Origin of the sequence: Bradyrhizobium sp. SZCCT0231 (assembly GCF_018130245.1) — a bacterium.
Lineage (GTDB): Bacteria > Pseudomonadota > Alphaproteobacteria > Rhizobiales > Xanthobacteraceae > Bradyrhizobium > Bradyrhizobium japonicum_F.
On record NZ_JAFCKP010000010.1, the window covers coordinates 1 to 57671 of the forward strand.

Sequence of the window (57671 nt, forward strand, 5' to 3'; positions counted from 1 at the left end):
CCAAGCCATAAAACGCGGTGCCAACCTCATGATCCGCCACCCTCACGACCGAAGTGATGTGTGAATCCAGTAGCCCTGGAGGGGGAGGGTCGATCGCGCGTAGCGCGAGCGGGGTGGGGTGATCTCTCCAATCGGGCAGTGCCCGTGTGGAGAGATCACCCCACCCCGCCACGCATTCCGCTTCGCTGCATGCGTAGCGACCCTCCCCCTCCAGGGGAGGGTGGCACCGGCCGTGCCGCGGTCTGCACCTCACGCCCCGTAGGTCGAGCCCTTCGGCAGCGGGAACACCGGGTCCTGCGTGCGGATATTCGTCGGCCACACCACCGAGATGTGCTCGCCGGCGTTCTGCATCACCACCGGCGTCGAGCGTTCGTTCTGGCCGGAGAGCGGCGTGCCCGGCGGGAAGAATTTCACGCCATAGCCCTGGATGGTGCCGCCGGCGGGGATGTCGACGTCGAGCGCCGCCTTGCGAATGGCCTCGGGCTCGAAGCTGCCGTATTTCTCCTTGGCGACCGGCAGCACGTTGTTGAGCAGCACCAGGTCTGGTTGAAGCCCATCGAGCAGTGCGGCGGCACGTCGGTGGCGCCGGTCTTGGCCTGGTAACGCGAGACCATGGTCTTGATCAGATCGCCCATTCCGGGCGCGAGCTTGGCGGGATCGAGCAGCTGCGCCGGCACCGGGTCGATGTTGCAGAAATTGTCGATATCGGCGCCGAAAGTCGCGCGCAGCTTGTCGAGCTGGCTGTAGCCGGCCCCGGCCCCGAACAGCATCTTGAAGCGCAGGCCGCTCTCGCGCGCCTGGCGCAGGAACAAGGTGATGTCAGGGTTGTAACCGACATGCGAGATCACGTCGGCCTTGGCGCGCTTGATCTTCGTGACGAGCACCGAGAGATCGGGCGCGGAAGCCGAGTAACCCTCGCGCAACACCACCTGGATGCCGGCCTGCTTGGCGTAGGCGTCGTCGGCCGAGGCAACGCCGACGCCATAGGGGCCGTCCTCGTGGATCAACGCGACTTTGACCTCCTTCGGGTCCATGCCGAGCTTGGCTTTCGCATGCTCGGTGATGAAGCTTGCAAAGGCCTGCCCGTATTGGTCCGAATGGATCTGCGCGCGAAACACGTATTGCAGGTTCTTGTCCTTGAACACGGCGGTCGAGACCGCCGTCGTGATCCAGAGGATCTTCTTCTGCTGCTCGACCTTGGCTGCGAGTGGCACCGCATGCGAGCTCGCATAGACACCGTTGAGGATGTCGATCTTCTCCTGGCTGATCAGGCGTTCGGCCTCGTTGATCGCAACGTCGGGCTTGCTCTGGGAATCCGCGGCGACTGGAACGATCTTGGTCTTGCCGCCGATACCGCCTTTCTCGTTGACGAGATCGATCGCGATCTGCGCGCCGATCGACGAGGCGACCGAGCCGCCGGCGGCGAACGGGCCGGTGAGGTCGTAGATCAGGCCGATGCGCAATGTCTCGGCTTGTGCCTGAGCCCTGGTCCAATCGAGGCTGAGTGCGGCGGCGGCAGCCGCCGATGTCTTCAGCAGCTGCCTGCGTGAAGTCGGCATCCTATCCTCCCTCAAAACCGTCTTATGATTGGTTGTATTTTTTTGCGAAGTATGGGGAGCGGGACGGCGGAAAGTCAACATGGCGAAAGTCGGGATCTTCCGCGCCGGCGATTGACGCCGGCGCTCTTGCTCAGGGATTGCGTGGCTCAGCCCGGCCCTGCGCCTTGCGTTGCCGTGTACACCGCGTAGAGCGACTGGCTCGCCGCCATGAACAGGCGGTTGCGCTTGGGGCCGCCGAAGCAGACGTTGCCGCACACTTCCGGCAGGCGGATGCGGCCGAGCAGCTTGCCCTCCGGCGACCACACCGTCACGCCGCTGTAGCCGACCGCGCGGCCGGCATTGCTGGAGGCCCAGAGATTGCCGTTGACGTCGCAGCGCAGGCCATCCGGTCCGCACTTCACGCCGTCGATCACGCAGTCGCTGAACTTCTTGAGGTTGGTGAGCTTGTTGTCGCTGCCGACATCGAACACGAAGATCTCACCCTTGCCGCCGGGGCCGGTGTCGCCCGGCCCTTTGCCGGTGGAGGCGATGTAGAGCTTCTTGTAGTCGGGCGAGAAGCACAGCCCGTTCGGGTCGGGCACCTGGTCCTCGGTGACGACGAGGTCGAGGCGGCCCGAGGGATCGATGCGATAGCAGTTGGTCGGCAGCTCGCGCTTGCCCGGCACGAAGCCGGCCGGCTGCCCGATCCGCGGATTGAGCTTCCCGCCGGCATTGCTCGGGCCGCCCGCACCGTCGGGCTCGCCCTCGTAGAGCTGGCCGCCATAGGGCGGATCGGTGAACCAGTAGCTGCCGTCAGGATGCGCGGCGACGTCGTTCGGCGAGTTCAGCCGCTTGCCCTGATAGGAGTCCGCCAGCACGGTGGCGGTGCCGTCATGCTCGTAGCGCGTCACCCGCCGCGTCAGGTGTTCGCAGGAGAGCTGGCGGCCCTGGAAGTCGAATGAGTTGCCGTTGCTGTTGTTGGAGGGGCTGCGGAATACGCTGACGCGGCCGTCGTCCTCGCTCCAGCGCATCTGCCGGTTGTTTGGAATGTCGCTCCAGAGCAGATAGCGGCCCTGCGCACTCCATGCCGGGCCTTCGGCCCACAGCAATCCGGTGTATAGCCGCGTGATCGCGGTGTTGGGCTGCGCGAGATCGTTGAAGGACGGATCGACGGCGATGATGTCGGGGTCCCAGAAGTAGGTGGTCGGCGCACCACGCGGGCTGAAATCGCGCGGCGGGGTGGTGATCGTCGTTGGCGGTGCGGCGGGTCCGGTCTGGGCCAGCGCGGAGCCGGCTCCGGCTATGGTGGCGGCACTGATTGCAAGTCCCTGGACAAGTGTTCGTCGTGAAAGCGCAGCATCCCGGTCACGCTGCTCTTTGTCACGAGCCTCTTGGCGTGTCATCGCGTCCTCCCGATCATGGTCGCTGGCCGGTTGATCCGGCCGAGCAGGCGCGAAGGTTAGTCCGGTCCGCTGTCGGTTGCGAGGGGCGGAATCGAAACCGCTGCGCGATCGCGGGTCGCAATTTCGTCACCTTCGAATGCGTTTGGAATGGAAGGGCGCTAACGGGGATAGGACCGGAGCTCATTGTGCAAATTGTCGTCCTGATCATCCTGCTCGCGATCGCATTTGCGGCCGGCTATTTCACGCGGGACTACGTCTCCCGGAAAAGGCGGGCGGAGGCACGCCGCTGGCGCGAATATGCCCAGCCGGATTGGCTCTCTGCCAACGCGCCGGCCAACACCAACGAGATCGCGAAGGCCGGCACTGCTGCGCCCGCGGCCACCGGCGAGCTCGGCCAGATGCTGAACCGTTGGGAGAGCAGGGCGCGCGCCCGCCGCGCGGGGTAGGGCGATGACGGCTTGGAGAGAGCGGGCGCCAACTCCGCTCTGGTGCTCCGGACGCAGCGCAGCGCGCCTGCGATGCGAAGCATCGTCGGGGTGGTGCGCTGCAGAGCCGGGGGCCATGTCGCCGCATGCCGTGCCGCGCCTGGGTCCCGGCTCAGCGCCGCAACGCGAGACGCGTTGCAGCGCGTCCGGGACACGCGCGAAAGGGATGTAGGGCCCCAACCAGGTCAGCCTTCCTGACCATCTTTTAGCGTTGCAGTTGCAGCCGTTTCTCGTCTAGAAACTGAGCGCACTGAGCCCCTTGGCAACCAACCGTCAACGGTTTTGGCCGAGGATTTGTGGCTCAAAAGGGTCTGGCAATGCTGATTCGCGGCCAAATCGAGGGGATTTCGAGGGAGGTGGCTCTGGCCGCCGCCACGATCCCGGCCGCGTCGCTGCCCACCCTCCTTATTGGCGGTCTTCTTCTTACTCGCCCCTGAGGGCCGGCTGGGCGCCATGCGCCTGGGCGCTCAGGGGTTGGTCGAGATCAACGGACACCTCAAGCGCCAAGGGACTAAAACGCTCTGAACGGCGCAAACGCTCAAAAGGAAATTTAGGAATGGCCACCCCGAACAAGTCCGAGAAGGACCGCGTCATCATTTTCGACACCACGCTGCGCGATGGCGAGCAGTGCCCCGGCGCCACCATGACCTTCGAGGAAAAGCTCGAGGTCGCCGAGCTGCTGGACGACATGGGCGTCGACGTCATCGAGGCGGGCTTCCCGATCACCTCCGAGGGCGACTTCCAGGCGGTCAGCGAGATCGCCCGCCGCTCCAAGAATGCAGTGATCGCCGGCCTGTCGCGCGCCCATCCCGCCGACATCGACCGCTGCGCCGAGGCGGTGAAGTTTGCAAAACGCGGCCGCGTCCACACCGTGATCGCGACCTCGCCGCTGCATATGCGGGTGAAGCTGAACAAGACCCCGGAGCAGGTGATCGAGACGTCGGTCGCCATGGTCGCGCGCGCCCGCAACCAGATCGACGACGTCGAATGGTCGGCCGAGGACGGCACCCGCAGCGAGATGGACTTCTTGTGCCGCATCGTCGAGGCCGTCATCAAGTCCGGCGCCACCACGGTGAACATCCCCGATACCGTCGGCTACACGGTGCCGGAGGAATACACCCACTTCATGAAGACGCTGATCGAGCGCGTACCGAATTCGGACAAGGCCGTGTTCTCCGTGCATTGCCATAACGACCTCGGCATGGCGGTCGCGAACTCGCTGGCCGGCATCGTCGGCGGCGCGCGTCAGGTCGAGTGCACCATCAACGGCATCGGCGAGCGCGCCGGCAACGCCGCGCTCGAAGAGATCGTGATGGCGATCAACGTCCGCAACGACAAATTCCCCTATTGGAACAAGATCGACACCACCCAGCTGACCCGCGCCTCGAAGCTGGTGTCGGCCGCGACCTCGTTTCCCGTCCAGTACAACAAGGCGATCGTCGGCCGGAACGCCTTCGCGCATGAGAGCGGCATCCACCAGGACGGCGTGCTGAAGGACGCTTCCACCTACGAGATCATGCGTCCCGAGATGGTCGGCCTGAAGCAGTCCTCGCTGGTGCTCGGCAAGCATTCCGGCCGCCATGCCTTCGTGCACAAGCTGGAGGAGATGGGCTACAAGCTCGGCCCGAACCAGCTGGAAGATGCGTTCACGCGGATGAAGGCGCTCGCCGACCGCAAGAAGGACATCTACGACGAGGACATCGAGGCGCTGGTCGACGAGGAGATGGCGGCCTCGCACGACCGCATCAAGCTGACCTCGCTGACCGTGATCGCCGGCACCCATGGCCCGCAGCGCGCCACCATGAAGCTCGACGTCGACGGCCAGATCAAGATCGAGGAAGCCGAGGGCAATGGTCCGGTGGACGCCGTGTTCAACTGCATCAAGCGCCTGGTGCCGCACGAGGCCAAGCTGGAGCTGTATCAGGTCCACGCCGTCACCGAAGGCACCGACGCGCAGGCGGAAGTGTCGGTGCGGCTGTCGCAGGACGGCCGTTCGATGACGGCGCGCGCGGCGGACCCGGATACGCTGGTGGCCTCGGCCAAGGCCTATCTCGGCGCGCTCAACAAGATCGTCATGAAGCGCCAGCGCGACACGGTGACGACCGCGGCGGCGAGCTGACGAACGCAGTTCGTCATTCCGGGTTCGGCTCTTCGAGCCGCCCCGGAATGGCAGACTGAGAGATGGCAGCCCTGCTAACGGCCAATAGCAGCGCAGCCCGACGGCCTGTATTGATTTGGCTGGCATGAGGATTGGCCGCTCGGCCTGCTGGGTGGCCCAAATAATACCAGGGAGAGAATATGCGCACCTTAACGATCGCCGCGTCCATCGCGGCACTGGCACTCGGGCTTGCCGGGCCGGCATCGGCCCAATCACCGATCATCATCAAATTCAGTCACGTCGTCGCCACCGACACGCCGAAGGGCAAGGGGGCGGAGAAATTCAAGGAGCTCGCCGAGAAATACACCGGCGGCAAGGTCAAGGTCGAGGTCTACCCGAACTCGACGCTCTACAAGGACAAGGAAGAGCTCGAGGCGCTCCAGCTCGGCAGCGTGCAGATGCTGGCACCGTCCAACTCCAAGTTCGGGCCGCTCGGCATCCGCGAGTTCGAGGTGTTCGATCTGCCCTACATCCTGCCCGACCTGAAGACGCTGCGGAAGGTGACGGAAGGGCCGCTCGGTGCGCGGCTGCTCAAGCTTTTGGACTCCAAGGGTATCACCGGCCTTGCCTATTGGGACAACGGCTTCAAGCAGATGAGCGCAAACAAGAAGCTGATCACGCCCGCCGACTACCAAGGCGTCAAGTTCCGCATCCAGTCCTCGCGCGTGCTGCAGGCCCAGTTCAAGACGCTCGGCTCGCTGCCGCAGGTGATGGCTTTCGGCGAGGTCTACCAGGCACTGCAGACCGGCGTGGTCGACGGCCAGGAGAACACCTGGTCGAACATCTATACCCAGAAGATGCACGAGGTGCAGAAGTACTTCACCGAGACCAATCACGGCTACATCGGCTACGTCGTGATCGTGAACAAGAAGTTCTGGGACGACCTGCCGGCCGACATCCGTGGCCAGTTGTCGAAGGCGATGAAGGAATCGACCGACTTCAGCAACGCGCAGTCGCAAAAGGAAAACGACGACGCGCTGGCCGAGATCAAGAAGAGCGGCAAGAGCGAGATCATCAAGCTCACGGCCGAGCAGGACGAGGCGATGCGCAAGGCGATGGAGCCGGTCTACAAGGATGCCGCAGGCCGCGTCGGCCAGGCGCTGATCGACGAGTTCCTGAAGGAAGCCAAGAGCACGACGAACTGACTTGAACAGACGATCAACGAGGGGCTTCCGCGCATCGCACGGAAGCCCTTTTTGTTGCAAATCATTTCAGTTTGCATCTGAACGGGCATTCACGGCAGTTACATCTCCGTAACAACGTGCTCCCTGTCCAAGTTGTAAGTTGCGCGTCAGCCCCCTCGCGCTCATCCTCACGGCATCCTTCCAGAGGAGGTCCGGATGAAGAAGTTCACCATCGCCGCCATCGCCGTGCTCAGCATCGCCGGCTCGGGCGCGGTCTATGCCCAATATCATCGCCCGTGGATGGAGCACGTCCGCCACATCCGCATGAACCCCGAGGACCGCGCCGCCTTCGTCGACGCGCGGATTGCCGCCGTCCATGCCGGCTTGAGGCTCAACGCCGATCAGGAGAAGCTGTGGCCGCCGGTCGAGGCTGCCGTGCGGGAATTCGCCAAGCTGCGCATCGACCGTGCCAATGCGCGGATGAATGCCGGGCCAGGAGACGCTTCGAGGGATGCCGACAAGCCGGAGGATCCGGTCGCCCGTCTGCGCCAGCGCGCCGAGGACATGGGTGCGACTTCCGCGGCCCTGAAGAAGATCGCCGATGCCGCCGACCCGCTCTACAAGACCCTGGACGAGGGCCAGAAACGGCGCCTCGCTGTGCTGACCCGGCACCGCGGCCCGTTCGGCGGCGGCGAGGACGGTCCGCGCCACCACCACTTCATGGAGCGCATGGACCGCATGATGGAGCGCGGCATGGACCACTTCCACCATGACCGCTTCGACCGTGACGGCGGCGAGGGCCGGGACCGCGAGGGCCGGCTCTGAGCGGGGCCGCTTTCTGCGACCGTTAGCCTTGGCGAAGCCGCTGGAATCCGGCGGCTTTTCGCATTTCCGGTCCCGTGGACGAAGCCTTGGAAAACTTGCGTCCGATCGCTTGCCAGACCCGGATCGCTTTGCTAAACGACCGGCCTCGCAAGGCTTTGACCGCCTTTCGGGCGCATAGCTCAGTTGGTAGAGCAGCTGACTCTTAATCAGCGGGTCCCAGGTTCGAGCCCTGGTGCGCCCACCATTGGAAAACTCTTATTTTCCAAGACCTTCGCGGAGGAGCGCCGAGAACAAAATTGGTCTCGTGCGACGTTTTTTGCTCCTCCGCTACCACGGGCCACGATTCTCCGCGCCAAACTACGATTTTCTGCGAATTTGTCCTCCTGACGGTAGCGGTCGGAGCTCGCTGGCACGATTGAATGGCCTGTAAAGCGGCGGTGAGGATCTGGTTGCCTCTGAGAGCATCATCGGCACCTCACGTGGCACCATGGCGCTCGAGATCGCCGATCACGGCTACGTCATGGAGACCGGTCGTATCGTACTGGGGGCAGGGCCGAGCAGCTGCCCTCCAATTCCGGCATTGGCGGGTTCTACCTGGGTCTCAACCGAGGTGGGCTCGCGCGAATCCTATCGCGACGTGAAGCGCCACAAGCGGCGCAAGCATTGCTGTCCTGACTGGTGCAGCGGATTTGATATTCGCGCCCCATCCGGCTGCGAGTTCGCGACGCGCAGCATTCGCAGACGTGCCTGCCAAAGCGGGATGCGAATGTCAGAACCGGACCATTGGCAGGGCGCTAAACGCTGAAATGCAGCACCGAGGTCCATATGATCCATATAAGATGGAAGCCCGATCGTGCAGCGAGGACGTGTTTCCACGGAGCAAGCCCCCTTGAGTACGCAAACCGAGATATTCCGGCGCCTGGTGCGCGATCATATGCGACCGCCGCCCGTACGTGTTGCACCGGGCGCGACGGTAGGCGAGGTCGTGAGCTTGATGACAACGACACCCGCATCCTGTGCCATCGTCATCGACGGTGCGGGCCGGCCCAAGGGCATCGTGACGGAGCAGGACGTCGTACGTCGGATCGCATGGCGAACGGAGTCCGATCAACTCGTCGAATCGGTGATGACTTCGCCAGTCGTCGCGGCGGGGCGCGACGACTACCTTTTCCAGGCGGTCGGCCTGATGCGCCGTAACAAGCTTCGGCATGTCCCCGTCGTGGACGGGAGCGGAGCGATGATCGGCATGCTCGCCTTGGACGAAGCGCTCGCCTCATTGTCGAGCGAGAGTATGTCGCTCATCGAGCAGCTCACGCACGAGGAGAGTGTCGAGGGCCTGCACCTCATAAGGAAGGCGCAGGCCCAGCTTGCCAGCGCACTGTTGGACAACAACATTTCGGCGCCGGAGGTGCAGTCGCTGCTCACGGAAATCAACAACGATATCCACCGGCGTGTCTTGAGGCTGGTCGAACGGGCGATGCGCGACGACGGCTGGGGGGAGCCTCCTGCGCGGTTCGCTCTCATTATCATGGGGTCGGGCGGGCGCGGCGAAAACTTTCTGGCGCCCGACCAGGACAATGGTTTCATCCTCGCTGACGACGTCGGCGGCCAGGGCAAGCGTGCGGACGCATATTTTCTGGAGCTTGCCGAACGCATGACGCGGATGCTTGACGCGGTCGGCTTTCGCCTCTGCGTCGGCGATGTCATGGCCACCAATCCCGTCTGGCGCAAGCGCCTGTCGGATTGGCGCCGGCAGATCGACAACTGGATCAGGCGGCGCGAGTCCGAGATGCTGTTGAACTGCGATATCTTCTTCGATTTCCGTCATGCGTTCGGCGATCCTGCGCTCTCAAGCGAGCTCCGCACCCACGTCACCGCAGTAACGTCGGAGTGCCCTCAGTTCCTCCAACACCTGTTCGCCATCGAAGCCGAGCACAAGGTGGCACTCGGCTGGTTCGGACGCTTGCGCAAGGAGTACCATGGGGAGGATCAGCAGGGTGTGGTGGACCTGAAGCTTCGTGGAACGCTTCCGCTCGTGGAAGGTACGCGGCTGCTTGCGCTTAAAGCCGGCATTCCGGCCACGTCGACTCTCACCCGGCTTGACTGCCTCAGGGAGAAGGGAGCCATCAGCGCTGGAGACCATGAGGATCTTGCCGACGCGTTCAGGCATATGACCCGTCTCTTGCTGCGCCAGCAGCTGAAGGACTTCAAGGCCGGGCGCAGGATCACCAACTATGTCCCTGTGGCTGATCTCTCCCAACGCGAAAACAAACATCTCGTGGCGTCTTTCCGCGCCATCGAAAACCTGCGTGAAACACTCAATATGGAATTCGCGGGACGCTCGCTTTAGCTGGCGGGCAACTCGCCACGTTGCGGTCAAGTGACTTCGCGAGCGGCCGTGGCCAGGTGGGAGAGCTCAGCCGAAGGGATGCGGACGAAAAAAGTCGCGCCCTTGCCGAGTTCGCTCTCGACCCAGATGGTGCCCCCGAAGCGCTCAAGTATGTGCACGCTGATAGGCAGGCCGAGGCCGGTACCCTGCGGCTTGCCGATCAATGTGTCGCCCGCCTGGCGGAATCGCTCGAAAATCTTCTTGTGATCCTCCCTGGCGATGCCGACACCATTGTCATGCACGCTGACCAGGACGGACCCCGCTTCTGCTCGTGCCATAATAGTAATCAAACCATGGTCCTTGTCGCAGAACTTGACCGCATTCGAAATCAGATTGACGAGCACTTGCGTGATCCGATCGGCGTCAACGAGAATCCTCGGCAGATCCTCGGCAACGCGGCACTCAAGCTTGATGCGGGGGTTCTTGGCGAAGAGGCCGGCCGTTGCGGCGAGCGCGTTGTCGATCACCTTCCTTGGCTCGATCCTGGCCAGTTGCCAATCCGTCTGGCCTGCCTGCATCTTGGCGAGATCGAGGATGTCGTTGACAAGCCTAGTCAGCCGCTCGGTTTCCTGAACGATAGTACCGAGGAACATCTTGCGCTGCTCGACGGGAATGTCCGGATTGTCGTGCACGATCTCGCTGAAGGAGCGGATCGAGGTGAGCGGTGTCCTGAACTCATGGCTGATTGTCGAGACAAAGTCGTCCTTCATCTTGTCGAGCTCCTTGAGCCGCTCGTTAGCGGCCCTGAGCTCGGCCGTCGCGGCCTCGAGCTGCCGCGACTTCTCCTCCAGCTGACGGCTGTAGACAACGAGTTGAGAAGCCTCGTCGAGGATCTGCATGACCTCGTCGATGTCATGCATCTCCTCCCTCAACACTGAAGCGATCATGATCCGCGCGGAGGCCGCGCCAATGGCGCCGGCGAGTTGCCGCTCCGCGTAATGCACGATGTCCGCGTCCGCCGCATGCGCATCGTCGAGCCGGCGCCCTCGGTCGCGCTCGAAGCGCTGGAGGGCTTGGTCCGTCAGGGTCTCACCGATAAAGCGATTCGAGAGGCGACGGAGGTCGCCAATAGTGGCCGTGCCGCGCCAAATGCGCGCGCCCTCGGATGGCTGCTTGAAGATGTCCACGAACTGCACGGCCTGGCTGCGCTCGATCATGGTCTGCGTCGTCATAAGCGATACGGCAGCATAAAGTCCGACATTGATCACCATGGTCCAGAACAGGGCGTGCGCGATGTGATCGAGGCCGGAAAGCCCGAGCAACGCATAGGGACTGAACAGTGCAAGCCCCCACGGGCCGTCCTGAACGAAGCTCTCCGATATCCACCCCGATCGTGCGAACGAAGGCAGCAGCAGGGTGTAGATCCACACCAGGAACCCGGCGCTCATTCCAGCCATAGCGCCGAGGCGGGTCGCTCCCTTCCACAGGATTCCGCCGAGAATAGCGGGCGCGAACTGTGCGGCGGCGACGAACGACATGAGCCCGATGGATACGAGCGCGTAGGACTCGCCGATCAACCGGACATACGCGTAGCCGAGCAGGATCACGAAGATGATGGCGCTGCGGCGGATGGCGAGCATGAGGCCAGACAGATCCTTGCGCTCCGAGAGATGCAGTCGGCCGAAGCGCAACAGCAGGGGCATGACGAGATCGTTCGACACCATGGTGGCCAGGGCAATGGTTTCGACAATGATCATGCCCGTTGCCGCGGAGAGGCCACCGATGAATGCGAACAACGCGATGGTCCAAAAGTGCTCGGCCATCGGCACGGTCAACACGAAGGTGTCGGCATCGACCGTATTTCCGGGAAAGTGGAGGAGCCCGCCAAAAGCGATCGGCAAGACGAAAATGTTGATGAGCAACATGTAGACCGGGAACAGCCAGATGGCCTTCTTGATGTGGCGCTCATCGACATTCTCGACCACCAGCACCTGAAACTGGCGCGGCAGCAAGACAATGGCTGCCATCGAGACCAGCGTCAGCGAAATCCAGCTCGTGTACCCGCCGGCTGCCTCGAGCGTAAAGAGACGCGCGAGGGCTGGATCGGTGGCCGCGCGCGAGAACACTTCGCCGAAGCCGCCATAGATGCCGAAGGTGACGAATAGCCCAACCGCCAGGAAAGCGAACAGCTTGACCACCGACTCGAAGGCAATCGCCGCCACCATGCCTTCATGACGCTCGCTGGCGTCGATGTGCCGCGTGCCAAACAGGATGGCAAATGCGGCCATGATCACCGCGACGTAAAGCGCTGTGTCCTGCAGGACCGGAGTCGAGCCAAGCTTGGCCGGCATCACGATGTCCGGGTAGTGCTGGAGCACGGCGAAGCTCGTCGAGATCGCCTTTAGCTGCAGCGAGATGTAGGGCATGATGCCGACGACGGCGATGATGGTCACCAGCCCGCCCAGGAAGGAACTCTTGCCATAGCGCGAGGCAACGAAGTCGGCAATCGAGGTAATGCGATTGACCTTGCTGATGCGGATGATCTTGCGGATCAGAAACCAGCCAAGGATGAAGGTCAGCGTCGGGCCAAGATAGATGGGCAGGAAACTGACGCCCGAGGACGCGGCCCGTCCGACGCTACCGTAGAAGGTCCAGGCTGTGGCATACACGGCGATGGATAGCGCAAAGATGTAGGGGCTCGCGATAATGCTCCTACGCTGATCCGCGCGGCGGTCACCATAGTAGGCGATGGCGAACAGGATCGAGAGGTAGAGGAAGGAGACCGTGATTATGACGTAGCCGCCCAGCATGGCTCAGGCTCGCGGTGCGCGGCTGGTACCCTGGTCGGGATCCGCGCCAGGCTCGCTTTCGACAATCTCCTCGTCGGGGTCCGGCCGCTCGACGATCAACGCCGTGAGGGCGATCAGCGACGCCCAGGAGAAAAATAAATAGAGGTAAAGCGACGGTACCCCGCCCACTAAAGTGGCCTTGTCGAAGGCGCCGATCAGCGGCGGTGTGAGCAGAAGCAAACCGAACAGGAACAAGCCGATCAAGCGCTCGCCGGTCAATCCTCGCCTTGGCATAGTATCACCTCGATGTGCGCTTCGCTGCGTCCCTGCCGCGACAGCGTGGGATCATATAAGTTGCGCCTGCTGACGGCGATGCTCCATCATCCGGCTGGAAATCCTGGCAGCCTGACCGAGCGTCTCGATCCCGCGGGCTCTCAACAGATCCAGGAGCTTTACGAAGATCGCGGCGGTAGTCATGGCGTCGCCGATTGCGGTGTGCCTGCGAATGACCTCGACACCCAGTCGTTCAGCGGTGGCAGTCAGCGAAAAATCGGACACATCCGGCTGCAGATACACGGACAGAAGCAGAGCATCGAGCACTGGGTTATCAAATTTGACGCCTGCCTGCTCGGCCCCGTTCTCGAGGAATTTCATGTCGAAGGCGGCGTTGTAGGCGACGAGCACGGAGTCGCCGATGAAGGACTTGAATTGCGGCAAGACGACTTGTGCTGGGGGCTTGTCGCGCACCATGTCGGTGGTGATGCCGTGAATTCGCGTCGTGCTGGCGGGGATATCACGATTCGGATTGACCAGTCGCTCGAACGTCTCGCCCGTCAGAATGCGGCCATTGACCACACGAACCGCTCCGATCGAGATGAGCTCATCTCCCTCGTCGGGCCTTACGCCGGTGGTCTCGGTGTCGAATACGACCAGGTCGAGCTTGCGCAATGGCGTGTCCCTGATTGCCTCAGTCGGAAGAGAAAACAGGTCGAAGTCGTATAGCTCCGGCATCGGCACAACGCGGTCCGGGCGTTTCCGGGCGGGCGGCTCTTCGGTCTTCCTCAGCGGCAATCTGAGGCACGCGCCCCCCTCCGGCAGCACCTGGCTCCATAGCTCGCTGCCATGCTGCTCCACGATCTCGCGGACTGTGCGGTTGCCGATCGTACCCCTCAGCGGCTCGGCCAGCCACGCTTCGATGATCGCCGAGGCGAGCGGCGCGCCGTCCCAAACCACCTCGACGTAGACGTATTTGTCTTGCACGACGGCACCGATATCGAAGGCGGCTTTCGCTGTGTGCCTGGCAACGGCGCGGATGAGATGCTCGAGCGCCAGCACCAGCGAGTGGCTGTCGGCATGAATCCAGACTGGCACGCCCACGGGCGTGACCTGGATGCCGTCGGCGTCTGCCAAATGCCTGCGGACGGCGTGGAACAGATCCAGCGAGTAAATGTCGGCCAACGGCCACTGATCCGTCGCAAGGCGTTCGTAACGCTGCGCAACGTCGGTAAAGCTGCGATTGAGCGCTTCGACCTCCTTGCCAACGACGTCTTGAAAGACGCGGCGCGCGCTCGCTTCGAGTTCCCCCGCCAGCATCTCGGTCGCGGCGCGCAAGCTTGCAAGCGGCCGTCGCCATTCCATGGCGACCTCACGCAAGAGCGCATCGCGCTGGGCCACGTTTTCGAGTTCGGCGCCGACATCGGCAAAGGTCAACACGTAGCCTGAGGCGCGGCCCGAAGCTTCGCGCACCAGGCTGAGCCTCGCCTGCAGCAAAGTCGCAAGATCGACCGACGCACAGACGAAGCGGCGCGTCGTGGAATCGAGCGTCGATTCTTCGGTGGACCGGGCTTCATCGCCGGCCGCGTCCTCTGACCGTTGCAGGAGCAGCTCAAGCGTCAATAGCACGGGCTCTCGCGTCAGGACGCCAAACAATGAGCGGGCAAGCCCAAGCGTATCGCTCGCGTTGAGTATCCGGGCGGCGGCTTGGTTGTAGAGGAGTATCCGGTGCTCGAGATTGCAAACGATCACCCCTTCGGAGAGATCGAGCAGGATGGCCTCAAGCCGGCTCTTCTGTTCCTCTGCACGCCGCGTGGCAGCATCCACGGCCTCCTGGGTCTTGCCACGCGCGGCTTGGAGCGCGCCGAGTACTTTGTCGACCGCCGTTGGGAGCCCATTGAGCAAGTGGCCGCGATCGACCGCGAGCGGTCGATCGACGCGTATCTGTGACTGCATCAGCAGTTCCCGCTTCAGAGCGGCCAGGGGCTTGAGGAGCTTGACATGCAGCAGAGCCCAAGCCAGCCCAACCAAAGCGGCGACGACGGCAAATGCGATGGACATGTAAGCACCGACCGCTCCGCCACCTTGCACCGCCTGCCACAGCGCAACGCCGGACACAGCGAAGGCGGCAAGCGCCAATGCTGCGAGGAGGATTGGTATCGCAACGGCAGCCTGCATCGCACGCCCTTGTTGCCCGGTTACTTGGCCGGCCCGATCCAAGCGGTGACCCGCTCAACGACCTCGCGCGTCGAGAACGGTTTGGTGATGTAGTCGTCGGCGCCCAGCGCCAAGCCCTTTTCGCGTTCGATGTCGCGGCCCTTGGCCGTCAGCAGGATGACACGCACCGGTCGCCACTCTGGATTGGCCCGGATGGCCTCGCACACATCGAAACCGTTGCGCTTCGGCATCATGACATCGAGGAGCACGAGATCCGGCCGCGCCTTGCCTATCTCCGCGAGCGCCTCCTCGCCGTCGCGGGCGAGGCGAACTTCGTAGCCGGCCTTCTTCATCAGGAATTCGAGGGACAGCAGGATGTTGGCCTCGTCATCGACCACGAGCACGCTTTGCGGCATTGCATCCTCCAGGGGTCGCCTTGCTCGATCGCGCGACAGCACGGCAAGCGAGAAGTGCGCTCCACCCAACTCTGCGCCACCTAGCGCAGCAGGTACATGGCCACGATCGCCACGGCGGCCCCGATCGCGGCCCATACGAACTTGGCAACGACGCTTTCGATGGGATTCCACTCGAAATAGCGCTCTTTGTTCTCCTGCCAGATGTCCTTTTTCATCGGTTCCTCCGTTCTTGCTCTCGCCCCCCAAATCTCAGCCCCGCCGCCCCGATGACACAGCGACCCGGCGATTCGCGAAGCAAGTCCGACCGCTGGTGTCCAAGGCCGCACGAGGCTACTTTACATGTTCCGCCCGTGATTGTCCTTGTCCACCCCTTGTCCGCACGTGAGGGGCTGGCCCGAATGCTGCGGTGCCGTGCGGGCACCCGCATGTGTTCGACCTTCGCCGGATCGGGCAAATTGCACGTTGCAGGAACGCTCGTCTCGCTGGTTGCTGCACCGCGAGAATGTCGGCCAGCGTCGCCGCCCGAAGCGATCCGCGCCGGCGACGCGCAACTCGCCGCAAGCGTCTTCAGAGCCACGTCCTGGTACAAGACGAGCGCTTCTCGGACATGGTGCTCGGGCTTGCGGGCAACGGCCGATCTCCTCGCCTGGAAACAAGGGCCGGACGGCAAGATGGAACCGGCGCGGTAGTGCCCGTGGTTGATCCGCGCAAGGCCGGATTGCTCGCCGACACTTCAACATGCGTGGATCGTGTACGAACGACGGCTTTGGGCCGGACTATCAAGACGTTGCGTTGCGAGTTATGCTGCTCTTCGGTACGAGAATAGCGCTACTAGAATAGTCCATTTCGCGATGTAGCAGAGCGATAGTCAATAGGCCGGTTCGCGATGGGATCGGCACACGGAGATGGTAGAGGCCGATGCCTGAGCGGATGCACAGTCCCGACAGCGATATCGATGCCACAAGAGCGAGCGCTCGTCTGCCCGGCCTCGACATCGACATCGTTCGCCGGCAATCGCCGACCGGTGATTGGGAGCAGATGTCAATCAACCTGCGGGCTACGCCGTCCTTCGAAGCGCTCGGGTCCCCGTTCGAGGCAGCTGACCCTTTCACATTTTGGGTGCAGGCCACACGATTGATGTGGATGCCGTGGCTGGTCACGGCGCAGACGATGCTGCTGCCGGCAGGCTGGCCGTATGCGCTGCCGAGCGCCATCCACCCAGAGCAAGAGGCGCCGACGGCTAGCGGTTCGCGAGCCAAAGGATCAGAGAAAGGATCGCGCTGATCAGTAGCGATGTTGCGAGCGGGATATAAACGCGGAAGTTGTCGCGCTCGATGACAATGTCGCCGGGCAAGCGGCCCAAGCCGATCTTGATGATCATTGGCCATAGCAGTCCAAGCGCAACGAGCGACAAGCCGAAGATGATGAGCAGACGCGAGATCGACATTGCGCCGAGCCTACGATCACAGTGGGCGAGCCGATTGAGGGAGAGCAAGCGGGATTTGGCGTGCTGCTGTGACCGCGGTCCGTCGCATGGCTCGGATGGGCCAGTATAGCGATTTCGAGCGAAGTGGACACATGCACTTGACAAGCTGATACCATGATTGCGCTGTTTACGGATTTTGGGTTGCACGGCCCGTATACCGGTCAGATGAAGGCGGTGCTGCACCAGATGGCGCCGGGCATACCCATTGTCGACCTCTTCGCCGATGCGCCGATCGGCAATCCCAAGGCATCGGCGTATCTGGTGGCGGCCTACGCTGCATGGTTTCCGGTGCGAACCGTCTTTCTCTGCGTTGTCGATCCCGGCGTCGGCGGGACGCGGCCATCCATTTTTCTCGAGGCCGATGGCCGCTGGTATGTCGGTCCCGGCAACGGCTTGTTTGAGCTGATCCAGCGCAGAGCCCGAGAGACACGCATCTGGGACATCGATTGGAGGCCGAAGCATCTCTCGGCCAGTTTTCACGGGCGCGACCTGTTCGCCCCGGTGGCGGCCATGCTGGCGCGCGGTGATCCGCCCCCCGGCCAGCCACGGCACGATGGTGCAGATCGCCGGGCAGACTGGCCGGATGACCTTTGCGAGATTGTCTACGTCGATCACTACGGCAATGCGATGACCGGGGTGAGGGCGGCGATGCTGCCGCCCGGCGCAAGGCTGACCGCGGCAGGTCGGGTTCTGGACCGCGCGAGGACCTTCAGTGATCTGCCGCCAGGCACGGCGTTCTGGTATGAGAACTCCAACGGGCTTGCCGAACTTGCCGTCAATCAGGGGCGGGTAGACCGCGATCTCGGTCTTGCCATCGGCAGTCCGGTCGAAATCGTCGCATGAACAAAGGTCTGCCGCTTTGACCCGAAGGCAACATTCGACCAAGCATCGTCCCCCGGATCGACTGAAGCCGCGGGAGCGCCGCAACAAGCCGCAGGCTGGTGCTAACAGGCGGCTTGCGGAGCAGACCCGCAAGATCTTGCGCAAGCACTACATGAGCAGATACCGGGTGCGGTGAAATCGCGAAGACTGAACCTTGAGGCAGTCTCCGATGGTCGCCGGGAGTATTTCCGCATGTGGCTTGACTGTGCGTGTGTCGCGAAGGTGGAAGTGCTCCGCGACCTGCCAACGAGCGCAGACCGTGATGAACGGAAGATCTTGAAGATCGCAGATGGCTGCACGATAATCCGCCTGCTGGACGCCATATCGCTCCGAAGTTCGTGCGAGGATGCCGGAGGCATCTTGTAGCCGCTTTGATTGCCGCAACCGATCTGCTCGGCCACGCCTCACGTCCCGGCTCATGCGCCTGCGACCTGTCCAGATGCAAGGTCTCATTGTGATATTGCAGCTTGAGAGCCGCCGCAGCGTCCGCGGCCCCCGCGCCGCCCAAGGACCTCTCGCCGCACGAAGTTTTTGCTCGCTTCAGCGCCGACGAGTGGGACTCGTTGCGGGACCGCTATCACGACGGCTCGTAGACAGGCGCTGCCAAGGCCGGATCAGCCTTGCCTGGGCGCGTCGCCGCGCACTGCGCGGCTCAGAGACGTAACACCTATTTTACTGCGATCGCAGCCTGGGATCGAGCTCGTCGCGCAGCGCATCGCCGAACAGGCTGAAGCCGAACACCGCAAGACTGATGGCGATACCCGGGAAGACAGCGATCCAGGGGGCGCTCTCGGCGTATTCCTCGGCGCCGCCCTGAAGCATCAGCCCCCATGCCGGCGTCGGCTCCTGCACGCCGAGACCGAGATAGGAAAGCGATGCTTCAAGCAGGATGGCCTGGCCGACGAAGGCGGTGATCATGATGAGAAACGGCGCCATGACGTTCGGCACCATGTGCCGGAGAATGATGCGGCTGTGGCTGAAGCCGTTGGCACGGGCGGCGTCGATATAGGGGAGCTCGCGGATCGCCAGCGCACTCGAACGCACGACGCGGGCGCAGCGCGGGATGAACGGGATGGTGATGGCGATGATCACGTTCTGCGCCCCCGTCCCGAAGATTGCGATCACGGCCAGCGCCATGATAATCAGCGGAAACGCCATGAAGACGTCGAGGATGCGCTGGAAGATCAAATCGATCTTGCCGCCGAAATAGGCGCTCGCGACGCCGAGGACGAGACCGAAGGTGGCGCCGACGAACGACGACGCAAACCCGACCAGCAAGGCCGTGCGCGACCCATAGACGACGCGCGAGAACACGTCGCGTCCGTATTGATCCGTGCCGAGCCAGTTCTCGAGGCTCGGCGGCTCGTGCATGCGATCGAAGGCGTTGACGACCGGGTTGTACGGGGCGATGAAATCCGCAAACACCGCAACCACGACCATGACGATGATGACGACGGCGCCCGCGGCGCCCAACGGGTTGCGGCGTGCGAACCGGCCAATGGCCGCTAGCCTGCTCCGCGGCTTGCGCTCATCCGTCAGTTCGACCTTGGTGTCGAGGTCGGTCGCGACAGTCATGCAGAACCTCTGATTCCAGCGATCATTTGTACCGGATCCGCGGATCGAGCCACGCGTAGATGATGTCCACTACGAAATTGGTGAGGACGAATATCGTCGCCACCAACATGACCAGCGCCTGGGTCATCGTGTAGTCGTGGTTGGTCACGGACGAGACAAACAGCTTGCCGAGCCCGTTGAGGTTGAACACCTGCTCGGTGACGACCAAGCCGCCCATCAGGAACGCGAACTCGATGCCGATGATCGTGACCACCGGCAACAATGCGTTCTTGAGTGCATGCCGCCGGATGATGAGCTGCTGGCTGAGCCCCTTGGCGCGCGCCGTGCGGACGTAGTCCTCGCGCAGTACTTCGAGCAGCGCCGAGCGCGTCATACGTGTCGCAACGGCGGAATAGCGATAGCCGGTCGCAAGCGCCGGGAAGATGGTCATGCTCAAGTTGTAAAGCGGGTCGATCCAGATCGGCACATACTTGATCGGCGGCATCCACGGGCTTCCGAAGACCGCCTTGGTGGTGATCAGCAGGCCGAGGATGATCAGTACGCCGAGCCAGAACGAAGGCATCGCGATCCCGGCGATGCTGAAAGCGCGCACGCCGTAGTCGATCCAGGTGTTCTGTTTGACTGCCGAGATCGTGCCGAGCGGAATGGCCAGCATGATGGCGGTGAGCGTGGCCATGATCGCGATCTGCAATGAGAGCTGGAAGCGGAGTGCTATCTCTTCCGTGATCGGGCGCCCGGTCCACATCGACTTGCCGAAGTCGAATCGGACGAAGTCCCAAATGAAGGTCAGGAACTGCACGGGGTAGGACCGATCAAGGCCGAGCTCGCTGCGGCAGGCTGCGATCGCCTTGGGGGCGACGTATCCGGCACCGCCCGTCATGCGCAGCACACAGACGTCGCCCGGCACCAAACGCAGCAGGAGAAAGACGAGCAGCGCGGCGCCGAGCAGCGTCGGGATCATCAACAGCAGTCGCTTGAGAATGTATTGGTACATGCTCCCTGCACCGCCACTCTTGCCCCCGCTCGCGGCCGTTTCCCGTTCACTGCCTTGCCATGGCACAGACGTGGAAACAGCCGCGAGTCGCCAGCCCCTCGGTCGGTTACTTGTCGAGCCACACGTTGGCGAGGTCCTGATTGAGGTAGTGGCTCGGACTGATCTTCCAGCCCTTTACGTAGGACCGGTGTGGCACGATACGATTCCACCACAGCGTGACGAATGAATGCGCCTGCTCATCGAGCACACGCTTCTCGAACTGCCGCATCAGCTCGCGCTGCTCGGCCTCGTCGGGCGTGCGGTTCATCGTGTCGAAGATCTTGTCGAGGTCGCGATCGACGTATGCGCCGTAGCTCTCGTTGCCGATGTCCTCCGACAGGAACTTGCCGATGTCGAGCAGTGGGTTGACGACCGACTGGCAGTTGAAGTCCACCGTCACGTCGAACTCAGCCGACCTGAGCCGCGCATAGAACGGGCCGGTCGGCTCCATCTTCTGCTCGACCGTCACCCCGATCTGCCGCCACTGGTCGATGAGCCACGTGCCCACGATCGTATAGGGCTGGTCGACGGCGCGATTCCACAACACAAATTTCAGTTCGGGGACGCCGGCTTCCTGCAACAGCCGCTTGGCCTCGGCACGCGACTTGTTGATGTCCGGCCAGTAGCCGGGAAGCTGCTCAAGCTCCGCCTTCGTCGCCGCCAGCGGGTGACCCGGGAACGCGACACCGCCGACCGCCTTGACGATGGCGATGCGCGAAAGGCTCTTCGATCCGCCCCAGCGATCGACCGCCAGCGTGAGCGCGCGGCGAACGCGGACATCGTCGAACGGCTTTTTCTTATGGTTGGGGGTGAACAGGAGCACGCAATTCCAGTCGCTCTCCTGCACCGTGATATCCTTGCCGAGCGCGTTGACGAGGTCCTCGGTGCTCTTCGGCGGGAAGCCGCGGAATTGGATTGCGGCCCGGTCGCCGCGGATCGCTTGCACCTGCACCGCCTGCTTGTTGGAGAAGATCGCTTCGAAGCCGTCGAGATAGGGCTGGCCGGCGACATGGAAGTCCTTGTTGCGCTCGCCGCGCACATAGGCGCCTGCCTCTCTTGTCACGAACTTGAATGGCCCCGACCCCATGACGTTGGTCTCGTACCAGCGGAAGTCCTTTTCGAGCTTTGCCTTCGAGTAGATGAAGTTATACGGCGTCGCGAGCGCCGGGATGAAGGCGCCCGATGGATATTTGAGCTTGAACACGACGGTGTGGTCGTCCGCCGCGCTGACGCTCTCGACCATGACGAAATAGGCGAGGCGCGCGCTGGTCGTGCCCTCCGGCGGGAAGATGATCTTTCTGAACGACGCGACGATGTCGTGCGCCGTCAATGGCGTTCCATCGTGGAATTTCACGCCCTGCTTGATCTTGAACGTGTAGGTCTTGCCCTCGTCGGTCGGGGTCGGCATTTCCGTGCACAGGTCGCAGACGAAGTCCGTCGGTGAGGACGGATTATCCGGGTTGGCCTTGATGAGCAGACTGTAGAACGGCGCAAAGGGATGGATCAGCGCGAACGTCGTCTCGCGGTGGCCGTCCCAGCTCGGCGGCTCGTCCGGCACGACAAAGTTCAGAATCCCTCCCTGCTTCGGTGCAGCCTGGGCTGGAACCCCGGAGAAGCCGAGGGCAACTGCCGCGCCGACCGCCACGATTGACACGGCTCTGAGATATTTTGAAGGGTTCATAGTCTTTCCTCCCTCTGGAACACATTCCTCCTGTTCTTCAAGCGCCGGGTCTTCTGCCCAGGCCGATCGCCCCTTCTTGCGAGGGCTTTCAGATCACGGAACAAGCCACCCAGTGGCCTGGCCGCAGTTCTCTGAACTCCGGGACGTTCTTCGCACAGCTATCGATCGCAAGCGGGCAGCGCGGATGAAACACGCATCCCTTCGGCGGATTCATCGGGCTCGGCACCTCGCCCTTTACGATTCGGCGGCCGCGCATCCGCTCCAGGTCCGGGTCCGGCACCGGCACGGCCGCGAGAAGCGCCTGAGTATAGGGATGCAGAGGATTGCCGTACAACTCGTCGCAATCCGCCAGTTCGACGATCTTGCCGAGATACATGACGGCGATGCGATGACAGAGGTGGCGAACGATGCTGAGATCGTGCGCGATGAACAGATAGGTCAGTCCGAACTGGTCCCGCAGATCCTCCAGCAGATTGACGATCTGTGCCTGAATCGACACGTCCAAAGCCGAGATCGCCTCGTCGCAGATGATGAATTCCGGGCGCACCGAAAGGGCGCGTGCGATGCCGACGCGCTGACGCTGGCCGCCGCTCATCTCGTGGGGGTAGCGGTCGGCAAACCTGGGATCCAGGCCGCACAGGCGGAGCAATTCCGTGACGCGCGCATCACGCGCTGCCTTGGTCGGTTCGGTCCGGTGCACCTTCATCGGCTCGGAAATGATCTGCCCGATCTTCATGCGCGGATTGAGGGAGCTGTAAGGATCCTGAAAGATGACCTGAATCTTCTGCCGCAGGGCCCGCATCGATTTCTGATCGAGGTCGACCAGGTTCTTGCCGTCGAACAGGATCTCGCCTCCGGTCGGATGCTCGAGCCGCAGGATACACCGGCCCGTGGTGGTCTTGCCGCAACCCGACTCGCCGACCAATCCGAGCGTCTCACCTTTGCGGATGGTGAAGCTGATGCCGTCGACAGCCTTCACGTGCGCGATCTCTCTGGAGAAGAGAGCGCCCTCGGTCACCGGAAAGTGCATCGTCAGGTTGCGGACCGTGACCAGTTCCGGCGCCAGGTCGATGCGCCATTTGGATTGCCGCCCGTGCTCGAGCGCAACGTCTTCCGCGACGGTCGATGCCTGTACCGCCGCCTGGACGCTCTGCCATACCGCGCCGGTTGACTCCATGGGGGTCATGACGGCCTCGTCAGCGATCCGGCAACTTTGGCTGCCTCCCAACATGCTGCGAGATGATGGCCGCCGTCGATCCGCTCCAACGGAGGCGACTCGCTTGCGCAGCGCGCCACGGCAAAGCTGCAGCGCGGGTAGAACGAGCAGCCTGCGCCGAGGCGCGAAAGGTCGGGCGGCTGTCCTTCCACCGGATCAAGCCGGCCCCGGCGCGGCCGATCCATGCGCGGCACCGAACGCAGCAGCGCCAGCGTGTATGGATGGTGGGGATGATGAAAGATGTCGTGTGCAGTTCCGCTCTCGATGATCCTGCCCGCGTACATGACATTGACCCGGTCAGCGTAGCGCGCGACGATACCGAGATTGTGGGTGATGATGATCAGCGCCACGTCCAGACGCTGCGTCAGATCCTTCATCAGCTCGAGAATCTGTGCCTGAACCGTCACGTCGAGCGCAGTTGTCGGTTCGTCGGCGATGATGAGCTTGGGCTCGCAGCACAAGGCCATGGCGATCATCACGCGTTGGCGCATGCCGCCGCTGAAGTGGTGCGGGTATTGCCTCAGTCGACGCTCCGGATCCGATATTCCCACCATGCCCAACAACTCGATCGCGCGCGCGATCGCCTGATCGTGGGTCATGTCGAGGTGCTGCTCCATGGTCTCGGTGAGCTGCCGGCCGATCGTCAGGACCGGATTGAGTGAGGTCATCGGCTCCTGAAACACCATGGCAATGTCCTTGCCTCGGATCTTGCGGATTTCCTCGTCGCTCAGCTTGAGCAGGTCCCTGTTCTGGAAGCGAATACTGCCACCGATGATTCGGCCGGGAGGATCGGCCACAAGTCGCAGGATCGAGAGCGCGCTGACGGACTTGCCGCATCCGGATTCGCCCACGACTGCGATCGTCTCGCCTTGATCGACGTGGACGCTGATACCGTCGACGGCCTTGACCACACCTGCCGCCGAGAAGAAGTAGGTTTGCAAACTATCTATCTCGAGAAGCCTGGACACCTCGCGCCTCTCGTCATCCGTCGATGCACAGATGGCCTTTCGGCCGTTTGGCCTGACCGCTTCTATTTAGATTTGCGTCTTGATTCTTCGAATCTCCCGGCTGCAAGTCAAATCTAATCGTGTGGCCCTACGACAATTTAGACTAAGGTCTTGGCTGCATTTGCTCGGCTGGTGGATCACTGGTGTCGCGAGTTCGCGACCGGGCATTGTTTGCACTTGCGAACGATCGGCCCAATCGGGAGCACGTTCGCGACGGTACGGAGCAGGCATCCCGCCGGACAGAGAGCTACCCAACCCCTTTCACGGCATCCAGTCAGCGTTAGGTCAGGCTCCCTTACCTGGACGTAGTTGCCTTGGCTGGTCCAGGTCCAGCGATGCTGCTCCACATGATCTGTCGCCGAGAATGCGATGTGTGGACGTCGATCTCGATGTGGTCCACCACGGATTGAATGTTGGCCTCCAGAACGGGATCTCCCACCGGGTATGATTTCCCGCATGGTCCGGCCAAAATCGGCAACCTCGACAGGGCTCTTCGAGGGCGGGGCCACATCGTAGACCATAGACGTGTCTTGCGGCGCCGGAGCAGGTGCGTCTGCTGTCGGCTGTTGCTTGTCAGCAACCGGCGAAAGGAGCATCCTCGAAACGTAATTATTTGAGCAAGTCCGGAATTATCGGTTGGCACTGCCTGAAGGCCCGTCCCGTTCGAAGGACGCGCCGGAATGAAAATGACCCCGCAACCAAGGGGGGCTTGAGCGGCAAGTCCGCTCATGTACCGATAGGGAGGACATCCATGGAAAGCCAGAAGCCTCATCGTCGGCTATCGCGCCGCGATGCGATCAAGACGGCGACTGCCGCGGGCATCGCCGCAAGTATCGGCCCGTTCTTCCATGTCACGCCTGCTCGGGCCGCCAAGACACTGAAAATCCTGCAATGGAGCCACTTCGTCCCAGGCTACGACCGATGGTTCAACAACACCTACACCAAGGAATGGGGCAAGAAGAACGACACCGAGGTGATCGTCGACAACATCAATCTTGCTCTCCTCGAGTCGCGCGCCGCAGCAGAGGTGTCGGCCCAGAAAGGCCACGACCTCTTCATGTTCCTGATGCCGCCTTCGGTGTTCGAGGATCAGGTTGTACCCATGAACGAGGTCTATGCCGAATGCGAAAAGGTGAACGGCAAGGCGATCGATCTCGGTATCAAGAGCTCCTACAACCCGAAGACCAAGAGATACTTTGCCTTCTCCGACAGCTACGTGCCGGACCCGGTGAACTACCGCACCGATCTCTGGGGTGACATTGGCATGAAGCCGGACACCTGGGACGACATCCGTGTCGGCGGGAAGAAGATCAAGGACAAGACCCGTATTCCGGTCGGCATCGGTCTCTCGGCCGAGATCGACACCGGCGTGGCCATGCGCGCGATCATGTATTCGTTCGGCGCGCATGAGCAGGACGAGGCCGGCAACCTCACCGTCAATTCCAAGAACACGCTGGAGGCGCTGCGCTTCGTTAAGGGACTCTTTGAGGACTGCATGACGCCGGAAGTTCTGGCTTGGGATGCCTCCTCCAACAACCGGCAGATGCTCGCCGGCCGCTCCTCGCTGGTGCTGAACGCCATCTCGGTGACGCGCACCGGAGAGAATCAGAAGATGGCGATTCACGAGAAGATCGCTGTTGCCAAGGCCGCCAAGGGTCCTGTGCGCCGCATGGGCCTCGAGCATGTGATGGACTGCTACGTGATCTGGAAGTTCGCGGAGAATATCCCGGGCGCGCAGAAATTCCTGGTCGACTACATTGCCAACTTCAAGGAAGCCTTCCTGGCCAGCGAGTTCTACAACTTCCCGTGCTTCCCTCAGACCGTGCCAGACCTCAAGCAGCTCATCTCCAACGACAAGAAGGCGGTGCCGCCGGACAAGTACGCGGTGCTGGAAGACGTGCTCGATTGGGCGACAAACATTGGCTATCCCGGCTACTCCACTGCGCCCATTTCCGACACGTACCAGACCTGGCTGCTCAACACCGCCTTCGCCGAGGCGGCGACCGGCGCGGAGACGCCCGAAGACGCCTTGAAGAAGCTCGATACCAAGATGAAGGCGATCTGGGCGAAGTGGAAAGAGCGCGGGATGATCTGATCGCGCGCGCATTGTGAACGGCGGGGCCCGGCGGCGCCTCGGCCCCGTTTGACGCCGACGCGAGAGAGCCGAGAGGCATTCATGGCGACGGTCGAAGCACGGCACATATCGAAGCATTTTGACGAGGTGCGCGCGGTCGACGGCATCGACCTCCTCGCGCGCGAAGGCGAATTCCTCGTCCTGCTCGGCCCCTCCGGCTGCGGCAAGACCACGTTGATGCGGCTCATCGCCGGACTCGAACAGCCGACTGCGGGCGACATCGTCATCGACGGCCGCGTCGTCACCGACCTGCCGCCGCGCGCGCGCAATGTCGCGATGGTGTTCCAGAGCTACGCGCTGTATCCGCATCTCACGGTCGCGAAGAACATCTCGTTTCCGCTGCGCGCGGTCGGCATGCAAAGGGACGCGATCCGCAAGAAGGTGGAATGGGCCGCGCGCATGTTCGGGATCGAGCGTTTCCTCGATCGCAAGCCGCGCCAGCTCTCCGGCGGCGAACGTCAGCGCGTGGCGCTCGCACGCGCGGTAGTGCGTGAACCAGTGGTGTTCCTGCTCGACGAGCCTCTGTCCAATCTCGACGCCAAGTTGCGGAATTCCGCCCGCGACGAGCTCAAGCAGTTCCAGCGAGACCTCGCCACCACCACCATTTACGTCACCCATGATCAGGCCGAAGCCATGGGGCTTGGCGATCGCATTGCAGTGCTGAACCAGGGCAAGGTGATCCAGATCGGAACGCCGCAGGAGATTTACGGCAAGCCGATGGACACCTTCGTCGCCACTTTCATCGGCTCGCCGCCGATGAATCTGGTGGAGGAGGGCGCCTCCTATTTCGGCTTTCGGCCGGAGGCGTTTCTGCCGCGCGAGGTGGGTAATTCGGACGACAGTGTCGGCTTTCCCTTCCGTGTCACCCGCGTCGAATATCTGGGCGCCGATCGGCTGGTCTACGGCGTGCTCGAAGGCCGTACGGCCGAGGCGCATGTGATCTCGAAGATGCCGAACAACATCCGCGCCGAAATCGTCGCAGGCGAGCGCTACGATTTCGTGGTGCGCAGGCGCGAGATCCATCGCTTCGACCGGAATAGCGGCCGGCACATCGACGGGAGCGGGCGATGACGACGGCAACCGCTAACGCCGTCACCGCGAAAGCGGGCTGGCGCACGCGGCTTGCCGACAACGAGCGCCTGTTGTGGCCGCTGATGCTCGCGCCAGCGATCCTCTACATCGTATTGCTGGTCGGCTTTCCGTTTCTTCTCTCGCTGTTCTACAGCGTCTCCGATGTCACTGTCGGCAGCCGAAGCATGAACTTCGTGGGCCTGGAGAACTTCCACCGCGTGGTGGCATCCAACACGTTCTGGATCGCGCTCAAGAACACCCTCATCTTCACGATCGTCTCACAATTCTTCGTGCTTGTTTTCGCCAATATCCTTGCAATGGCGCTATCGGCCGATTTCCGCGGCAAGTGGCTGGTGCGCCTGCTTATCCTGTTGCCTTGGGTCGCTCCGATTTCGCTTGGTGCAATCGGCTGGCTATGGATCTACGATTCGATCTATTCGGTGATCAACTGGACTGGGCAGGCCTTGCGCATTCTCGGACCGAACGATTGGCCGATCTGGCTTGGCCAGCCCAATCTCGCCATGGCCTCGATCATCGTTGTGCAGATCTGGCGCATCGTGCCGCTCGCCACCGTGATCCTGCTTGCAGGGCTCACCTCGATTCCCCAGGACATCCATGACGCCGCCGCTGTCGACGGCGCCGGCTTCTGGCGCCGCACCTTGCAGATCACATTCCCGCTGCTGCTGCCGATCACGCTCGTCGCCGTGCTGTTCGGGATCGTCTTCACCTTCACCGACATGATCGTGGTGTTCTTGCTCACCCGCGGCGGGCCCTATGACCAGACTCAGGTGCTTGCGACCTGGGCCTTCTTCACAGGCATTCAGGGTGGCGATCTTGCGGGAGGTGCGGCGGTGTCGCTGTTCCTGTTCCCGGTGTTGGTGGCGGTGGCGATCGTGTTCCTGTTGCTTGCGCGGCGCTCGGAGGTGACGTGATGACGCGCCGCTCGTTCAAGCTGGTGCGCATCGCCAGGGCCGGCGGCCATGCCAGCATCCTTGTCTTCTTCATCACGTTCCTCGCATTTCCGTTCTATTGGATGCTGATGACGACGTTCAAGACCACGATCGATCTGCACGACGTCAGCAAGAACCCGTTCCTGTTCAACGAGCCGCCGACGCTCGAGCATCTCGTCGTGCTGTTTCAGGACACCCAGTATCTGCAATGGCTGATCAATACGGGCGTGGTGGGGATCGCGGTCGTCCTCATTACGCTTGTACTGGCGGTGCCGGCGGGCTACGCGCTCGCGCGAATGGCCGGCCCTTGGGCGCAGACGCTCGGCATTGCAATCTTTCTAACCTATCTCGTGCCGCCGACCATCCTGTTCATTCCGTTCGCGCGCATCATCGCGACGCTTGGCCTGCAGGATTCGCTGTGGTCCTTGGTGCTCGTCTATCCGAGCTTCACGGTGCCGTTCTGCACCTGGCTGCTTATGGGATTCTTCAAGGCGATCCCGCGTGATCTTGAGGATGCGGCGATGATCGACGGGCTTTCGCGGTTCGGCGCGTTCGTCAAGGTGGTGATGCCGATCTCGCTCGCCGGGGTGCTGACGGCGGTTATCTTCGCTTTCACGCTGGTGACGCAAGAATTCGTCTACGGCGTCACATTCATCACCTCGGCATCGAGCTACACCGTCAGCGTCGGCGTGCCGACCTTCCTGGTGCGCGGCGACGTCTATTTCTGGGGCTCGATGATGGGTGCCTGCCTGATCGCAAGCGTTCCCATCGCGGTCATCTACGATCTCTTCGTCGACCGCTTCGTGGCCGGCTTTACGGTGGGGGCGGTGAAATAGGGCGGCGGCGCATGTCGGGCGCGAGCATGTCGGATCAGGAACAGGTGAAGGATGCCGGCGCGCAGCTCATCGGAAAGGTCTGCCGTGAGTTCGTGGTGCTATGCCGACGCCTCGAGCTGTTCAGCGAAGCGAGCGTTGCGATCGACGGCAGCAAGTTCAAGGCCGTCAACGTGAGATCGGAACTTCACCCAGGCCAAGATGCGGCGGAGGCTGGCGCAGATTGAAAGCGGACATCTGCATGTGTCGTGAGGCGGTCTGCTTTCGAGCGTGGAGCGGATGTGCCTTCCTGAGCCGGGAATGTCGACCGGTGGCGCCTGCTTACGCACGTTTGCTTGATCCGTGGCAGAATTGACGCTGATACCCATGATTTGTGACCATGGAGGGGCAGCGAGGCGCGTCAGGCATGGTGGTCGTATTCGCTCAGTGCGATCCTGACCTCGCGGGCAAAATCGATCAGCGAGGCGGTAAACGCACCAAGCGAGATCAGAAAGAAGACCGCAACGCCATACTCATGCGGAAGCTGAAGGAACGCAGTCACAAAGGCCACGATGATGAGCAGCGTCACGGCGATACTCGCTACCACGGCCCAAAAGACCGCGCGGTTCATCATGGCGGCGCGCCGCATCAGACGTGGCAGGTCGGCCTTGAGTCGCACCCGCGCCGAATCGTGCTCCGGGATTCCGTTCAGGAACGCAGTCCGGTCGACGATCCGATTCAGGCGGTTGATGAGCAATGCAATGAACGCAGCAAGTGCGCCGAGAAGAAACGCCGGGGCCGCCGCCTGTGAAATGACATGCGCCAGCTGACTTATGGACGGCGTATCGGGAATCATCGAGGTTCCGGCCGAGTGAAACGTGCACAGGAGTTTGGCCGTCGTCATACTCTTATTGAAACGACGCGCGCATCACTTGCGAAAAGAGAACCCGCAAAATACCGGCGACCGGGTTAAATGACTATGCAAGTTCGGCAGCGAAGCATCGATGGTCAAATATTGAACTGTCATAACCGGCGAGTGGTCATTCCAAGCGCCTGAATCTGCATAGGGGCGGTCTAGCGGATGCCAGGAGCGTATTGCTCCTGACTCACGGCGTGGTCTTGATCATGACCTCGTCGGCTGCGAGAGCCGACAGTCTGGGCGATCTCCGGAATACGACGATCGGTGTCATCGGCGGAGCGATCAACCAGCCGGCAGTCGAGGCGTTAAAGCAGGTGTATCAATTCGACCGCGCCGGGGTCAGATTTCAGGATGTTGCCGCCAATGACGCCGCAGCGGCGCTCGCGTCGGGAAAAGTTCATGCGTTGCTTGCGATTATTCCCCTGACAGAAAAATACCTCGCCAAGGTCAGGCAATTCTTTCGGCAGGAGCGCAAAAAAGGGCCGGCACCAAAGCTGATCGAAATCGAGTCGGCCGGCGCGGTCGCCAACGTCGCGCAGTACTACGAGAGCTATGACATCCCGAAAGGCACCTTGCAGGGGGCGCCGCCGATCCCTTCGGACGACCTGACGTCGCTGCGTTTGTCGTACTTTCTCGTCGCCAACAAGTCGGTCAATGCCGACGCGATCACCGACCTGACGCAGTCGCTGGTCGATGCGAAGCGGGATCTGCTGTCGCAGTTTCCGGTACTCGCCCAGGCCGCTGCGCCAAGCACGGATGCGAATGCGCTGATCCCGATCCATCCGGGCGCTGCGACTTACTACAACGGCAATCAGCAGAGTTTCTTCGATAAATACGATGACAAGCTCTATTACGCTTCGCTGCTGCTGGGCTCGCTGATCTCCGTTCTCGTGGCAGCCTGGCGTTTCGCCCGATCCGGCACCGGATCCGAGAGCAAGCTGGAGCCGCTTTACGAACTCGGCAACGAGATCAGGAATGCGACGAGCGAAGCGGAACTGGAGGCCATCGAGAAACGGATCGACAGCATCCTGAAGAGCGAGCTCGCCAGGAACGCGAGCGAGAGCGCCGAAATGGCTGCGCTTGGCCTCGCGTCCCACAGGCTGCAGTATCTGATGAGCCACCGCCGAACGTTGGTCCGATCGACAGCGGTCTCCCGACAGTACCCTGTCGTTTTACTTCACGATTCGATGCTTGGTCGGCGTTACGGTGCTGGTCGGCGCCATCGGCGATACCGCGAACGTTATCCAGGCATTCCAGCCGGACGGCCGGTTCTGCGCCTCGAACTCGCCATAGGCTTTCAGGTTGAGGTATCCCTGCATGTCGCCGACGGGAAACAGGAAGCCGGCCTGAGGGCCGATGCCGAGCACGCGCGACCGAAAACCTCCCAGGATCGGATTTTGGCCGAAATCATCACTGATCTGCTGGTAGCCATACCCGACAAGACCGACGAAGAACTGCTTGGAGAGGAATTGCGACATTCCCCAGTCGACATGGAAGTCGATCCCGTTCTGGTAATTGGTGTCGTAATTCTTGAAATTATACGTCAATCCTGCAACGGCCGAAAATTCCAGGCCCGCCGCCGGGTTGAAATAGGTGTAGCCGCCCCCTCCATCGATGGCGGCATGGCCGATGCCGAGATTGGCAAGGCGGGTCGAGCTGTAGGCGCCAACGGGAATGTCGCCGGTCAGATAGGTCATGAAATTGTGCACGCCGGCATTCCACTTCAGCGTGGCCTGCGGATATAGGTCACCCACCGATGTGATGGAATCCTGGATGAAGCCGGTCCGGTTCACCACCAGCGGGCCGAGTGTTGCCGTCAGCGTGCCGTCGAGGCTGGCGCTCGAACGCCCGAACAGGCCGGTCACGCCGATGGCCAGTTGTCCGCCAAGCACCGGCGTTGCAAAAGTATAGGTAGGATTGAGCAGAATGAGATCGGCCTGCGCGTTCAAATTCAGGTTCAGATTGACGTTGACGTTGGCCGGGATCCTGCCGATCTGAATCTCTCTCGCCGCCGCTGTCGCGCCGGATGCCCCGACAGTGGTGTGATAATAGACGACAGCCATCGACCAGCCGGGCACCTGTGGCGTCGCGGCGAGACTGCTGAACCGTCCGGGCAGCCAGTAGGAAACGCCGCTTTCGTCGGCGTGCGCCACGCCGGGCATCGATGCGAGCGCCGCGATCGCAAAGACCTTGGCTCCGTGCTGAAGACGGAGGATGCTTCTTGTTTGCCAACTATTGCGCGTCATTTGCGTGTCCCTGTCGACGGCGGCGTGCATAAGCGCAGCCATTGGACGTCTCATCTCGGGCCAACGCTATGCAAATTCGGCCGGGTTCTGAATTTCGTCCTCATCTGTCGCAGCAAGGTCACGCTAGAGTTGTAGCGGTTTGCAATTTCGCTGAAGGCAGCTCCCGGCCGCCGGCATGGGCCTGACCTGTGGCACCCCGCTGCAGAGTTTTCGAAGGACTTTCGCCAAACACCCTGCGGTATTCGACCGAGAATCGGCCCAATTCCACAAAGCCGAAAAGGGTGGCGATCTCGGTTACCGTTGCAAGATTGCCGTCGGCGGACAGAAGCGCGAGCCTTGCCTGCGACAGCCGCTGCATGCGGAGATGGCGGCAGGGGGGAGCGCCGTGCACGGTATGAAATGCCTTGCGCAGCGTGCGCTCGCTGACGGCGAGGGCGTTGCAGAGAGCCGAAATGTGCAGCGGCGAGTCGGGTTCTGCGAGAGCGATCGCCTCGGCCCGGCCGACGAGATCGCGCGAGCTTCTGCTGGTTGATTGGCAGGAAACGTCTGAAAGGCTTTCTGACCAATAACGGATAGTCATCTAATGCCCCCGATTCTGCGATCGCGGTGAAAGCGCTGGACTTGAGGGCAACACAGCATCATGCCGCGGTGGCGCGCTACTGTACCTGGGGGCAAACGGTCCCTAGCCAAGCGGCCCTAGGCACTCACCTGGCGATGGTTATGAAGCGCTCGTGACGTCAGGGGAGGGCTCAGGCGTCAGCATGCCGGCGCGCTCCGCCACAGAGACTGCCTCCGCAAACGAGCCAACCTGAAGCTTTTGCATGATCATCTGACGATGGTATTTGATGGTTCGCTCGGAGGTACCCAGCGAATGGGCAATCTGTTTGTTCATCTTGCCGCGGACCATCAGCGCAAACACCTCGCTCTCGCGGGGAGTTAGTTTCGCAATCAGCGCCTTTAACGCATCGAGCCGGCCCTGATTCCGCTGAACCTCTCTGAAGCGCGACAGCGCGCGCTCGACCGCTTCCAGCAGCGTCTGCTTGGGGATCGGCTTGGAGAGAAAGTCCTCTGCGCCGGCCTTGATGGCGCGAACGCTCGTGGGAATGTCGCCGTGACCGGTCATGAAGATGATCGGCCAGTGATGCGACAGTTTCGCCAGCTCCTGCTGAAGCTCCAGGCCACCGAATGCGGGCATCTGCACGTCGAGGAGAAGGCAGCCCGGCTCGGCGTCGGTGATGGCTTGCAAAAAGCTCGCTGCCGAATCGTACTCGGCAACGGCATAGCCTGAAGCTTTCAACACCCGGGAAATCGCGCTGCGAAACGATGCGTCATCGTCCACGATATGAACTATGGGCGCGCCCGCCATTCCCAATCTCTCACCCTCGTGGTGGCCCACCGGCCAAGTCCCGAACAGTCTCCGGAAACGATTTGCCGCGGGCGCGCCAAATCCCGACCAAGCACGCAGTAAGCAAGGAGAAACCGGCAACGCGAGAATAGGCTGGTGGCCCCGGGCGGTCAACGCGGAGCGTGCATGTATGCAATATGCAAGTCTGTGCCTGACTAACGGAATGTGCAGTTTGTGCCAACCGAGCGGGGCTGGTTACAAGTAGGCCGTGTAGGAGCTGACCCATACCAGAATTGATGCCAACAGGCCGATGACGCCAGCATTCGCGGCAAATACCGTGGCGTTTCCCGAGATTCCCAGGCGCAGCGAGTCGCGGCTCATTTCGTCGGGCAAGGATATTTCCGCTGGGAAGGCGGTCGTGCCGCCAAGCGCCGTGGTGCGGGCAAGCGTCCCGGAGACGGCGATCTGGCCCTGGCCGATCCCCTTTGGAATGGCCATGATCTTCGCGTGATAGATTCGTCCGGGCACGTTGTCGAATACGATGTCGACGGGTGCGCCAACCTTGATGGTCTGAAAGCCATTCTGCGCGAATATCCCGACAATTGTGATCTCCTTCTCGACGATAAACGACATCGTCGAACGGACCTGCGTCGCGCGGTCACCAACCGCGAGCGCGACGATGGTGACATATCCGTCGGCAGGCGCTCGAACGCTGGTTTGCGATAGCTCCCAGGTGGCGTGATCGAGCTGTGCCTGGATTTGGGCGACCGATGTGTTGATACCGCCGATCTCCGAGTCCAGCGCCAGTTTGGCGCTTTGCTGGGTTGCCTTGGCAGCATTGAGCTGAGCTGTCACAGTCTCGTATTGAACTTGGGTGTCCTGTTCCTTGAACTCGGTGTTGGCCCCGCTTGCATATAGCCTATGGATGTCGTCGAGGCGCTTTGCATTGTATTTTTGCTGCGCTTCGAGACCGGCGACGTTCGCGGTGGCCTGCTCGTAATTGGACTTCAGCACCTGCGTCTGCTGCTGCGCCGCGGCCAATGATGCCCGCAACTGTGAGACCTTGTACTGGAAAGGAGCCGGATCAATCTGAAACAACACGTCACCGATCTTCACAGGCAGGTTCGGCTTGACCGGAATAGCCACGATTTCCCCGGAAACGTTCGGAGCTATCTCGACGACCCTGCCGGTGACGGTGACCTTGCCCGAGGGCGTGAGATAATTGAACAACGCCATGAAGGTTGCGAGAATGAGCACGCCGGTCAGTATCGAAATCGTCCCCGACGGCCAGCTCCATCGGACCAGTTTGAACTTCGAAAACACCGCCCACATCGCGAATACATAAAGGCACAGGATAATAATCACGGCGGGCCCCTGTCGTTTCGCGGCCAACCGCTCATTTGCCGGAGTTGCGCCGCGACGCGCTATGCGAAATCGGCCGCGGCGAGAAACTCCATAATCACCTCCGCAAGTTCTCTGCGCTGCTGGTTTTTGCATAGCCGATCTCGCGCGGCCTCCTCATAGTCGTGGACGAGCGTGACAATCCAAAAAGTGGTCACCCAGGTCGCAACAGGAGAGACAGACATGAAGCGTGCAAGGCTGGCACAAATTGCGGGATTGCTCGTGGTTTCGGCGTTGATTGAGCCAGGTGCGGCCTTCGGACAGACGGCTCCAGCGCCACACAACATGAAAACAATCGGTGCGGCGTCGGGACAGGCCAAGCCCGAGATCGTGCCGTCGCTGTTCGTGCTCAACTCGCGCGGTGCGACGTTGCAGGGGGATACGCTGACTCTGATCGGCGTGACGCCGAGCTCGATCATCTTCGCCGATCGCCCGGTGCGTTCTGCCGGACACCAGCCGACCGCCGACGTGATTGCGGAATGGGGATCGGGCGACGACAGCTTTGCCAAGAATCCACCGAATGCAACCGTGTCGGTGCTCGGCAAGGACGGCTCGGTCAAGGACGCCGTCGTGGTGCTGAAGAACCCGAAGCTCGAGGGCGACAAGCTCACCTTCAACGTCCAGACCCTCGAAGGCGATCTGGCAGGTGCCGACGGCGCCGCCGCGCTTTTCATCGATATCATCGGCCGGCCGTTCACGCCGCTGTCGTTTGCCGGCGTCGCCCGCCGCACGGCATTCAGGGGCGCGATGTATGCCGGTGCGGTCGGAGCGGCCGCGTACGGAACTGCCTACTACCACCCCTATGCTTACGCCTATCCCCGTCCGGCCTGCGGTTATTACCCGTATCCGCCCTGCTACTGACGTCGGCCGATCGGCAGATGGTCATGCGCCATCCGCCGCTTCAGATTCCAGAAAATTTCCGGAACCTAAAAGGACCCAGTCATGACAACGACCCGACGTTCATTCACGGTCTCTGCATTTGCTGGCAGCCTCGTTCTCTCCAGCCTCGCACTCACCTTGCCCGCTGCGGCCCAGGTGTCGCCGACGGAAGCGCAACAGATCGCGACGGATGTCTATGTCTACGGCTATTCGCTCATTACGACGGAAGTCACCCGCGTTCAGATGAGCAATGTGCCGAAGGTTGAAGGACTGAAGGGGCCGCCCGGGCAGTTCATCAACGTGCCGCGCTACCCGCCGGCCGGCTATCGCGGTGTCTCGGCACCCAATGCCGACACGCTCTACTCGCTCGCCTGGCTCGACTTGACTGAACCGCAGGTCTTCAGCCACCCCGACATGGGTGACCGCTTCTATCTGTTCGAGGTCGTCGATCTCTGGATGTCGGATTCCGAATCCTCGCCAGTGAAAGTCACCTGACGTACACGCTTGACGGAGTTCATTACGAAACTCAGTTGAAAGGAACCCTCCGATGAACATCACTCGACGCAACCTCACCCTCGGCGGCATCAGCCTGTTGGCCGGAGCGTCTGCGAGTACCATCAGCCGTGCCGAATTCGGCTCATTCCTCGGGATCGGCGAGGGCATCGAAGACTTCATTCTCGCCACCGACGCCTACATCTTTGGATACCCACTGGTGACGATGGAGATGACGCGGCGCGTCATCACCAACGTCGCGTCACCGGTCGGGACACGCGGACCGATGGGCCAGATCATCAAGCTGCGGCAATATCCCGATGCATCGTTTCGCGACGTTACTGCGCCGAACGCCGACACGCTTTACACGACGTCGTTTTTCGACGTCGGCAAGGAGCCGTGGGTCCTCAGCACTCCCGATATGAAGGGTCGCTATTTCCTGTTGCCCATGCTGGATGGCTGGACCACCGTATTCCAGGTGCCGGGCAAGCGCACCACAGGTACTGGCGCGCAGACCTATGCAATCACCGGCCCAGGCTGGAAGGGCACGCTGCCGCCCGGGGTCAAGGAATACAAGTCGCCCACGGCCATCGTATGGTTGCTCGGGCGCATCTACTGCACCGGCACGCCGGAAGATTACGCTGAGGTACACAAGCTGCAGGACGAATTCAGGCTGGTGCCGCTGAGCTCGTATGGCAAACCCTATACGCCGCCGCCGGCGACGGTCGATCCATCGATCGATATGAAGACGGCGGTGCGCGAGCAGGTCAACCGGATGGATGCAGTGGCGTACTTCACGCTGCTATGCAAGCTGATGAAGGACAACCCGCCGTCGGCGGCGGATGCGCCGCAGCTGGCGAAATTCGCCAGGCTCGGTATCGTTCCGGGTCAGGACTTCGATGCGAGCAAGCTCAAGGCGGATTTCGTCAAGCGGGTGCCCGAAATCGCCGTCGACCGGATCATGCTCCAGTTCAAGGTCAACAAGGCGGTCACGGACGAGCAGGGCTGGACGTTCACGACCAAGACCGGCATCTACGGGACCGACTATTTGATGCGCGCCCTCATCACCGCGATCGGGCTTGGGGCCAACCGGCCGCAGGATGCTGTCTATCCGACTTCACAGAAGGATGCCGAGGGCCGCAAGTACAACGGTGCCAACAAGTACGTGATGCGATTTCCCAAGGGGCAGCTGCCCCCGACGGAGGGATTCTGGTCGCTCACGATGTATGATTCCGGCTATTTCTTCATCAACAATCCGCTCAACCGCTATTCGATCAGCGCGCGCGAGAAGCTGAAGTCGAATCCGGATGGCTCGATCGATCTCTACATCCAGAACGAATCGCCAGGCAAGGACAAGGAGTCCAACTGGCTCCCTGCGCCGGCCGGTGATTTCATCCTGATGATGCGGCTGTACTGGCCGAGCGAGAAGAACCCGTCGATCATCAATGGTTCCTGGAAGATTCCGCCAGCGAAGAAGGTGTCCTGATCAACCGCGCTGGCGTTTCGTGTGCGTCGCCGATGCTTGCTACGCCAGCGCTCGTTCAAAGTAGTCGGGGGAGATGGCAATGCTCAGGCTCGTCGCCGCTGTGATGATACTTTGTGGGATAGGGATCCTGCCTAGTCGCGCTCAGGTCGATCTCAACACCTATGCTGATGCCAATGGCTTTATCGACGTGCAAAAGCTGACTTGCGGTCAACTTGCAGGGACATGGCAGGAGGACGCAGACCGGCTGACCGCTTGGTATAGTGGCTGGTATAACGGACTTGCCCGCAAGCATTACATGGACATTCGCAAGAGCAAGGAGGCCGAACATGAGGTAATATTGCATTGCAAAGCCAATCCAGGGCACCTTGTCATCGAAGCGATCTCAGTAGTGTTCAAGGACATGCGGGCAAGGCTGGGAATTGAGATGAAGCCATGAGGTAGGATTCCTAACTGCATACCAAGCGGAGCTTCTGGTCGAAACAATCTGATGGCCGCCAACGCCGCCCGGGTCTATTTCTGTCCGGCTCACTTGAATGGGCTATTGCGTGCGCACCATTGTTGTCATCGAGGACAATCCGAGCCTGTTGCAGGGGTTGAGCCGGCTCTTGTCGGCGCACGGCTTTCCCGTACGGACCTTTGGGTCGGCGGAAGCGTTTCTCGAGGACAAGTCCGGCTGCGACGCCGATTGCCTGTTGCTCCTCGACATTCACCTCAGCGGAATTTCCGGTATTGATTTGCAGCGCCGCCTGACTTCGTCCGGCACTGACCTGCCGGTCATCTTCATGACCGCGATCGACAATGAAACAACCCGTCAGGAAGCGTTCGATGCGGGATGCATTGCTTATCTCAGAAAGCCATTTCTGTCCAAATTGTTGATCGATGCAATCAATCAGGCTCCCTGAAGCCCGCAGAGTACTATGGTTAATTCCACCCCGAGGCACGGCTAAATCGCCGCCATGCGAGGCTTTGCGAATAATTCGTCTCGCGGAGTTCAAGTTGTTCGAGTAGGCTTCAAGCGGCACACCGGCGCATTTGTCAGACGTTCTACTGGAATCGTTCACAATTGAATTTGGCAAGCGGTGCAGCATGATAACCCGATTGGTCTTCGGCTTCACCGTGCTGTTGCTGACGATGGCTAACGAAGCCATGTCGGAGCCAAGGCGGGTGCTGTTTCTGCATTCCTACGGGCGCGAGCTCGGGCCCTGGAACGATGTTGCAAGGTCGGTCCACGACGAACTGATACGCCAGTATCCGGGCCCGATCGATTTCTTTGAGAGTTCTCTTGCGACGGCACGGGATCCGGACAGCGACAGCGTTCCCTTCGTCGAATATCTGAGCACGCTGTTCACCAACCGCAAGCTCGATTTGGTCATTACCAACGGCGCTCCCGCGGCCGATTTCATTCGCAAGTATCGCCAGCAGCTCTTTCCCGAGATTCCCGCGTTGTTCACCGGCCTTCAGCATCGGCGTGCGCCGCCCGACCGGCCATCTGCCAGCTACGCGGTCGTCGCGTTCAACAACGACTTTCCACTCATCCTGGAGCAAATGTTGCGCGTTCTTCCGGAAACCGACCGGGTCGTGTTTATTCTCGGCAGTTCGCCGCTCGAAAGATATTGGGTCGACCAGTTGCGGACCGAACTCAAGCCGTTCCAGGAGCGAGTAACCTTCGAATGGCTCAACGACCTTTCCTTCGAAGAGATGTTGAAGCGGTGTTCGGCGCTCCCGGCGCGGTCCGCTATCCTGTTCGGATTGATGTCTGTGGACGCCGCAGGTGTCGGGCATGAAGAACGCAAGGCGTTTGACAGACTTCACGCTGTCGCCAACGCACCGATATTCAGCTATGTCGACGCCTATTTTGGTGCCGGCCTGGTTGGTGGTCCGCTCACTCAGGTCAATGAGATCGGCCGGCAGGCCGCGGGCGTCGCGGTGCGCATTTTCAATGGAGAGACGCCGGGCGAAATCAATTCACCCCCGATCGAGCCTGCTGCGCCACGTTACGACTGGCGCGAGTTGCAGCGCTGGAAGATCAGCGAGAGAGCTCTGCCGGAGGGAAGTGAGGTTTACTTTCGTATTCCGGGCATGTGGGAGCAATACCGCTCGCAGCTAACCGCCGGAATCGCGGCGCTGGTGCTGCAGGCCGGGATCATCTCCTTGCTGCTGATTGAGCGTCGGCGTCGGCAATTTGCGCAGACCGACGCAAGCGATCGCCGCCGCGAGGTTGTCCGCCTCAATCGGGTGACGACCGCAAATGTACTGTCGACGTCCCTTGCCCATGAACTCAATCAGCCGCTCGGGGCGATCCTGAGTAACACGGAAGCCGCGCAGATGTTGCTCAAGGCCAATCCGCCCGACCTCGCTCAGGTCGACGCAATCCTCTCCGACATTGTCCGGGACGAACAGCGCGTGAGCGAAATCATTCTCGGCTTGCGAAATCTGTTGAACAACCGGACCGAAGGCGATTTGCGGCCGCGCGATCTGAACGACACGGTTCGCGACGTGGTCAAGATCGTAACTCCTGAAATCACGAGGCGTGCGATGGTCCTACGCACTGTGTTGGCGGACGAAGTGTTGCCCGTGAGATGCGATCCGATTCACCTGCAGCAGGTGATTCTGAACCTCGTTATGAACGGCATTGATGCCATGGAGGGGGCACAGCCTCCTCATAACCTGACGATCCGAACCCAGCGCCTTGGCGATACCGATGTGGAAGTAAGGATCACGGACACCGGAAAGGGTATTTCCGCAGGCAAGCTAACATCCATCTTCGATGCGTTCGTTACGACCAAGCCGCAGGGGACCGGCCTCGGCCTTCCGATCGCCAAGACGATTCTTGAAAGCTATGGGGGCGATATCACCGCAGAGAACCGGATGCGCGGTGCCGTGTTCACTTTCAGGCTGCCGTTGAGTGGGATCGGCCCGACATCAGAGCTGATGTGAACTGCAGATCGGGTTGTGGCGCCCTGCACGGCGTGACATCGATTCATTACCGCTTTGGGCCTTGGCGGACGTATTGGCGGCGCAGGCGGAGGGGCGGATTGTAGCCCCTAGCCGACATCCGCGCAGCAACAGTCGATGTCCGCTGCCGGAGGTAATGCGAGCCGCCAGCGGCTGAGGCAGTAATTGATCGCTTTGGTCGTGTCGTGTTCCTGGAGAGCTTGGTACGCTGCTCGCGCAACCTACGCATATCGGTGTGGCCGCAATCCACACCCGCACGCCCAACGCAATGGGGATCACCGTAGGCGTCCATCTGCCAGCGCCGCCACGGCGGCCTTCAGCGTCGCCGCGTCGACCATGCCTGTGATCTGCATCCGAGCCCCGGCAGCAAACTCGATCTCGATCAGCCGCCGAGCGGCATGTGCGGGCCGGTTAGAGCGAAACGGTCTCGTAAAGATCGTCCCGATTGCCGCCTTGCTCATCGTCCGGGCCACCCAATCATGGCGCAAATGATGTGATGCTGCTGCCCACCTCAGAAGAGCGCTCGACGCAGAAGGGGGCGACATTCTGAGCAAGGCGCGCCACTGTGTGACTCCGATTACTTCGGACGCTTTGGTACCCGTTCGAAGTCGGCGATGTTTTTCCCGGGAGCTGGCAAAGGAGCCCCGGGTTGCACGAGCCGAATTACGATTCACCGGATCAGCTGATAGAAATTGGTGCGAGGAATGTTCATGCGCACGATACGCAGCCTGCTCGGCCGAATGGAGAATTCCGAACGGAGCGGTGGAGTATAGCCAGCGTGTCACACGCGGATCGTTGATTAGAACGAGTTGAAACTGGAAGGATTCAAAATCGTGCGACGAGATTGGTCGACGGGTTTTGTCGTGCAACCTTAGATAACTTCTAGTTCCCAATCCCTTTTCGGAGCACCCGCGTATGTTAGGAAGCACGGGGGACGTGCTTGCGAGTGGGAATTGGGGTGTTGGAATGACTCGTGAACTCTCGGCCAGGAAGATCGTGCGGACGCTATCGCTGGGAGCAGTGAGTTATCTCGCGCTGTCTCTGGAATCGTCGGGTGAATTTCGGCAGGCGCTTGCGCAAACGAATCTGCCGCCCGTGACCGTGGATGCTCCCAAGCCGAGAGTTCGTCAGCCGGTCCAGAGATCGCAGTCGACGCGCTCTTCCCGAGGACAGCGATCTGTCGCTGCGGCGGCTCCGCGCCAGGCTGCACCCGTTCCCTATGTGGTGCCCTCGACCGGGACGGTCGGCACGGTGCCGCCCGCTTACGCAGGCGGCCAGGTCGCAACCGGCGGAAGCCTCGGTCTGCTCGGCAATCGCGGCGTGATGAACACGCCGTTCAACCAGACCAGCTATACGGCGGAGCTGATACAGAACCAACAAGCGCGCACGATCCGTGACGTTCTCGCCAACGATCCCTCGGTCAGGGTCGTTCAAGCGGCCGGTGGTGGTGCGGATAGTCTCTTCATTCGTGGCTTCTACTATGACAGTGGCGACTACGGACTGAACGGGCTCTATGGAATCGCTCCATATTATTCTTCGGGCGCAAATTTCGTGGAGCGCGTTGAAGTGCTGAAGGGCCCGAGCGCATTGCTCAATGGGATGACGGCCGGCGGTACCGGCGTTTCGAGCGGAGGTGCGGTCGGCGGAAGCGTCAATCTGATTACCAAGCATGCGCCCGACTTCGATATTACCCAGCTCACGGCAACTTACGCTTCAAGATCGCAGTTTGGCGGGAACGTCGATGTGAGTCGCCGCTACGGGGAACACAAGGAGTGGGGTGTTCGGCTGAACAGCACGTACTCGAACGGCAATACCCCTTGGAACCGACAGACTGACGAATTTGGAAACGCGGTTCTGGGCCTCGATTACCGCGGAGAACGCGTACGCGCGGCGGTCGATATCGGGTACCAGGCTGACAACCTGAATCCGCCGTTGCGCTTCTTCAATGTCCCGGCCACGACGACGGTTATTCCTTCGCCACCAAAAGCCGGACTGAATTTCCAGGTTCCGTGGGCCTATTATGCGCCGACCGACTTTTTTACCACTGCCCGAGGCGAGGTGGATGTCACCGACTGGATGACCGCCTATGGAGCGTTCGGTTATCACGATAGCAATATCAACTACGCCTATCCCTCGCCGAACATCTCCAATGTCGCGCCCGGCGCATTGATATCTCCACCCGGCGTCTCCCAGTTGGGAGGCTTGTGGTCGCGGCCGTTTGCCGGCAAGGAAACGTTCGAGACGCTCGCAGGTGAGGCTGGTATCCGAGCAACGTTTGACACTGGTCCCGTAAACCATGCGCTGAACGTCAACTACTCGATCAACGACCGGACCTACAATCAGAGGGTTTTGACGCGGTCGAACAATGCTCTCGCGGATCTGATTTTCTGGAACCTGTACACAGAACCGACCAACATAGCGAAACCCAATTTCTCGACAGTATCTGCCAATCAGAAGACGGGCGTGACCCTTTCGAGCGTCGGCGCCTCCGACACCATGTCGATTCTGAACAATCGCGTTCAAGTCACGCTTGGCGTTCGTCGTCAGACCGCGGGCTCGGAAGTAACGAACTTCCTCACGCCAGCCTCGAGCCGACCACAGCAGGACGCGTCGGTCTGGAGCCCGGCATACGCAGTTCTCGTCAAGCCCGTCGAGAACGTCGCGCTCTACGCAAACTACATCGAAGGTCTCCAGACGCCCGTCGTCGTTTCCGGCAACTACAGCAACGTCGGAACCGTATTTCCGCCAGCGCAGACGAAACAGGCTGAAGCAGGTATGAAGATCGATGCAGGGCGTTTCACGACGACGCTGAGCGTATTCGACATAAGCCAGCCGAGCATTATCTCAGTGGCGTCGGGCGTCTCAGCGTCTCAGCAACTCAACGGCAGACAGAGAAATCGCGGTGTCGAACTCAACGTGTTCGGCGAGATCACGCCCGACATCCGTGTTCTCGGCGGCGTCGCTCTGATCGACGGGGTACAGGAGAGAACTCAAGGGGGGCTCACCGACGGAAGGACGGCAATTGGCGTGCCCGTCGTCAACGTCAATATGGGCGCGGAATGGGATACGCCGTTTGTTCGCGGTCTCACGTTCACGAGCAAGGTCATCTATACCGGCTCGCAGTACGTCAACGCCACGAATACGCTGACGTTACCGGAATGGACCCGTGTTGATATCGGGGCGCGATATACATTCACGTCGCCCTGGAACGGAAAGCCGATCGTCGTGCGCGCAAATATCGAAAACGTCGGCAACAAGGCGTACTGGGCTTCGGCCTATAGCGGGGTCATCACGCTCGGTGCGCCTCGGACCTATCTGCTTTCTACCACCTTCAATTTCTAGATCGCTTTCATGGACGAACGGAGTTGATGCCGCCGCGGTTGATCCGCGGCGGCATTGTTTTGTCATGGGCTATTCAATGCAGCTGATGACAGTGCAATGAAATTTGGCGCCCCATCATGCCGCGTCGGAAAAGTTCCTCCCTGCGCAGTTAGAATTGCAGCAATCTTCGACGTCCACCGAAATCCCAATATTTTTCCGCGTGTTGGCGCGCAAGCGCGGAGGTTGCATTGTGTCTCCGCGTCGCCAGTTTTGAGGTCTTAAAAAGAGTCGCGTCGATATTGCTTTGACCCTCGTCGGCTTCTGACCTAGTCAAACGTCTCTGCTTTCGCTTTCCGAAAAGGGGATCGCGCCATGATGGTGTTCGACAGAGACGACGTCACCTTCACCGTCGTCGTCAATCACGAAGAGCAATATTCCATCTGGCCGATGTTCAAGGAAATTCCGAGCGGCTGGAAAGCGGTGGGCAAGACCGGCAGCAAGAAGGAATGTCTCGACCACATCGAACAGGTGTGGACCGACATGCGCCCGCTCAGCTTGCGCAAATTCATGGACGATGCGGCGTCTCAGCAGTCGGCGTAATCGGCGGAGCATGGTCTTTCGATGCGGCTTCTTTGTCTGCCCTACTCCGGCGGCAGTGCCATGTTCTATGCGCGGTGGCGCAGGCTGCTGCCGTCGTGGATCGACGTTCGGCCGGTGGAATGGCCCGGGCGCGGTGCGCGCATGGACGAGCCGCTGGCGACCGATCCGTGCGTGCTGGCGGCGCAGCTCGCTGGCGAGCTCGCCGCGCAGCTCGACGGGCCCTACGCGTTGTTCGGGCACAGCCTCGGCGCCGTGATCGCATTCGAGCTCGCACATGGCCTGCTCGATCGCGGAGTGCCTGCGCCGGCCATTCTCTTCGCCTCGGGTGCGGAAGCGCCGGCGGTACGGGACGGCAACAAGTGGCGCCAGCCCTTGAGCGACGAAGCGCTGATGCAGGAGCTGCGCAATCTCCAGGGCACGCCCGACGAGGCGCTGTCGAATGCCAAGCTGATGCGATCCGCGCTGCCGGTGCTGCGCGCAGACTTTCTGATGTGCGGGGCCTATGTCTACCGGCCGCGGCGTCCATTGCCGTGCTCTGTACACGTTTTTGGCGGAGCGGACGACGAGACCAGCCGCGAAGCACTCGAGGCTTGGCGGCAGGAGACCTCGGCGTCATTCACGCTCGATATTCTGCCCGGGCATCACTTCTTCATTCACACAGAGCAGGCCGAGCTGATCGACCGGATCGGCGCGGCGCTGGCCCGGCAATCGGGGCGATCGATCGGTTTGCATCGGAGCGAGGATCATGAGCGCGTTCTCCGTCCAGCCACTCATTGAGGGCAAGACTCTTCCCATGCTGCTTAGGGCAGGTGAGGCCGGTCAGGCGCTCGGCGAAGCGCTTCCCATGCTGCGCGCGACGATCGATCGGTACCTGACCGACAGCGGCGGCATCGTGTTTCGCGATTTCTCGCTCGATGGTCCCGATGCGTTTCGAGCCTTCGCGGCCGATTTCGGTCACCCGCTGCTGACCTACGAGTTCGGATCGACGCCGCGCTCGCAGGTGACCTCGGGGGTCTACACATCCACGGAGTATCCGCCGCACCAGCATATCCCGCTGCACAACGAGCAGGCCTATACCCGCGATTGGCCGATGAAGATCTGGTTCTACTGCATGCAGCCGGCGCTGGAAGGCGGCGAGACGCCGATCGCCGACAGCCGCGCAATCTATCGCGACATGCCGCCGGCCATTCGCGAGCGGTTCGCCGAGAAGGGCGTGATGTATGTGCGTAACTACGGCAACGGGCTCGACGTCGACTGGAAGCAGGTGTTCGGCACCGACTCCAGATCGGAGGTGGAGGCCTACTGCGCTCGCCACGACATCGAATGCGAGTGGAAGGAAGATGGCGAGCTCCGCACGCGCCAGGTCTGCCAGGGTACGGCGCAGCACCCGGTCACCGGTGACTGGGTCTGGTTCAACCAAGCGCATTTGTTCCACGTCTCCAATCTCGAGCCGGAGGTGCGCGAGAGTCTGCTCGACGTAGTCGACGACGAAGCCGATCTGCCGCGCAACGTCTTCTATGGCGACGGTTCGACGATCGAGGATGAGACGCTGTCAACGGTCCGGACCGTTCTGGAGAGGCACAAGATCAGCTTTCCCTGGCAGGCCGGCGACGTCGTGATGCTCGACAACATGCTCACCGCGCACGCGCGCGCCCCGTTCAAGGGGCCGCGCAAGGTGATCGTCGCCATGGCGGAAGCTCATCGGCAGGGGTGATCGGCGGCACGTCTCATTCGGGCGGTGGGGATTTCCGGCGCGCGGCCGGACAGGAATTCGAGAACATGGACAGATCCAACCTCGTCGAACGCTTGCGAGAGCACGCTGCCTTGCGACCTGAGAAGGTGGCTTTGCGGTTCCTCGAAGGCGACGACGTCGCCGACGAGCTGACGTTCGCCGCGCTCGACGCTCGGATCAGGGCACTTGCGGCGTGGTTGCAGCAGATGGGCGGGGCAGGCGAGCGGGCTGTGATCCTGCTTCCGAGCGGGATCAACTATGCCGTAGCATTCTATGCCTGCCTGTATTCGGGCGTAATCGCCGTGCCGGCGTATCCGCCGGAGGGCGGCCCCGAGCGCTATGCAGGACGACTCAACGGTATCCTGCGGGATGCCGCGCCTCGCTTCATCCTGGTGGAGACGGGGCTGCGCGGTCTCATCGAGGCGGCATTGCCCGAGCTCGCCGACGTGCAGATCGTTGCGGTGGACACGATTTCGCCCGATCTCGCGGCGGACTGGCGCGAGACGAGGCCTGCGGCCGATGGGATCGCGTTCCTCCAATACACGTCCGGATCGACCTCGCAGCCGAAGGGCGTTTGCGTCTCTCATGGCAATCTGGCGGCCAACGAGCGCGCGATTGAAGAGGCCGGCGGTGGAAATCCGGACGACGTCTTTGTCAGCTGGCTACCACTCTATCACGACATGGGACTGATCGGCGGGCTCCTGAATCCGTTGTTCACAGGCTTTACCGGCGTCCTGATGTCGCCGCGGAATTTCCTTGAGCGGCCGCGACGTTGGCTCGAGGCCATCGACCGCTACGGCGGCACGATGAGCGGGGGTCCCGACTTCGCGTACTTGCTATGCGCCGACCGAATTTCGGATGAGACCATCAGTCGGCTGAATTTAAGCCGGTGGAAGTTCGCATTCTCGGGCTCGGAGTTTGTCCGCCGGACGACCCTCGAGAAGTTCGGCAATCGGTTTGCGCGGGCCGGGTTCGATCGGCGGGCGTTGACGGCTTGCTATGGCCTTGCGGAGGCGACGCTGCTGGTAACGGCCGGCGATATCACCGCCGAGACCGTCAGCTATACGCTCGACACCGTGGAACTCGCCGCCGGCCGCATCGCGAGCGCCAGCGAAGGCACGGACCTCGTGGCATGTGGTCGAACTGATGCTGGTCACGCCGTGCGCATCATGCGTATCGACGGCTCCGTCGAGGCCGAGGCGAATGAGGTGGGCGAGATCTGGGCCGCGGGTCCCAGCGTCGCCCTTGGATACTGGAACAATGTCGAGGCCACGCATCAGGCCTTCGTCGAGCGAGATGGCGCGCGTTGGCTGCGGACCGGCGACATCGGCTTCCTTCGCGACGGTGCGCTCGTGGTGGCCGGTCGTCTCAAGGACCTGCTGATCGTTCGCGGGCAGAACGTCTATCCGACGGACGTGGAGCAGGCGGTCGAAGCCGAGGTCGAATCCGTCCGCAGCGGACGGGTTGCCGCTTTTCCCGTCGAGGTGGACGGGCGTGAAGCCATCGGAGTGGCGGCGGAGTTCAGCCGCGCCGTGCTCAAGCGCAGCGACCCGGAAGCGCTCGCACATGCGATCGGCGAAGCCGTGCTCCGGCAGGCGCAGGAATATCCGGCCGTGATCGTTCTGCTGAACCCGCAAGCGATGCCGCTGACCACGAGCGGCAAGCTGCAGCGGTCGGCCTGCGCGGCGCGCCTCGCCGACAACACGCTCGATAGCTTCATGGTGTTCGAGAGGGGCCGTCGCCGGGGTGGCGCATCCTTGACAGTGCCGACGACCGATACCGAGCGTGCCGTCGCCTCGATCTGGTGCGATGCACTTGGCGTCGCGGCGGTGCATCGCGAGGACGATTTCTTCGTGCTGGGCGGAAACTCGATCGCGGCTGGCCAGGTCGCCGCGGCGATCCGCGACCGCTTGAACGTGGAAGTGGAGCTGCGCACCTTCTTCGACGCGCCGACGCTTGCGGCCTTCGCTAGCCGGATCGATGTCCTGGCGGGCACCGGTGCTGGCCGGGCGCTCCCGCCGATCCCATGGGCCGCCGCGGCCGATCGTGCGATGCTGTCGCACGCGCAGGAGCGGCTCTGGTTCCTCTGGAACATGGACCCGGCCGGGACAGCCTATACCGTTGCAAGCACAATCCGTCTGAAGGGCCGGCTCGATCATGCCGTGCTGTCGCGTGCGCTCGGCGAGGTCGTCCGTCGTCACGAGATATTGCGCACCACGTTCATCGCCAGGGACGGCCGCGGAACGCAGCTCATCCACGATGTCATGAGCATCGGCATCCGGCACGAGGATCTCCGTTCCTATTCCGTGCGGGAACGCTCCGAGCGCGCGGAGACACTCAAGCGGTCCGAGCTCGGCGAGCCGTTCGATCTCGTGAAGGGGCCGCTGTTGCGGGCGGTGATGCTGCAGCTGGCGGACGATGCCTACGAATTGCTGTTGCTTGCCCATCACGTCATTGTCGATGGTTGGTCGCTTGATGTGTTGCTCGAAGAGCTGGCCGCTCTCTATCGAGCCGGTACCGGTCAGGGCGCAGGCGTGCCGCCGGTTCCGGCGATTCAATATGCTGATTTCGCGGCCTGGCAGCGAAACTGGCTCGCGGGAGGCGAGGGCGATCGGCAGCTCGCCTATTGGCGCGCCAAGCTCGGCGATGTTCATCCGGTGCTGGCGCTGCCGCATGATCGGCCGCGCCCGACGATCCAGAGCCATGCCGGGGACACGGTCGGTCTCGCGATCGACGGCGCGCTCGCCGCCCGGCTCCGGGAGATCGCCGGCAAGCAGCGCGTCAGCGTCTTCATGCTGCTGCTCGGCGCATATTGCGCGCTGCTCCATCGCTACACCGGGCAGAGCGATCTGCGCGTTGGCGTGCCGGTCGCAGGGCGTCGGCACACGCAGCTCGAGCGCTTGATCGGATGTTTCGTCAATACGTTGGTGCTGCGGACCGAGATTGTCGGCGAAGCGAGCTTCCAGAGCCTGCTGCATCAGGTCAAGGAATCGGTGGTCGAAGCGCTGTCGCACCAGGATCTTCCTTTCGAGACGCTGGTCGACGGCCTCAGGCCCGAGCGCAGCGGTGGCCACAATCCTCTGTTCCAGGCGAAGTTCAACTACATGACGGCGCCGGGCGGATTTGCCGGCGAAGGGCTCACCGCGGAAATCGACATCATCGATCTCGCAGGTTCGCATTTCGATCTCGCGCTCGACGTCATCGATGGCGCCATCGGCATGAAAGTGACGTTCAACTATGCCACCGATCTGTTCGATCGTCCGACCATCGCCCGGCTGGCGGAGCAATTCGGTTCGATATTGCGCCAGGTTGCCGACGATACCGAGCGACAGATATCGGACTTTGTCATCGACGATGGGCGCCGGCAGACGGTGCCCAAGCAGGCCGCGGTGTTCGGCTTCACCGATGTGGTCAACCTTCACCTTGCGGCGACCGCAGATCGTCAGACCGCCATGGCCATCCGATGCGGCCGGGAGCAATTGACCTTTGCGGATCTCGAGCACCGGTCAAACCGTATCGCGCATGTCCTCATCGCAAAGGGCGTGGCTCGCGAGACGCCGGTCGCGCTGTGGATCGAGCGCTCTCCGGCCTTCGTGGTCGCCATGCTCGGTGTGCTCAAGGCCGGCGGCGCTTACGTCCCGCTGGATCCGAAATGGCCGCAGGAGCGCATCCGCCGCATCCTGACAGACGGCGGCATCGACATCGTGCTGGCGGCGGGTGAGCAGTTCGCCGACGCGCGCGGGCTCGGTTGTCTGCTGCTCGATGCGGAGGCGGAAGCCGCGCGCGAGGAAGTGTCGAGCCGACCGGTCGGCACGACGATTCACCGGGAGCAGACCGCTTACGTCATCTATACGTCGGGATCGACCGGCGCGCCGAAGGGAGTTAGCGTCTCGCACGGCGCCTTGGCCAATTATGTGCAGGCTCTGCTGCAACGCCTGGAGCCACATCAGTCAGCGAACATGGCGATGGTTTCGACGGTAGCGGCTGATCTCGGTCACACCGTCCTGTTCGGCGCGCTGGCGTCCGGCGGGACGCTGCATCTATTGTCTCCGGAGGCCGTGTTCGACGCGGATGCGTTCGCACAAGCCATGCGCGAGGGCGAGGTCGACGTTCTCAAGATCGTGCCGAGCCATCTGCGAGGACTGCTTCAGGCCTCGCGGTCAGCCGATCTTCTACCTCGCGCCGCACTCGTCCTGGGGGGAGAGGCTTGCGATGAGGCACTGTTGGACGAAGTCGGGCGCTTGCGGCCGGAATGTCGGATTCTCAATCACTACGGGCCCACGGAAACCACCGTCGGCGCGGTGACGCATGAGTGCGCGGCCGACCGCGAGAACGGCCCGGTCCCGATCGGGCTACCTCTTGCCAATCTGCGCGCTCACGTCCTGGATGACGCGCTGAACGAGGTGCCGATCGGCGTTACCGGCGAGCTCTATATCGGCGGTGCCGGGCTGGCGCGTGGCTATCGCGGCGCGGCGGGCCTGACTGCGGAACGCTTCGTGCCGGATCCGTTCGGGGCAGCAGGCGAGCGCCTCTACCGAACCGGGGATCGTGTCCGCTGCGATGGAGCGGGCCGGCTGATATTCCTGGGTCGTACCGATGATCAGATCAAGTTGCGCGGCTATCGCATCGAGCTCGGCGAGATCGGGCGCGTCATCAAGGCGCTGCCGGGGATCGACGACGCGGTGGTGGTCGCGCGCGCGATCGGAGCGAGTGCCGAACGCCAGGAGCTGGTTGCCTATTGTGTGCCTGAGAGCGGCGCTGGTCTGCAGGCGGATGCAATCAAGGAACAGCTGGCTGCTATCGTCCCGGAACACATGGTGCCGTCACAGATCGTCATCTTGGCGCGACTGCCACTGACGCCCAACGGAAAGGTCGATCGTCGCGCGTTGCCTGAGCCGGCGCAAGGTGAGGCGCTTGCCGGCTATACCGCTCCTGCGGGAGATATTGAAGCTGCGATCGCGGCGGTCTGGTGCGAGGTGCTTGGTCGCGAGCGCGTCGGCCGCAACGACAATTTCTTCGAGCTCGGCGGCGATTCGATTCTGAGCTTGCAGATCATCGCCCGCCTGCGCAAGCGCGGCATCCGGCTGACCCCGAAGCAGATCTTCAGCCAGCAGACGGTCGCCGGACTGGCGACGGTCGCCGTCTTGTCGACGGGGACAACCGCGAAGAAGGAGAAACCAGAGGCGAAGCCGTCGACCGGCCGCATTGCCGAGCCTGGTATGCGTCACCTGGTGCCGATCCAGGCGCGCTTCTTCGCCGAGGACATCGCCAACCGGGATCACTGGAACCAGGCGGTTCTGCTGCTGCCCCACATGCAGGTCGACTGGGAGACGCTGCGGCGCGCGCTCGCTGCCATCGTGGAGCATCACGATGCGTTGCGCCTGCGGTTCAAGCAAGTGGATGGCGCTTGGCGAGCGGAGCAGGGGCCAGCGCCGGCACCATCGGAATTGTTGTGGATTCATGCGGACGTCGCTGGCGTGACGGAGATCGCCGGGCTGGCGCGCGCCGCGCAGGAGAGCCTTCGGCTGTCTTCCGGACCGCTGCTGCGCGCGGTCGGCATGGACCTTGTGGATGGCGGTCAACGGCTGCTGCTTGCGATCCATCATCTCGTCGTCGACGGCGTGTCCTGGCGCATCCTGCTGGAAGATCTGGCCTCGGCCTATGACCAGCTGCAACGTAGCAGTCCCGTCACGTTGCCGCCGAAGAGCGATTCATATGCCTCGTGGAGCGAGCGGCTTCATGCCTATGCGGCGACCGCGGAGATCGCGGCGGAATTGCCTTACTGGCGCGATTGCGGGGCCGGCATGCGCCTGCCATGTGACGATGACCATGGCGACATCGATCGCGTCGGTGACGGCGACGAGGTGTCATTGGAGTTCGATGTCGACCTGACCTCGCGGCTGCTCGGACAGGCGCCCGCCGCCTATCGGACCCAGGTCAACGACCTGTTGCTGGCCGGTCTCGTGCGCGCGGTGTCGCGCTGGAGCCAGCACGACGAGGTCACGGTGGAGCTCGAAGGTCACGGCCGCGAGGATATTTTCCCGGACGCGGATGTATCCCGTACCGTCGGCTGGTTCACAACGGCATTCCCGGTCCGGCTGAAGGATGCGGCGGCCGACGAGGCTTCACTGATCAAGGCGGTCAAGGAGAGGCTTCGCGCGATTCCGAAGCGCGGACTCGGCTATGGCGTGCTGCGCCATCTCGGCTCCGAGCCGCAGCGCCATGCTCTCGCGCAACTGGCGGAGCCGCAGATCGTCTTCAACTATCTGGGCCGGTTCGACGCGAGCGTCGGCGCCACACAGCGCTTCACTTTCGCACCGGAGAGCGCAGGTCCCTCGCGCAACGCCGGGGCGCCCATGCGCGGATGGCTGAACATCACTGGCCTCGTGCGTGAGGGCCGGCTAGAATTGTCTTTCGGCTACGGACGCAAGCGCTACCGGCGCGCCACGGTCGAGCGACTGGCGGCACATTACGAGGATGCGCTGCGCGAACTGGTCGCGCATTGCTGCAACGGGGCGTTTGGCCTCACACCGTCCGATGTCGCATTGTCCGGGCTCGGTCAGGCCGATCTCGATCGGCTCGGGACGACCATGGATCTTCGCGGCATCGAAGACATCTATCCGCTCTCGCCGATGCAGCAGGGCATGCTGTTCCATGCGCTGCGTGACGGTGCCAACGACGCCTATGTGAACCAGGTCGGGCTCGAGCTGTTCGGCGTCGATGCCGGAAAACTGAAAGCCGCGTGGCAGGCGGTCAGCGACCGGCACGCCGCCTTGCGGACAGGGTTCGTCTGGCAGAATCTGTCCGGCGCAGCGCAGCAGGTGGTCCATCGCCACGTCACGGTGCCGTTCGTCGAAGAGGATTGGAGCGACGGCTCGCATACGGATTTGGAAGCTGCGTTGGCCGAGATATCCCAGCGCGACCGCGACAAAGGTTTTGACGTTTCGCAGCCGCCACTTCAGCGCATCCGCCTGATACGTCTCGACGACGACCGTCACTGGCTGATCTGGACCCATCATCACATCTTTGTCGACGGCTGGAGCTCGGCTCGGCTGGTTGCGGAAGTTTTGCAGCACGTGAGCGCTGACCCGTTGCCGGCCGTGCAGGGCAGCTATCGTGACTACATTGCATGGCTGCAGGGCCGCGATCGCGAAAGCGCCGAGAGGTTCTGGCGCGAGGCGCTGGCAGGGCTCGAAACGCCGTCATCGCTCGCGAACGCGCTGGCGACCAGAAAGACTTCCGGCGCCGAGGGCCACAACAGTGCCCGGCTTGCGGTAGACGCAGCGCTGACCGAGCGGCTGAAGGCCTTCGCGAAGCACGAGCGGGTGACGCTCAATACGCTCATACAGGGGGCGTGGGCACAATTGCTGCGCAGACATTCAGGGCAGTCCGCGGTTTGCTTCGGCGTGACCATATCGGGTCGTCCGGCCGAATTGCCCGGCGCGGAGGAGATGGTGGGCCTCTTCATCAACACGCTTCCCATCGTCGATGCGCCGAACCCGCAGGCAATCGTCGGCGATTGGCTGCGCGAGTTGCAGGAACAGAACCTGGCTCTGCGCGAGCACGGCTGGACGCCGCTCTACGAAATTCAGCGCCTCGCCGGTCATGCCGGGCAGCCGCTGTTCGACAACATCCTGGTGTTCGAAAACTATCCGATCGACGACGGATTGCTGCGGGGCGGGGAAGGCGGCCCGCGGCTGGGGCGTGTGGCGCATGTGACGCCGACGAACTACGCGCTGGCGGTTGCGGTGTTCGCCGCAAGCGACCGGCTGAACATCGAGTTCAATTACGACCCGGGCCGGCTCGACGAGGCGGCCATCCTGCGTCTTCGCGACACTCTTCGCGCCCTGCTGGAACGGATCGTAGCGAATGCCGAGTGCGTGCTCGGTGATCTCGGATCGGCGGCGGATCAAGACGCGCGACGAATTCTCGAATGGAGCGGCGCAGCGCAGCTGCCGGCGGCCTGCTCCTGCGCCGACGTCGTGACGCATATCGAAGCGCAGGCCGCGCAGGCGCCTTCCGCCGTTGCCATCGTATGGGGCGACCAGCGCATCTGCTATGGCGAGTTGAACACGCGTGCCAACGCGCTCGCACGGCGCCTTCGCCTCTGGAATCTCGGCTCCGATCGGCTGGTCGGCCTTGCCTTGACCCGAAGCCCGGACATGATCATCGCGCTGCTCGCGGTTCTGAAGGCCGGCGGCGCCTACCTGCCGCTCGATCCGGATTATCCGGCCGACCGGCTTGCCTACATGCTGCGCGACAGCGGCGCGGTATTGGTTCTGACGCAAGGCGTGCTGCTCGAGCTGCTCGCGCCGATGCTGCGCGAAGCGGGAGTCGAGGCGCGCTGCATCGACGAGCCATCGCCGCCCGCCGGCGACGACGGCGCGAACCTCAACGTCGAAATCCATCCGGACAGCCTGGCCTATGTCATCTACACGTCGGGATCGACCGGAATGCCGAAGGGCGTGGCTGTTGCGCGCGGGCCGCTTGCCATGCATTGCGAAGCGATCGGCCGGCTGTACCGCATGACCTCGCGCGACCGCGAGTTCCAGACGGCGTCGATCAATTTCGATATCGCCCACGAGCGATGGCTGGTGCCGCTGATGACAGGGGGCTCGCTGGTCCTGCCCTCGAAGCCCGGCCTCCTGATCGACGATCTCGTCAGTGAGATCGTGCGCAATTCGGTGACCTCGATTTTCCTTCCGCCGGCCTATGCGGATCAACTGAGCGCGGCGTTGTGGCAGGGCGGGCGCAGGCTGGCGATCAGGGCCTGTATCGTCGGCGGCGAGGCCTGGTCCGATACCGGGATCAAGGCATTTCGCAGGGCTGCCGATGTCGATCTTCTGGTCAACGCCTACGGCCCGACCGAGACGGTGATCGCGCCGACCGCGTGGATCGTCGACGACGCCGTGCTGACACCTCACCAGCCCGCACCAATCGGACGGCCCGTCGGTGCGAGGTCCGCGCACATCCTCGATTCCGACCTCAACATCGTTCCCGTTGGCGTCACCGGCGAGCTGTTCATCGGTGGTGTCGGCCAGGCCCGCGGCTATCTGAACTGGGGTGCACTGACCGCGGAGCGGTTCGTTCCCGACCCGTTCAGCGACAGCGGCGCGCGCCTCTATCGCACCGGCGATCTCGCGCGCTGGCGCGACGACGGCGTAATCGAATATGTGGGCCGTGCAGACCAGCAGGTGAAGATCCGCGGCTTCCGCATCGAGGTCGGAGAGATCGAGGCGCGCCTGCTCGAGCAGCGCGGCGTGCGCGCGGCGGCCGTGGTGGTCGGCCAGGGCAGGACCGGGCGCCAATTGTTCGCCTATGCGAGCGGTGAGCCGTCGCTCGACGGCCGCGCCTTGCGTGACGCACTATCCGCCATTCTGCCTGATTACATGGTGCCATCAACAGTGACGGTGCTGGAGCGACTGCCGCTCACCCCCAATGGGAAGATCGATCGGCGGGCGCTGCCGGCGCCGGGCGAGCATGCGCTGACGCGCCGCTCCTATGAGGCACCCGAGGATGAGATCGAGCTTGCGTTGGCCGGGATCTGGGCGGAGCTGCTCGATGTCGACCAGGTCGGACGCTACGATCACTTCTTCGAGCTCGGCGGACATTCCTTGCTAGCCGTGCGGGTGCTCAGCCGGGTGTCGCAGGAGATCGGCGTGTCGATCGCGGTCTCTGATCTGTTCGCTCATCCCGATCTGGCGTCATTTGCACGCATCGTGTCGATCAGGTTGATCGAGCAGGAATTCGACGCCGAAGAGCTCCAGGAACTGGTCGGGGCGGAGCAGTGAGCATGGCTGACACGGCAAAGCCGAGTTTGCGAGATCTGGATCCCGCGCAGATGAGAAAGCTCATCGCGCTGGCCAGGGATCGCGGCCGGAATGCCGACAGGAGCGGCGCTACCGCGATTGCCGTGGTGGCGCGCGACGGGTCACTGGAGATGTCCTTTGCGCAGCAACGGCTTTGGCTGCTGGCGCAACTCGACGGTGCCAATTCGAGGTATCACATTCGTGGAGCACTGCGGCTTTCGGGCGAACTCGATGTCGAAGCGTTGCGTCGGAGCATCGACCGCTTGTTTGCGCGCCACGAAGCGCTGCGCAGTGTCTTTCGTATGGTTGACGAACAGCCGCGCGTGGTGCTGCTGCCCGCGGATGAACGCGTGCCGCTGCTCGAACAGGATCTGCGCGGCCGGGACGATCGCGAGCAGGAGCTCGCGCGCCTCTGCCGCGAGGAGGCCGCTACACCGTTCGATCTCGCCACAGGACCATTGATCCGCGGCCGGCTGATCCGGACGGCGGAGAGGGAATATCTCTTCCTGCTCACGCAGCATCACATCGTCTCCGACGGCTGGTCGATCGGCGTGCTCACGCGTGAGCTGGGTGCTCTCTACCAGGCTTTCGCCGCCGGCAAGGACGATTCCCTGCCGCCATTGGCAATCCAGTATCCGGACTATGCCGCCTGGCAGCGCCAATGGCTCTCTGGAGAGCGATTGCAGCGGCAGGTCGACTATTGGCGACAGGCGCTGGCGGATGCCCCTGCCGTGCTCGAATTGCCGACGGACCGGCCGCGTGCGCCGGTCAGGTCGCTCGCCGGCGCGTCCTTGCCGATCAAAATCGATGCGGAGCTCGCATCCGGCATCCGGCGACTGAGCCAGTCGCATCGCGCCAGCGTTTTCATGACGGTGCTGGCGGCCTGGGCGGCGGTATTGTCGAGACTCTCCGGGCAGACGGATATCGTGATCGGAACGCCGACGGCCAACCGAAACAGGCCCGAGATCGAGGGCCTGATCGGATTCTTCGTCAACATGCTGGCTGTCCGCGTCGATCTCTCGGCCGAGCCCAGCGTCGCCGAACTGCTTCGCCGCGTGCGCGCGGCGGCGCTCGCGGCGCAGGATCATCAGGATCTGCCGTTCGAGCGGGTCGTCGAGATCATGCAACCGTTGCGAGGACAG

General features: G+C 62.3%; 43 protein-coding genes, 1 tRNA gene and 2 pseudogenes (1 of these 46 running past the window's edge). 27 read left to right on the plus strand and 19 right to left on the minus strand.

Features of this window, described 5'->3' with window-relative positions; translation table 11 throughout:
* Positions 1 to 410 precede the first annotated feature (410 nt).
* Positions 411 to 1559 (minus strand): ABC transporter substrate-binding protein, encoded by a 1149-nt coding sequence (locus JQ566_RS22045; protein ID WP_249139718.1) that lies wholly within the window; start codon positions 1557 to 1559, stop codon positions 411 to 413.
* A 146-nt stretch (positions 1560 to 1705) separates the two neighbouring features.
* Positions 1706 to 2941 (minus strand): SMP-30/gluconolactonase/LRE family protein, encoded by a 1236-nt coding sequence (locus JQ566_RS22050; protein ID WP_212375473.1) that lies wholly within the window; start codon positions 2939 to 2941, stop codon positions 1706 to 1708.
* Between the two features lie 182 nt (positions 2942 to 3123).
* Here JQ566_RS22050 and JQ566_RS22055 point away from each other — a divergent pair, with 182 nt between their 5' ends.
* The 7 genes from JQ566_RS22055 to JQ566_RS22085 all read left to right on the plus strand — a co-directional run bounded on the left by JQ566_RS22055 (position 3124) and on the right by JQ566_RS22085 (position 9883).
* Positions 3124 to 3387 carry a hypothetical protein gene (locus JQ566_RS22055; protein WP_212375805.1) on the plus strand — a complete coding sequence of 88 codons (264 nt, stop codon included), beginning with the start codon at positions 3124 to 3126 and terminating at the stop codon, positions 3385 to 3387.
* A gap of 595 nt (positions 3388 to 3982) precedes the next feature.
* Positions 3983 to 5545 (plus strand): 2-isopropylmalate synthase, encoded by a 1563-nt coding sequence (locus tag JQ566_RS22060; RefSeq protein WP_212375475.1) that lies wholly within the window; start codon positions 3983 to 3985, stop codon positions 5543 to 5545.
* 179 nt (positions 5546 to 5724) lie between these two features.
* Complete coding sequence (locus JQ566_RS22065; RefSeq protein WP_212375478.1) at positions 5725 to 6729, plus strand: TRAP transporter substrate-binding protein; 1005 nt, start codon at positions 5725 to 5727, stop codon at positions 6727 to 6729.
* A gap of 195 nt (positions 6730 to 6924) precedes the next feature.
* Positions 6925 to 7533, plus strand: a complete 609-nt coding sequence (locus JQ566_RS22070) for a Spy/CpxP family protein refolding chaperone (protein WP_212375480.1) — start codon at positions 6925 to 6927, stop codon at positions 7531 to 7533.
* Between the two features lie 168 nt (positions 7534 to 7701).
* Positions 7702 to 7777 (plus strand) — tRNA-Lys (locus JQ566_RS22075).
* A 243-nt stretch (positions 7778 to 8020) separates the two neighbouring features.
* Positions 8021 to 8338: a hypothetical protein gene (locus JQ566_RS22080; RefSeq protein ID WP_212375482.1), complete on the plus strand. Its 318-nt coding sequence runs from the start codon at positions 8021 to 8023 to the stop codon at positions 8336 to 8338.
* Positions 8339 to 8422: 84 nt separating this feature from the next.
* Positions 8423 to 9883 carry a DUF294 nucleotidyltransferase-like domain-containing protein gene (locus JQ566_RS22085; RefSeq protein ID WP_212375484.1) on the plus strand — a complete coding sequence of 487 codons (1461 nt, stop codon included), beginning with the start codon at positions 8423 to 8425 and terminating at the stop codon, positions 9881 to 9883.
* Between the two features lie 26 nt (positions 9884 to 9909).
* On the opposite strand, the gene JQ566_RS22090 is transcribed toward JQ566_RS22085, so the two are convergent.
* From JQ566_RS22090 to JQ566_RS34890, 5 genes are all read right to left on the minus strand, one after another.
* Entirely contained in the window at positions 9910 to 12672 is a 2763-nt protein-coding gene (locus tag JQ566_RS22090) for an ATP-binding protein (RefSeq protein ID WP_212375486.1), read from the minus strand.
* A gap of 3 nt (positions 12673 to 12675) precedes the next feature.
* Positions 12676 to 12930 (minus strand): hypothetical protein, encoded by a 255-nt coding sequence (locus tag JQ566_RS22095; protein ID WP_212375488.1) that lies wholly within the window; start codon positions 12928 to 12930, stop codon positions 12676 to 12678.
* Between the two features lie 66 nt (positions 12931 to 12996).
* On the minus strand, positions 12997 to 15102 hold the full coding sequence (locus tag JQ566_RS22100) for a 3'-5' exonuclease (protein ID WP_212375491.1): 2106 nt from the start codon (positions 15100 to 15102) through the stop codon (positions 12997 to 12999).
* A gap of 20 nt (positions 15103 to 15122) precedes the next feature.
* Positions 15123 to 15485, minus strand: a complete 363-nt coding sequence (locus tag JQ566_RS22105) for a response regulator transcription factor (protein WP_212375493.1) — start codon at positions 15483 to 15485, stop codon at positions 15123 to 15125.
* A gap of 92 nt (positions 15486 to 15577) precedes the next feature.
* Positions 15578 to 15712 carry a hypothetical protein gene (locus tag JQ566_RS34890; RefSeq protein ID WP_283814368.1) on the minus strand — a complete coding sequence of 45 codons (135 nt, stop codon included), beginning with the start codon at positions 15710 to 15712 and terminating at the stop codon, positions 15578 to 15580.
* 703 nt (positions 15713 to 16415) lie between these two features.
* On the opposite strand from JQ566_RS34890, the gene JQ566_RS22110 reads away from it, so the two are divergent.
* Positions 16416 to 16781: a hypothetical protein gene (locus JQ566_RS22110; RefSeq protein ID WP_212375496.1), complete on the plus strand. Its 366-nt coding sequence runs from the start codon at positions 16416 to 16418 to the stop codon at positions 16779 to 16781.
* On the opposite strand, the gene JQ566_RS22115 is transcribed toward JQ566_RS22110, so the two are convergent.
* Positions 16738 to 16944 carry a DUF2905 domain-containing protein gene (locus JQ566_RS22115; protein ID WP_249139719.1) on the minus strand — a complete coding sequence of 69 codons (207 nt, stop codon included), beginning with the start codon at positions 16942 to 16944 and terminating at the stop codon, positions 16738 to 16740. The genes JQ566_RS22110 and JQ566_RS22115 overlap by 44 nt on opposite strands.
* Positions 16945 to 17097: 153 nt before the next feature.
* Between JQ566_RS22115 and JQ566_RS22120 the strand changes: the two genes are divergently transcribed.
* The gene (locus JQ566_RS22120) at positions 17098 to 17826 is read left to right on the plus strand and encodes an SAM hydrolase/SAM-dependent halogenase family protein (protein ID WP_212375498.1); all 729 of its coding nucleotides are present in this window, start codon (positions 17098 to 17100) and stop codon (positions 17824 to 17826) included.
* 711 nt (positions 17827 to 18537) lie between these two features.
* Here JQ566_RS22120 and JQ566_RS22125 read toward each other — a convergent pair.
* The 5 genes from JQ566_RS22125 to JQ566_RS22145 form a co-directional block, all read right to left on the minus strand.
* Positions 18538 to 19440: an ABC transporter permease gene (locus JQ566_RS22125; protein ID WP_212375500.1), complete on the minus strand. Its 903-nt coding sequence runs from the start codon at positions 19438 to 19440 to the stop codon at positions 18538 to 18540.
* A gap of 22 nt (positions 19441 to 19462) precedes the next feature.
* The gene (locus tag JQ566_RS22130) at positions 19463 to 20434 is read right to left on the minus strand and encodes an ABC transporter permease (protein WP_212375811.1); all 972 of its coding nucleotides are present in this window, start codon (positions 20432 to 20434) and stop codon (positions 19463 to 19465) included.
* Between the two features lie 106 nt (positions 20435 to 20540).
* On the minus strand, positions 20541 to 22154 hold the full coding sequence (locus tag JQ566_RS22135) for an ABC transporter substrate-binding protein (protein ID WP_212375502.1): 1614 nt from the start codon (positions 22152 to 22154) through the stop codon (positions 20541 to 20543).
* 88 nt (positions 22155 to 22242) lie between these two features.
* Entirely contained in the window at positions 22243 to 23184 is a 942-nt protein-coding gene (locus tag JQ566_RS22140) for an ABC transporter ATP-binding protein (protein WP_212375813.1), read from the minus strand.
* Between the two features lie 152 nt (positions 23185 to 23336).
* Positions 23337 to 24338, minus strand: a complete 1002-nt coding sequence (locus tag JQ566_RS22145; RefSeq protein ID WP_212375504.1) for an ABC transporter ATP-binding protein — start codon at positions 24336 to 24338, stop codon at positions 23337 to 23339.
* Positions 24339 to 25128: 790 nt separating this feature from the next.
* Between JQ566_RS22145 and JQ566_RS22150 the strand changes: the two genes are divergently transcribed.
* The 5 genes and pseudogenes from JQ566_RS22150 to JQ566_RS22170 all read left to right on the plus strand — a co-directional run.
* Positions 25129 to 26472 (plus strand): ABC transporter substrate-binding protein, encoded by a 1344-nt coding sequence (locus tag JQ566_RS22150; RefSeq protein WP_212375506.1) that lies wholly within the window; start codon positions 25129 to 25131, stop codon positions 26470 to 26472.
* A gap of 81 nt (positions 26473 to 26553) precedes the next feature.
* Positions 26554 to 27582 (plus strand): ABC transporter ATP-binding protein, encoded by a 1029-nt coding sequence (locus tag JQ566_RS22155; protein WP_212375508.1) that lies wholly within the window; start codon positions 26554 to 26556, stop codon positions 27580 to 27582.
* Positions 27579 to 28514: a carbohydrate ABC transporter permease gene (locus JQ566_RS22160; protein ID WP_212375510.1), complete on the plus strand. Its 936-nt coding sequence runs from the start codon at positions 27579 to 27581 to the stop codon at positions 28512 to 28514. The genes JQ566_RS22155 and JQ566_RS22160 overlap by 4 nt, the downstream gene beginning before the upstream one ends.
* Complete coding sequence (locus JQ566_RS22165; RefSeq protein ID WP_212375512.1) at positions 28514 to 29368, plus strand: carbohydrate ABC transporter permease; 855 nt, start codon at positions 28514 to 28516, stop codon at positions 29366 to 29368. Before JQ566_RS22160 ends, JQ566_RS22165 begins: the two co-directional genes overlap by 1 nt.
* Positions 29369 to 29415: 47 nt before the next feature.
* Positions 29416 to 29596, plus strand: a pseudogene (locus JQ566_RS22170) (IS5/IS1182 family transposase); the annotation flags it as partial.
* Positions 29597 to 29765: 169 nt separating this feature from the next.
* Here JQ566_RS22170 and JQ566_RS22175 read toward each other — a convergent pair.
* Complete coding sequence (locus JQ566_RS22175) at positions 29766 to 30248, minus strand: DUF2721 domain-containing protein (RefSeq protein ID WP_249139721.1); 483 nt, start codon at positions 30246 to 30248, stop codon at positions 29766 to 29768.
* A gap of 221 nt (positions 30249 to 30469) precedes the next feature.
* On the opposite strand from JQ566_RS22175, the pseudogene JQ566_RS35045 reads away from it, so the two are divergent.
* Positions 30470 to 31009: pseudogene (locus tag JQ566_RS35045) on the plus strand (TAXI family TRAP transporter solute-binding subunit); the annotation flags it as partial.
* Positions 31010 to 31435: 426 nt separating this feature from the next.
* Here JQ566_RS35045 and JQ566_RS22185 read toward each other — a convergent pair.
* The 4 genes from JQ566_RS22185 to JQ566_RS22200 form a co-directional block, all read right to left on the minus strand.
* The gene (locus JQ566_RS22185; protein WP_212375819.1) at positions 31436 to 32425 is read right to left on the minus strand and encodes a SphA family protein; all 990 of its coding nucleotides are present in this window, start codon (positions 32423 to 32425) and stop codon (positions 31436 to 31438) included.
* A gap of 202 nt (positions 32426 to 32627) precedes the next feature.
* On the minus strand, positions 32628 to 33089 hold the full coding sequence (locus tag JQ566_RS22190; RefSeq protein WP_212375515.1) for a helix-turn-helix domain-containing protein: 462 nt from the start codon (positions 33087 to 33089) through the stop codon (positions 32628 to 32630).
* Between the two features lie 138 nt (positions 33090 to 33227).
* Positions 33228 to 33875 carry a response regulator transcription factor gene (locus JQ566_RS22195; RefSeq protein WP_212375517.1) on the minus strand — a complete coding sequence of 216 codons (648 nt, stop codon included), beginning with the start codon at positions 33873 to 33875 and terminating at the stop codon, positions 33228 to 33230.
* A gap of 234 nt (positions 33876 to 34109) precedes the next feature.
* Complete coding sequence (locus tag JQ566_RS22200) at positions 34110 to 35219, minus strand: HlyD family secretion protein (protein WP_212375519.1); 1110 nt, start codon at positions 35217 to 35219, stop codon at positions 34110 to 34112.
* A 219-nt stretch (positions 35220 to 35438) separates the two neighbouring features.
* Between JQ566_RS22200 and JQ566_RS22205 the strand changes: the two genes are divergently transcribed.
* The 6 genes from JQ566_RS22205 to JQ566_RS22230 all read left to right on the plus strand — a co-directional run bounded on the left by JQ566_RS22205 (position 35439) and on the right by JQ566_RS22230 (position 41049).
* On the plus strand, positions 35439 to 36116 hold the full coding sequence (locus JQ566_RS22205; RefSeq protein ID WP_212375521.1) for a hypothetical protein: 678 nt from the start codon (positions 35439 to 35441) through the stop codon (positions 36114 to 36116).
* A gap of 81 nt (positions 36117 to 36197) precedes the next feature.
* Positions 36198 to 36629 carry a DUF1254 domain-containing protein gene (locus JQ566_RS22210; protein WP_249139723.1) on the plus strand — a complete coding sequence of 144 codons (432 nt, stop codon included), beginning with the start codon at positions 36198 to 36200 and terminating at the stop codon, positions 36627 to 36629.
* 52 nt (positions 36630 to 36681) lie between these two features.
* Positions 36682 to 38112 (plus strand): DUF1254 domain-containing protein, encoded by a 1431-nt coding sequence (locus JQ566_RS22215; RefSeq protein WP_212375524.1) that lies wholly within the window; start codon positions 36682 to 36684, stop codon positions 38110 to 38112.
* Between the two features lie 79 nt (positions 38113 to 38191).
* Entirely contained in the window at positions 38192 to 38548 is a 357-nt protein-coding gene (locus JQ566_RS22220) for an HdeA/HdeB family chaperone (protein WP_212375526.1), read from the plus strand.
* Positions 38549 to 38645: 97 nt separating this feature from the next.
* Positions 38646 to 39014, plus strand: a complete 369-nt coding sequence (locus tag JQ566_RS22225; protein ID WP_212375528.1) for a response regulator transcription factor — start codon at positions 38646 to 38648, stop codon at positions 39012 to 39014.
* 196 nt (positions 39015 to 39210) lie between these two features.
* Complete coding sequence (locus JQ566_RS22230; protein WP_212375530.1) at positions 39211 to 41049, plus strand: sensor histidine kinase; 1839 nt, start codon at positions 39211 to 39213, stop codon at positions 41047 to 41049.
* Between the two features lie 293 nt (positions 41050 to 41342).
* Here JQ566_RS22230 and JQ566_RS22235 read toward each other — a convergent pair whose 3' ends face one another.
* Positions 41343 to 41528, minus strand: coding sequence for a hypothetical protein (locus JQ566_RS22235; RefSeq protein ID WP_212375532.1), 186 nt, complete (start codon positions 41526 to 41528; stop codon positions 41343 to 41345).
* A gap of 505 nt (positions 41529 to 42033) precedes the next feature.
* On the opposite strand from JQ566_RS22235, the gene JQ566_RS22240 reads away from it, so the two are divergent.
* From JQ566_RS22240 to JQ566_RS22265, 6 genes are all read left to right on the plus strand, one after another.
* Complete coding sequence (locus JQ566_RS22240) at positions 42034 to 44409, plus strand: TonB-dependent receptor (RefSeq protein ID WP_212375533.1); 2376 nt, start codon at positions 42034 to 42036, stop codon at positions 44407 to 44409.
* A 351-nt stretch (positions 44410 to 44760) separates the two neighbouring features.
* Positions 44761 to 44988 (plus strand): MbtH family protein, encoded by a 228-nt coding sequence (locus tag JQ566_RS22245; protein WP_212375535.1) that lies wholly within the window; start codon positions 44761 to 44763, stop codon positions 44986 to 44988.
* A gap of 21 nt (positions 44989 to 45009) precedes the next feature.
* Positions 45010 to 45765, plus strand: a complete 756-nt coding sequence (locus JQ566_RS22250) for a thioesterase II family protein (protein ID WP_212375537.1) — start codon at positions 45010 to 45012, stop codon at positions 45763 to 45765.
* Entirely contained in the window at positions 45734 to 46702 is a 969-nt protein-coding gene (locus tag JQ566_RS22255) for a TauD/TfdA family dioxygenase (RefSeq protein WP_212375540.1), read from the plus strand. The genes JQ566_RS22250 and JQ566_RS22255 overlap by 32 nt, the downstream gene beginning before the upstream one ends.
* 65 nt (positions 46703 to 46767) lie before the next feature.
* A complete protein-coding gene (locus tag JQ566_RS22260) occupies positions 46768 to 56511 on the plus strand; it encodes a non-ribosomal peptide synthetase (RefSeq protein WP_212375541.1) in 9744 nt (3247 codons plus the stop codon).
* Positions 56512 to 56561: 50 nt separating this feature from the next.
* Positions 56562 to 57671 carry the beginning of a non-ribosomal peptide synthetase gene (locus JQ566_RS22265; RefSeq protein ID WP_249139724.1) on the plus strand. It continues 9432 nt past the right edge of the window, so 1110 of the gene's 10542 nt are visible here — the first part of the coding sequence; its start codon is at positions 56562 to 56564; the stop codon falls past the right edge of the window.

Coding starts and splice junctions, on each gene's coding strand:
- JQ566_RS22045 (WP_249139718.1), bottom strand. CDS start 1,559: ATGCCGACTTCACGCAGGCAGCTGCTGAAGACATCGGCGGCTGCCGCC.
- JQ566_RS22050 (WP_212375473.1), bottom strand. CDS start 2,941: ATGACACGCCAAGAGGCTCGTGACAAAGAGCAGCGTGACCGGGATGCT.
- JQ566_RS22060 (WP_212375475.1), top strand. CDS start 3,983: ATGGCCACCCCGAACAAGTCCGAGAAGGACCGCGTCATCATTTTCGAC.
- JQ566_RS22065 (WP_212375478.1), top strand. CDS start 5,725: ATGCGCACCTTAACGATCGCCGCGTCCATCGCGGCACTGGCACTCGGG.
- JQ566_RS22070 (WP_212375480.1), top strand. CDS start 6,925: ATGAAGAAGTTCACCATCGCCGCCATCGCCGTGCTCAGCATCGCCGGC.
- JQ566_RS22080 (WP_212375482.1), top strand. CDS start 8,021: ATGGCGCTCGAGATCGCCGATCACGGCTACGTCATGGAGACCGGTCGT.
- JQ566_RS22090 (WP_212375486.1), bottom strand. CDS start 12,672: ATGCTGGGCGGCTACGTCATAATCACGGTCTCCTTCCTCTACCTCTCG.
- JQ566_RS22100 (WP_212375491.1), bottom strand. CDS start 15,102: ATGCAGGCTGCCGTTGCGATACCAATCCTCCTCGCAGCATTGGCGCTT.
- JQ566_RS34890 (WP_283814368.1), bottom strand. CDS start 15,712: ATGAAAAAGGACATCTGGCAGGAGAACAAAGAGCGCTATTTCGAGTGG.
- JQ566_RS22110 (WP_212375496.1), top strand. CDS start 16,416: ATGCCTGAGCGGATGCACAGTCCCGACAGCGATATCGATGCCACAAGA.
- JQ566_RS22115 (WP_249139719.1), bottom strand. CDS start 16,944: ATGTCGATCTCGCGTCTGCTCATCATCTTCGGCTTGTCGCTCGTTGCG.
- JQ566_RS22120 (WP_212375498.1), top strand. CDS start 17,098: ATGATTGCGCTGTTTACGGATTTTGGGTTGCACGGCCCGTATACCGGT.
- JQ566_RS22125 (WP_212375500.1), bottom strand. CDS start 19,440: ATGACTGTCGCGACCGACCTCGACACCAAGGTCGAACTGACGGATGAG.
- JQ566_RS22130 (WP_212375811.1), bottom strand. CDS start 20,434: ATGTACCAATACATTCTCAAGCGACTGCTGTTGATGATCCCGACGCTG.
- JQ566_RS22135 (WP_212375502.1), bottom strand. CDS start 22,154: ATGAACCCTTCAAAATATCTCAGAGCCGTGTCAATCGTGGCGGTCGGC.
- JQ566_RS22140 (WP_212375813.1), bottom strand. CDS start 23,184: ATGCACTTTCCGGTGACCGAGGGCGCTCTCTTCTCCAGAGAGATCGCG.
- JQ566_RS22150 (WP_212375506.1), top strand. CDS start 25,129: ATGGAAAGCCAGAAGCCTCATCGTCGGCTATCGCGCCGCGATGCGATC.
- JQ566_RS22155 (WP_212375508.1), top strand. CDS start 26,554: ATGGCGACGGTCGAAGCACGGCACATATCGAAGCATTTTGACGAGGTG.
- JQ566_RS22160 (WP_212375510.1), top strand. CDS start 27,579: ATGACGACGGCAACCGCTAACGCCGTCACCGCGAAAGCGGGCTGGCGC.
- JQ566_RS22165 (WP_212375512.1), top strand. CDS start 28,514: ATGACGCGCCGCTCGTTCAAGCTGGTGCGCATCGCCAGGGCCGGCGGC.
- JQ566_RS22175 (WP_249139721.1), bottom strand. CDS start 30,248: ATGACGACGGCCAAACTCCTGTGCACGTTTCACTCGGCCGGAACCTCG.
- JQ566_RS22185 (WP_212375819.1), bottom strand. CDS start 32,425: ATGCCCGGCGTGGCGCACGCCGACGAAAGCGGCGTTTCCTACTGGCTG.
- JQ566_RS22190 (WP_212375515.1), bottom strand. CDS start 33,089: ATGACTATCCGTTATTGGTCAGAAAGCCTTTCAGACGTTTCCTGCCAA.
- JQ566_RS22195 (WP_212375517.1), bottom strand. CDS start 33,875: ATGGCGGGCGCGCCCATAGTTCATATCGTGGACGATGACGCATCGTTT.
- JQ566_RS22205 (WP_212375521.1), top strand. CDS start 35,439: ATGAAGCGTGCAAGGCTGGCACAAATTGCGGGATTGCTCGTGGTTTCG.
- JQ566_RS22210 (WP_249139723.1), top strand. CDS start 36,198: ATGACAACGACCCGACGTTCATTCACGGTCTCTGCATTTGCTGGCAGC.
- JQ566_RS22215 (WP_212375524.1), top strand. CDS start 36,682: ATGAACATCACTCGACGCAACCTCACCCTCGGCGGCATCAGCCTGTTG.
- JQ566_RS22220 (WP_212375526.1), top strand. CDS start 38,192: ATGCTCAGGCTCGTCGCCGCTGTGATGATACTTTGTGGGATAGGGATC.
- JQ566_RS22225 (WP_212375528.1), top strand. CDS start 38,646: ATGGGCTATTGCGTGCGCACCATTGTTGTCATCGAGGACAATCCGAGC.
- JQ566_RS22235 (WP_212375532.1), bottom strand. CDS start 41,528: ATGAGCAAGGCGGCAATCGGGACGATCTTTACGAGACCGTTTCGCTCT.
- JQ566_RS22240 (WP_212375533.1), top strand. CDS start 42,034: ATGACTCGTGAACTCTCGGCCAGGAAGATCGTGCGGACGCTATCGCTG.
- JQ566_RS22245 (WP_212375535.1), top strand. CDS start 44,761: ATGATGGTGTTCGACAGAGACGACGTCACCTTCACCGTCGTCGTCAAT.
- JQ566_RS22250 (WP_212375537.1), top strand. CDS start 45,010: ATGCGGCTTCTTTGTCTGCCCTACTCCGGCGGCAGTGCCATGTTCTAT.
- JQ566_RS22255 (WP_212375540.1), top strand. CDS start 45,734: ATGAGCGCGTTCTCCGTCCAGCCACTCATTGAGGGCAAGACTCTTCCC.
- JQ566_RS22260 (WP_212375541.1), top strand. CDS start 46,768: ATGGACAGATCCAACCTCGTCGAACGCTTGCGAGAGCACGCTGCCTTG.